The sequence below is a fragment of the Pseudomonas sp. C32 genome, assembly GCF_030417915.1.
In the GTDB taxonomy this organism is placed as follows: domain Bacteria; phylum Pseudomonadota; class Gammaproteobacteria; order Pseudomonadales; family Pseudomonadaceae; genus Aquipseudomonas.
The window spans coordinates 1-57,671 of the sequence record NZ_JAUHUK010000022.1 but is presented as its reverse complement, the minus strand read 5'-3'; the positions used below and the strand labels follow the sequence as shown (position 1 = coordinate 57,671).

Genomic DNA, 57,671 nt, shown 5'->3' with positions numbered 1-57,671 from the left:
CAAGGTGAAGATGAAGAGCGAGCCGAACACCACCGGATAGTCCCGCGACACAGCCGCTTCGTAACTCATGCGGCCCAGGCCATCGAGGGAGAAAATCACTTCGATCAGCAACGAGCCGGCAAAAAATACGCTAATGAACGCCTGCGGAATCCCCGACACCACCAGCAACATCGCGTTGCGGAACACATGGCCGTACAACACGCGGCGCTCGCTCAAGCCCTTGGCGCGGGCGGTGACCACGTATTGTCGGGTGATTTCATTGAGGAACGAGTTTTTGGTCAGGATGGTCAGCGTTGCGAAACCACCGATCACCAGCGCCGTCACCGGCAGTACCAGGTGCCAGAAGTAATCGGCGACTTTACCGACGGTCGACAACGAGTCGAAGTTGTCCGAGACCAGTCCGCGAACCGGGAACCAGCTCAACGAGGTGCCTCCGGCAAACACCACGATCAGGAACATGGCAAACAGGAACGCCGGCATGGCGTAGCCGATGATGATCGCCGTGCTGCTCCAGATATCGAAATGGCTGCCGTGATGCACGGCCTTGCGAATGCCCAGCGGGATCGACACCAGATAAGTGATCAGCGTTGCCCAGAGCCCGAGGGAAATGGTGACCGGCATTTTTTCCAGGATCAGGTTGGTGACCGTGGCGCCACGAAAGAAGCTCTTGCCGAAATCCAGCCGGGCGTAACTGGTGAGCATCAGCCACAGACGCTCGTGCGCGGGTTTGTCGAAACCGTACTGTTTTTCGATGTCTTTTATCAATTGAGGATCGAGGCCGCGACTGGCCCGGGACGTGCTGCTCACGGAGTCACCGGAACCGCCACCGACCGCGGCGCCGCCAATGCCTTGCAGGTGCGCGATGGCTTGTTCCACTGGCCCGCCCGGTGCGGCCTGGACGATCACGAAATTGACCAGAAGAATGATCACCAGCGTCGGAATGATCAGCAGCAGACGCCGCAGTATGTATGCCCACATCAGTGCGGTCCTCCGGGTCTGCCACGGCGAATGCGCTCGGCCGTCATTTCCTGATTGGTCAACGGTGTGGTGCTCATTTCCCACCAGCTCTCGATGGCTTCGTCATTGCTCGCTTGCACATTCGGGATGCCAAAGCGGTTCCACCAGACGGTGGAGGTGCCAGGCGGGTAGTAGTTGGGAATCCAGTAGTAATTCCACTGCAATACACGGTCGAGGGCATGGGCATAGTGCAGCATGTCAGCCTGGGTGTTGGCGCGCACCAGTCCGGCGATCAGGGAGTCCACCGCGGGGTTCTTCAACACCATGTAGTTGTTGGAGCCGGGGTCGGTGGCGGCGGCCGAGCCGAAATAATTGAACAGTTCGCCTCCGGGCGAAGTGGTCACCGGATAGCCGGTGACGATCATGTCGTAATCTCGGCTCATCAGGCGATTGACGTACTGGGATGAGTCGATGCGGCGGATATTCAGTTCGATGCCGATCTGCTTCAGCGTGCGCTTATAGGGCAACAGCAAACGGTCCATGCCGTTCTGGCTGATCAGGAACGTGAAGCTCAGCGGTTCACCGTCGGCGTTCACCAGTTGATCACCATCGGGTTTCCAGCCGGCCTGTTCGAGCAGGTCCAGGGCTTGCAGTTGCTTGTCGCGAATCACGCCGCTGCCATCGGTTTTCGGCGCCTCGAACACTTTGCTGAAAACTTCGTCGGGAATCTGTCCGCGCAGCGGTTCGAGGATCGCCAGTTCTCCGGCATCCGGCAGTTGCCGGGCGGCGAGGTCGGTGTTGGAGAAGTAGCTTTGCTGGCGGATGTACAGGTTGCGCATCATCTGCCGGTTGCTCCATTCGAAGTCCCACAGCATCACCAGCGCCTGACGTACCCGACGGTCCTGGAACATCGGCTTTTGCAGGTTGAACACGAAGCCTTGAGACGGTTGCGGCGCCTCGGTGGCGAGGTGGGCTTTTTGCAGGCGACCGTCGCTCAAGGCCGGGCTTTCGTAGCCGATGGAATAACCGGTGGCGGAAAACTCACGGTTGTAGTCGTAGGCGCCACCGCGCAGGACTTGGCGCGCGACGTCGGTATCACCGAAATACTCGAGGCTGAAATGATCGAAGTTGTACAAGCCGCGGCTGACGGACAACTCCTTGCCCCACCAATCGGGGTTGCGCTCGAACGTGATGCTGCGACCCGAATCGACTTTGCCTACTTTATAGGGGCCGCTGCCCAGCGGCGGTTCATAACCGCCACCGCCGGCAAAATCCCGGGTCTTCCACCAATGCTCGGGAAACACCGGCAAGGTTGCGATGTCGAGGGGCAGGGTGCGGTTTTCGTTGTTCTTGAAGTCAAAGCGAACGACCAGTGGCGATTCCACTTCGACGCCTTTGACGTCGGCGAATTGAGTGCGATAGCGCAGGCTGCCCTGGGTCATCAGCAGGTCGAAGGTATAGCGCACGTCTTCGGCGGTGATGGGCTTGCCGTCGGCAAAACGCGCCTTGGGATTGAGGTAGAAGCGCAGGGACAGGCGGTCATCGGAACGCTCCATCTTCTGCGCCACCAGACCGTACACCGTGTAGGGCTCGTCCAGTGAACGCTGGGCCAGCGGTGAATACAGCAAACCATCGATCTGTGTGACGCCGATGCCTTTATCGATGTAGGGCAGGACATGGTCGAAGTGGCCGATTTCAATCGCTGAACGACGCATCGTGCCGCCCTTGGGGGCCTGCGGGTTGGTGTAGGCAAAATGACTGAAACCGGCTGGGTACTTGGCCGGTTCGCCGTAGACGGTCATTGCGTGTTGCGGCGCTGCGTTCACACCAACGGCGCCCAACAGCAGGGCCACGGCAGTGAACAATAAAATAGGGAAAGCCAGTCGCATTGTCAGCCTTAAAGCCGGGGGGATAAACGATGATTTGTACGCTAGCGGCGCGTCCCTCGCCAGCCGTATTAACGTACCTGAAACACAACGGCCCACCAAATGGCGGGCCGTTGTGCGAAAAACTCAAGCGTTGATCAGTCCTGGCGGCTGGTCACTTCCAGCAGGTGGTAACCGAACTGGGTCTTCACCGGGCCTTGCACGACGTTGATTGGCGCGCTGAAAACAACGGTGTCGAATTCCTTGACCATCTGGCCTGGACCGAACGAACCGAGGTCACCGCCCTGGCGGCTGGATGGGCAAGTGGAGTTAGCCTTGGCAACGTCGGCGAAGTCGGCGCCGCCTTCGATTTGGGCCTTGAGTTCGTTGCACTTGTCTTCGCTGGCAACAAGGATGTGACGGGCAGTGGCTTTAGCCATGGGAAAATTCTCCATTCAGTGTTTTGCAAAGTGCTGAGCCTACCGGATTCAGGGCGCTATTTCTCCTCAAAAGTTCCAACCTGCGCGGGACCCGGAGCAAGGTGTTTGTCACAGGCCGACCTCTTTCAAGCGTTCGGCATGCTCCACAAACAGTTCAACCGGATCGATGTTCGTGCGCAGTTGACCCGCCGGCTGGCTGATAGTGTCCAGATGATCCAGGGCGTAGTCGGAGCGGATCACCGTGCCCAAATGGGAACTGAAGCGTCCGACCATGCCATCGTTCTGATCGGCTTCGGTGATGAAGTAGCGGGAAAAGGCGCGGCACAGGGTGTGGAACGGGTCGAGCGCGTTAACACCTTCGGCGAGCACATTGGGCTGAAGGACACCGCTCCATGAGTAATAGCGAACGCCATCGACCAGCTCTCGACCCTCGCCACCCCAGGTTTTGGGTAAACCCTGTGGGTACTTGTCGTTGAAGGCGCCTACGCCTTCGGTGGTCAGGGCATTCAGTGCAGCGACTGCGTTGCGCGCCAGGTAATGGTCGTTGCTGAGGGTTGCCAGGAAGTCGGCAAACAAGGTCACGACCGCCTCGGCAACTTGTTCCGGCAAGCGCCCGGGTGTCAGCGCCTTGCGCAGGAAATCAGCCAGTTCCGAACCGTGATTCGGCCCGCTGACCGACGTCACCGAAGCGACCCTGCCTGGCGCAACCGCTGCAGCATAGCGTGCAGCGAGTGCGCCCTGACTGTGTCCGATCAGGTTGACTTTACTTGCGCCTGTTCCTTCCAGTACGCGCTCGATTTGCGCCAGTAGCTGGTCGCCACGAACTTCATTGCTGTGAATGGCTGACAGTTGCGGCACGAATACCCTTGCGCCGCTGTTTCGCAGGGCCTGTTTGATGTCATGGAAGAGTTCGAATTTGCCGATTCGTTCGACTCCGAACAGACCATGGATCAGCAGGATTGGGTGGCAGGTGTTTGCATTCCGTTGCATGTTCGTACCTTTTCGCAGCAGTTCGTGGGAGGTGCAGTGCGCTTCACTCTAAAACACTCAACGCTGGCGCGATGTATGAAAAGTCCGCTGAAAACCGATGAAAACGGTATAGATCCGGTATGAAAACACGCATGTATTTGCGGTCTTGGTCGGATTATCTGGACGTCTATATGGCTCGACAGCGCTCATTCCAACGCAAATGCCTACTTTGCAAACGTCGATTTTCCGAGCAAAACAGCGCGAGCGCCCGACATCACAATTGAAAGGCGTGGGGTTCAATAGTCGTCATTCGAAGCCGGCCAACCGATCGGCGTTATTCCAAGGACTGGAGAGAAAGAATGAGTACTCACGAAACCGATCCCCTTATTGTCACGCAGCCACACTTACCCCTTCCTCAATTGGTACAAGCGCAAAACGGCGTGTTGAATCCGGCGGATAGAAAGGCAGTGGTCAAAGTGGGGCCTTATCCCGGTATGGCGTGTGGCGACAAACTGCTGTTGACCTGGGCAGGCCTGGATACGGATGGCCTTGCTTACAAGTACCAAGTCTCGCGATTCGTCAGTGAGAGCAGGGTGGGCGAAGAAATAGTCTTCACTATCAGCGACAGGCATATTGCGGCACTGGATGGGGGTTCCCTCGAAATCCATTACGCACTCAGCACTGCACGCTTCGCCGAACCGGTGCATTCCGGTGTTTTACAACTGAGTGTGGGCGATATCAGGTCTGATCTGCTGCCAGCGACGGCGAATGACGCTGTTGGCGGAACACTCGATCCTGAGCGGGTAGGGGAAGGAGCGCTCGTCACCATCAGGCCTTACGCACGAATGGTCGCGGGAGACTGGGTTCTGTTCACTTGGTCGGGTGTTACGCCCGAGGCCAGTTTCAGTGATGTGCTGAAAGTCGAGGCGTTTGCCGTGGGGGGTGAGCTGTCATTCTGGGTCGGCCCGGAATTTGTAACGCCCAATCTCGGTGCCACGGTGACGTTCGGTTACTGCGTTAAACAACAAGGCCAGGCACACCTTTATTCGGAGCCAGCACAGCTGTTGATCGGCAGCCTGGAGCGGGGTGCGCTTGCATCACCTGTCGTGCTGGAAGCTGAGGAAGGTTGGCTTGATCTTCAGGACACGCTGGATGGCGTAACCATCGTGATCGAAGATGCCCAAGCCGAAGATGGCGAACTGGTTTACCTGAAATGCGACGGGGACGATTTCTTTCACCGCGACGATCGCGAAATAACGAGGGAAACAGCCGGTCAAGCCGTGGTGTTCATTGTTCCTTACCGGTTTTGGAGGGAGCATTCGGGCTCAACGATTCGAGTTTCCTACCAGGTCGAACGCCTCGACGATAGCAGTCAGCAATCGGACGTGACGTTGGTGCAGGTGCAACCGCAAATCGGGTAAGAATCCGTAGCCGTCATCCAGTGCTCGGTATGAGGCTGGATGACGGGGCATCAGTGTTTACGCTCGCAGTCGATCTGCGGCCCGGCGCAACAGGTGTTCCGTATCGGTCCAGCCAAGGCAGCCATCGGTGACGGACACCCCGTATTGCATTGACGAACCCAGGGGTTGGCATCCCTCGAACAAATGACTTTCGATCATCATGCCGATCAGTGAATGGTCACCTTGCAAGCGCTGTTCAAGGACATCATCGAACACAGCAGGTTGGCGCAATGGGTCCTTGCCGCTATTGGCATGGCTGCAATCGACCATGATCCGGGCGGGAATTTTCAATCGAGTCAGATCGCTGTGCACCTGGGCGACACTGGCGCGATCGTAGTTCGGTCCACGATGGCCGCCACGTAGTACCAAATGAGTATCTGCATTACCGGGCGTTTGAATGATCGCCGGGTGGCCTTGGCTATCGACACCAAAATGCCGATGCGGATGGGCGGCCGAACGCATGGCATCAGTGGCCACACCAACGCCACCGTCGGTGCCGTTCTTGAAACCGACCGGCATGCTCAGGCCGCTGGCCATTTCCCGGTGGATCTGCGATTCGGTCGTACGGGCCCCAATGGCTACCCAACTGAGTAAATCGTCAAAGTAGCCGGCTGCCATCGGTTGCAACAGCTCGGTAGCAACCGGCAGGCCCAGACGGAGCATTTCACGCATCAGTTCACGGGACAGCGTCAGGCCGCCAGCCATGTCATCGCTGCCATCCAGTCGCGGATCGTAGGCCAGGCCTTTCCAGCCGACAGTGGTACGGGGTTTTTCGACATAGGCACGCATCACCAACAACATCTGGTCGCTGACTTCAGTGGCCAGGCGGGCAAGCTTGCCAGCGTATTCAAGAGCTGATTCGGGATCGTGAATCGAGCAAGGGCCGACGATGACCAAAAGACGGGAATCTTCACCGTTAAGGATCGCGCGAACCGCTTGGCGGTGCGCATTGACCTGATGGATCAACGCATTGCTCAGAGGAAGTTGCTGTTTGAGTTGCAATGAGCTGGGCAGGCGCGAGGTCAGCGCTTCATTGGCCGGGCTCAGTGTGGACAGCGGTAGTGCGCAGACGGAGGAGTTCATATGAATGGCTTCCTGGGCTGAAGGCGGGGTCATACCCGCGCAATCGGCCCTACTGGGGTGTTCGACAATTGGCCGGATCGGCTGCGTGTATGTGCTTGCCACCTGTGGGTGACCGATCGGAGGCGGCAGGCTGTCCCGAGCGGAGGGTGGTAAATCGCCAGGCGGTAAAACTGTCGTAACGGTAATAAGTGGTGTAGTTCATTGCGTTGATCCTCTGAATGTCTGGTGTGTCGCTAAAAATGACAGGGCTGAAAAAACAAAACCCCCGGTCGGGAGGCCGACCGGGGGTTGAGAAATCTCTGGTGGCGACCCGTTTGAAGTGGGCGCCGTGTGGGTATCAGGCGCGCCAGTGGCTAAACCAATACCCAAAATAAAAGCTGATCGGGGCACAAGCGTCATTTACCCGGGCAGCCGCAACCGAGCGCAGGGCGCTGGCGGTACGAAGCTGTGAAAGGGTGTTGAGCATGACGTGTCTCCAATGGATGCGCCGAGCTTACTAGAGGCCGGTACGCAGATTCAATCAGAAATTGCTATCGATCGTCGTTGGCGACTTCTATCACTTGAGTGCCTGTACAGGCGCGAGACGCCTGGCGTCTGCGACAAGCGTTTGAAGATGAATTGAAACTTTTTATCTGACGCTTTCCGCTAGGTCTGCCAGTCGCTTTTTGCTAAGGTGTCTGGCAACCCAATAAGACCATATTGCGAGGTGTCTGCTTGATTAGGGTGCTAGTAGTCGATGACCATGATCTCGTTCGTACAGGCATTACACGAATGCTGGCTGACATCGATGGCCTGCAAGTGGTCGGCCAGGCTGAATCGGGTGAAGAGTCCCTGATCAAGGCGCGTGAGCTGAAACCCGATGTGGTGTTGATGGACGTCAAGATGCCCGGTATTGGCGGTCTTGAAGCCACCCGAAAATTGTTGCGCAGCCATCCGGACATCAAAGTCGTCGCGGTGACCGTCTGTGAGGAAGACCCGTTTCCTACACGGCTGTTGCAAGCCGGTGCCGCGGGCTACCTGACCAAGGGCGCCGGGTTGCCGGAAATGGTCCAGGCCATTCGCCTGGTGTTTGCCGGACAACGCTACATCAGCCCGCAGATTGCACAGCAACTGGCCATCAAATCTTTTCAGCCGACCAACGATTCTCCCTTCGATGCCCTGTCGGAGCGAGAAATCCAGATCGCATTGATGATTGTCGGTTGCCAGAAAGTGCAGATCATTTCCGACAAACTGTGCCTCTCCCCAAAAACCGTGAACACCTACCGTTACCGCATCTTCGAAAAGCTTTCGATCAGCAGTGATGTCGAGTTGACGCTGTTGGCGGTTCGACACGGAATGGTTGACGCCAGCCTCTGAAAATGACCGAAACCTTTGATCCAAGCGCCTTTCTGTCAACGGTCAGTGGGCGTCCCGGCGTGTACCGCATGTTCGATAGCGAGGCGCGGCTGCTTTACGTCGGTAAAGCCAAAAACCTCAAAAATCGCCTCTCGAGTTACTTTCGCAAATCGGGCCTTGCCCCCAAGACCGCCGCTTTGGTGGCGCGTATCGCGCAAGTCGAAACGACCATCACGGCCAACGAAACCGAAGCCTTGCTGCTTGAGCAGACGCTGATCAAAGAGTGGCGGCCGCCCTACAACATCCTGTTGCGCGACGACAAATCCTATCCTTATGTCTATCTCTCGGACGGTGACTTTCCACGTCTGAGCATTCATCGCGGCGCGAAAAAGGGTAAGGGCAAGTATTTCGGGCCTTATCCCAGCGCGGGGGCCATTCGCGAAAGCTTGAGCCTGTTACAAAAGACGTTTTTTGTTCGCCAATGCGAAGACAGTTATTACAAGAACCGGACGCGTCCATGCCTGCAATACCAGATCAAACGGTGTAAAGCTCCCTGTGTCGGTCTGGTTGAGCCCGAGGTCTATGCGGAAGATGTGCGGCACTCGGTGATGTTCCTTGAGGGGCGCAGCAATGCGCTGACCGATGAGTTGTCCGCCGGGATGGAAGACGCCGCGGTCAATCTGGAGTTCGAGCGCGCCGCCGAGTTGCGTGATCAGATCGCCTTGCTTCGCCGGGTTCAGGATCAGCAGAGCATGGAAGGCGGAACGGGCGACGTCGATGTGATCGCAGCCTTCGTCAACCCGGGCGGCGCCTGTGTCCATCTGATCAGTGTGCGGGGCGGGCGGGTGCTCGGGAGCAAGAACTTCTTCCCCCAAGTGGGTATCGAGGAAGACGTTTCCGAAGTCATGGCTGCTTTTTTGGGTCAGTACTACATCACCAGTCCCGAGCGCGATTTGCCCAGTGAATTGATTGTTAACGTGGTTCACGACGACTTTCCGACACTGATCACCGCCATCGATGAGCTGCGCGGTCGGGAGCTGACCATCAGCCATCGGGTGCGCGGGACGCGGGCGCGTTGGCAGCAACTGGCGGTGACCAATGCCGAGCAGGCGTTGGGTGCTCGCCTGGCCAACCGCCAGCATGTCGCCGCTCGCTTTGAAGCGCTGGCAGAAGTCCTGAAGCTGGACGAGCCGCCGCAGCGCCTTGAGTGTTATGACATCAGTCACTCCAGCGGTGAAGCGACCGTGGCGTCCTGCGTGGTCTTTGGACCCGAAGGCCCGATCAAATCCGACTACCGTCGCTACAACATCGAAGGCGTTACGCCAGGCGACGATTACGCGGCAATGCACCAGGCGTTGACTCGACGCTTCAGCAAATTGAAGGACGGGGAGGGCAAGTTGCCGGACATCCTTCTGGTGGACGGTGGTAAAGGTCAGTTGTCCATGGCTCGCGATGTGCTCAACGAGTTGGCCGTACCCGATCTGATCTTGTTGGGTGTGGCCAAGGGTGCGACGCGCAAGGCAGGCTTCGAAACCCTCTATCTCAATGATGCTGCCCATGAATTCACCTTGCGCGGCGACTCGCCGGCATTGCATCTGATTCAGCAGATCCGGGACGAAGCCCACCGTTTTGCAATTACCGGGCACCGCGCCCGTCGCGGAAAAACGCGTCGGACGTCTACACTAGAGGGCGTGGCTGGCGTTGGACCTACACGTCGGCGTGACTTGTTGAAACATTTTGGTGGATTGCAGGAGCTGTCTCGTGCCAGCATCGAAGAAATTGCCAAAGCCCCCGGGATCAGTAAAAAGCTCGCAGAGTTGATTTATGCAAATCTGCACAGCGAGTAGAATGCCCCCCTCACCTCGTAGCCAGTTGTGCCGATGAATATCCCTAATCTGATTACCGTTCTACGCGTTCTGCTCATACCGATCTTCATTTTGCTGTTCTACTTGCCTTATCAGTGGAGCTACATGGCATCTGCCTCGGTGTTTGCTTTCGCTGCTGCCACCGACTGGCTGGACGGGTATCTGGCCCGCCGTCTGGAGCAAAGCACGCCGTTCGGGGCTTTTCTCGATCCGGTTGCCGACAAGCTGATGGTTGCTGTTGCCCTGGTTTTGCTGGTGCAGGAGCACGGCAATTTGTGGCTCACGCTACCCGCCGCCGTCATCATCGGTCGCGAGATTGTCGTCTCGGCACTGCGCGAATGGATGGCCGAACTCGGTGCCCGTGCCCACGTCGCCGTATCGAATCTGGGCAAATGGAAAACGGCTGCGCAGATGCTGGCGCTGGTGATCCTGCTGGCCAATCCATCGAACTTCAGCTTCTGGGTTCTGATGGGCTATGCGTTGCTGATGGTGTCCGCCGGGCTGACGTTGTGGTCCATGGTCCAATACTTGCGGGCCGCTTGGCCGCATCTGAAGACCGACGTGGAAAAGAAATAAAACTTTTTTGAATCAAGGGGTTGACGGGGCTTCTGGATTCTATAGAATGCGCCACACCAAGACGCGGGAATAGCTCAGTTGGTAGAGCACGACCTTGCCAAGGTCGGGGTCGCGAGTTCGAGTCTCGTTTCCCGCTCCAAATATTGTTTTTCGGTTCTCTGTTGAGTGCTGCGAAACCAGAAGAAAAGAGGCTTAGGCCTCTTTTTTTTCGTCTCGAAAAAAGCTACCCGCAGCCACGAATTTCAAGTAGATCAATGAGTACCTCGAAATACGGGTTTTGCGGGTAGCAGTAGATAACGCATTGTCGACGCCGTACATCTCTCCTCATTCGGGAAAACCGTACCCTCAAGGATTTTGATGGAGGTCAGTCCGGCTTTTTCAGAGTGTCAGTACCCGTGACCATACGGATTCTGACTTTAGGGACCTGCCGTTTCTCAAACACAATGCCTTCTTTTCCTTCGCTTCGTTTTTCCACCAGATAAAGCACATCATCGCTTTCTCCGACGATGCAGCCGGTCACAAGATCCAGGCTGTTGAGTTGAACGGACGATGGTGTGCACTGACGCAGTTCGTTGTACGCGGCCAGTTCGGCGCGTTCTATCGATTGGGAGACCGTCATCTTCCAGATACTCCAGAATCCAAGGGCGACCAGGCTGATCAGCAACGAGGCAATGACGGGTTCTCTGGATCTTTTGAAACGCTTTTCCAGCCATAGCGCCAGTCTGTAACCACGACTCTCGGGATTAGGATTTACTGAAGGTGAGGCGCGGTCGGGGTTCTCGAAGAAATGCATCATCGTTGAGAATACGGCCACTGCTGCGATTGCAATGAGGAGGGCGGTGAATATGATCAGGATATTGACACCGCCATATACCGCATACATATAGCTGTCAAACCCTAGTCGTGTAACGGGTACGCCTAACTTACTGTTGATCACTTCCAGATAGACATAGCCGCTTGTAAAAAACAGAGCGAACAGCAGAGCGACAATCGATAAACTTTCGAACTTTACTGCTCGCCATAGTCTTGCATAGCTCAAGGGAGCAATACCGGTGACGACGCGATTCTCGTTATTCATGGAGAGTCCTTTCCTGGGTGGGTGGCGAGTCTAGCGAGCACCTTCGGTGCTGCCTAGATTGTGTGTATCGCCAAACATTACCTGATCGCATAGGCGATCCATGAACAACGCAAAACGCCACTCAATAGAGTGGCGTTTTTGTGTCTGCGCGTTATTCAGGGTTTACGTTAACTCGAAGGCACGATCAGGCCTGCGCAGTGCTCATCTCGCCAGCGGTTACGGATTTATTGCGCACTGCTTTATAGAGCAGGCTGGACACCATGAAGCCCGCAATGGCCAGTATGCTCATCAGCGTGAAGACATAGTTGTAACCCTGCTGGCCGGGGAAGTGGTCGAGGATCGAACCATAGATGACGTAGGCAAACATGCCCGGTGCATAGCCGATCAGGCAGCCGATGCCGAAGGCCGAGCCGGTGATGTGCTGGGGAATGCCGACTTCACCCATGGGGGCCCAGAACACGCCGCGCATGGAGAACACGATCAGGGCGAAGGACAGGGTCGCGGCCATGCCCGCATAGATGAAGCCCGGGCTTTTCGGAATCAGCATGATCACGCCCATCAGTGGTAGCAGCGCCAGGAATGCCCACTTCAGGTAGCGGCTGGTGCTCTTGAACTGTTTATCGGCAATGAAACCGCCGGCCGGCCCGCCGAGGATCTTCAGGAAGTACTGGTTGATGATGCCGTAGGCGCCCACCAATGCCACGGGCAATCCGTACATTTCCTTGAGGTAAGGAATGAAGTAAGTCAGGCCGCAGTAGACGATGTAGACCATGAACACGTTGAGGCTGACCAGCCAGATTCCCGGTACCTTGATCGCTTCCATCAGGTTCACCAGACCATTCTTCGGCTTGGCCACCGACGGTGCGTTACCGCCCTTGAGCAGGAAGAAGGTCAGGGTGCCGGCCAGAATGTCGATGACCGAGTAGAACAGAATCGCAGACTTCAGGCCGGTTTCACCCGAACCCATGGCGACGAAAACGCCCAGTGCGGAAAAGGCCACCAGCGTATCAACCACGCCACGTCCGCCTTCGAGCAGGCCGAACAACCGGCCTTGCTCCTGATCGTCACCCAGGTTGCGGATGGCTTTGAGCAGCGATGGCCAGAACAGGCAGTCGGCACACACGGCCAACAGACTGAACACGATCAACAGATTGCTGAACGGTGGAAAGGTCGCCAGGTACAACCCCAGTCCACCGGTGCCGATCAGGCCGAGGGGGATCAGTTTGCGCGTGTCATAGCGATCGGCGAGCAGGCCACCGACCACAAACAGGGCGGTGGCGATAATCGCGTTGGCACTCAGCAGAACACCGATCTCGGTGTGGCTCAAGCCCATGAATTCCTGCATGGGCACATAGAAGGCATCCTTGAGGTTCGCCAGCTTGTAGATGGTGCCGCCACCAAGAACGAGGATCAGGAATCTGAGCCATTTGGCCTTGTTTTGAATTGTCATTATTGTTCTCCGGGCGTAATCGGGTCGTCAGGTTCACGCGTTGGAAGGGGGGGCCAGCGTCAGTTCGGCCAGGGTGCGCAATTCGGCCAGCACGCTACGGACATAGGCGACCTGGTTGTTCGCCCAGCGGTGTTCATCGGCCAGCATTCGCTCAAGGGAGTAACCGTTCGGGAGCGGCGTTTCGCTCATTTCCCGGTAGGCAATAAACGGGTCGGCCGCTTCAGTGCTCTGGCGGAAGGCCGGGGCCACGTAGTGGTTTTCCTGCTCGAGAATGAACGCGATCACCTGTGGGGTGGATTCGCCGAGCATCAATAGCTCGAACAGCATGCGGGCGCTGGGCAGATCGTCTTCGTCGCTGCCCTGCAGGACACCGTAATGACCGAAACCGTTTTGCTCGGGGACGATGCGTACACCTTTGAGGTGTGTCTGGCGGATGTGCGGCGCCATGGTGCGCAGGGCCTGCAAGGGCTGTTCGCAGGCATTGATCATGTTGCCGAAGTCGAACAGTGCGTGCAGGCGAGGGTGGTTGAGACGGTTGAGCAGCTGCGCGATCTCGTTGCTCTTGAGTTCTTCATGCTGTTCGAAATCAAAAAACAGATCGTGCTCGTCAGCCTGCTGCGCGAGGTAGTGCAGATCGGTTTCGATCACGCCCATGACGTGCGACAGCGTGCCCTCGTAACGTGAGTAGACACGGATGTTGCGCACGCCCAGGGTTCTGGCGATGGCAATCACCTGGTCGACGTCTTTTTTCCGCGTGCTGCTGATTTCCAGGTGCAGATCCAGCTCAAGCGCTTTGGCCTTGGCAGCGAACGCCTGGAGCTGCACGGATGACATTTGGCTCAGGCTGTTTTCCTCGCCGTCGAGCAAGTGCAGGCTCAGGCCTTGCAGCTCGTGGCGATAGGCGAAATCCAGCAGGTCGGCAGGGGTAACACGACCGTGGGTGAGGTTGGTCAGTAGCGGGTAAGCATGGGCAAACAGCCGCATTTGGCCGAGACGCTCAAGCAGCCGCCGGGCCAGGGCATCGGTCAGCGCGGGAACTGCGCCGTGTTCGACCACCTTATGGCTCAGCAAGGCGTTGAATCGTTCCTGGATCTTATTGTTCATTAGAGTCGTTCCTGGTTCAGACACCGTGCCTTTATCGCGCCAGTCAGGAACTCTCGATAGATCCATTATCAGTTAATTGATAAGGCCACTTGTCTCACATCAAGCGGTCGGTGGCAGATAACCCAATGTGCGCAAGGCATTGGCCAGCGCTTCGACACGTTCGCGGGCCTGGTTTTCAGGCGTGCCGGCAAAGCCGATCAACAGAGCTGGCGCCAAGGCATGCTTGATGCGGTAGTCGCTCAAGGCGTAGGTGTGAATGTTGTGCCGGGCCAGTTGCCGGGCGATGTCGGTGTCGCTGAGTTCCGGGGGTAGCCAGGCGATCAGGTGCATGCCGGCATCCGTCGGAGTGATCCTGAAAAAGCTGCCGATCTGTTGTTCAAGCTGTTCGATCAATGCTTGCTGGCGCGCCTTGTACAGCGCACGCATGCGGCGGATGTGCCCCAGGAAGTGGCCTTCGCCCATGAAGTCCGCCGTCGTCGCCTGAAGCAGCGTGGGCGGGCTGCGATCCATGACTGCGCGCAGGGTACAGAAGGGTTCGACCAGCGCCTGCGGCAGAATCACGTAACCCAGGCGCAGTGACGGAAAGAGCACTTTGCTGAACGTTCCGACGTAGATCACCCGGGCCATCTGGTCCATGGCATACAGCGCCGGGAGGAGGCGGCCACTGTAGCGAAACTCACTGTCGCAATCGTCCTCGATGATCCAGCTCTGGTGCTCCGCAGCCCAATCGATGAGTGCCTGGCGTCGCGCATAACTGAGGGTGACACCCAGCGGATGCTGGCGTGAAGGCGTACAAAACACCAGGCGGGCATCAGGGCGCTCGGTCAGGCCTTGCTGGACATCGATCCCCTGTTCATCGATACGCAACGGGACCACCTGAGCGCCTTGGGCTTGCAGGGCAATGCGCGCGGCGATGTGCCCCGGGTCCTCCATCCAGACGCTGTCCTGCGGATTGAGCAGCAGCATGCCCAACAGGTTGAATGCTTGCTGCGCGCCGGAAACGATCACCACTTGTCCGGCATCGCAATCGATGCCGCGTGCATCGAAGACGTATTCGGCAATCGCTGCGCGGAACGCCTGCAAACCTTGCAACTCGCCATAACCCAGAATGGCTTTGGTTGGCTTGAGCAGGTGACGGTTCATCAGGCGCCGCCAGATCGCCTGCGGGAATGCCTCATAGGTGCTGTGGCTGGGCAGGAAAGAGGTTGGGGTCGTAGGGTCCCAATCGGTATAAGACACCCCGCGAAAATGATCGCTGCGCAGCGATAGCATCGACTGGCTCAGGTCTGACAGGCGTGGCGGCTGGGGCTGTTGCTCGTCCTCGATACCCCGGCTTTCCCACTCAGTGCCGACATACGTGCCGGCGCCGGTGCGCGAGGCCAGAAAACCTTCGGCAATCAACTGATCGAAAGCATTGAGAATGGTGATCCGCGATAACCCCAACTCGTTGCTCAAGGTCCGGGTCGACGGCAGGCGCACGCCCCCTTGGATTCTGCCGTTGAGTATCTGTTTGCGAATCTGCAGATACAGTTGGCGGTACAGGGGAATCGCACTGGCACGGTCCAGCTCGATAGCCGACAGCAGCAAACCTGCGGGGGATTTCATGGCATGCTCGTCTGGGTGAAATGGGATATTAACTGGAAACCGTCAGGCGACGGGCAGGCAAGGGTATCGAGCGATACCTCATAAGTCATCCGTCTGTCGTTGATGTTCGACGCAATCCGCAAACCTGGCGCCAGATTTTTTTTTGAAATCAAGGGGTTGCCAGCCTCAAGAAATCAGTACATAATTCACGCCATCGAAAGCACTGACGGCTGAAAAAGCTGAATGTTTTCAAGGGGATAGCGAAGTGTAGTAGTGCTTCACACTCCAAGTTTTTACGCATTTGATGTTGTGCTACCTGACAGCAAATGTTTTGAGGCCGAGTAGCAAAATGGTTATGCAGCGGATTGCAAATCCGCCTACGCCGGTTCGATTCCGACCTCGGCCTCCACTATAAATAGCCCCGTAGATCAGTGATCTACGGGGTTTTTTATTGCCTTCGAAAAAGTGAAGTGTTCCGCAATTTTTTGAATGTATTCCGCAATTGGCTGGTAATTTTCTATCGTGATGGGCTGTAGTCGACCCAGAGCTGCCGGTGGCGAAAGGCAGAGATCGGCCATAAGCGGAAGCTCAGCAATATCAATATCTTGGTCTATCCCTGATTGTTTTGCGATCGACCTGACGAAAGGGGGCTTCGACTCGCGGCGAAAGTACATGGACAGTAATGCAGTTCGATATGATGGCGTGTCTCATGCTGGTGCAAGAGACTATCGGTGAAGAAACTCGCTTGGGGAAAACGTTAAGGGTGACTGTGTTTTCGGGCGCGACCAGCGCAACCACGCGATAGCCGTGACTTGAACTGAGGGATTTCAACTACGCCAACAGTTCGGCGGGCTAATCCCATGAAGTTCGGCTGGAACGACACTCCAATGCTGTCAATATTCGCAGAGTCCATTAATATGGCCCTTTGCGCACCATCTTACTTATCGCCCTGCGCTAAGGTTGCCATGTTACTGGACGACACCAATAACCCTTGGGCTGCCAAGGCACGCTCCCTGGATCGCTATCGCTGGCTGTTGTTGCGCGCGCGCTATAGCCTGATCGGCAGCGCCTTGCGTTTCGCCCGCGAGCAGACCGGCGACTGGTTGTTCGGTCAGCGCGCCAAGCGCCGCCTGGCCGCCGCTGTGATGGCCGAACCCTGCGATTTTCTGCTGTTGCAGTCGGCGCCCAAGGTGATCAAGTTCCAGCGCAAGAAACTGCTGATCGAGGGGCTGCGCTCGAGTGGCCATACCCTGGTGGAAACGGCCCTTGAGGAGCCAAGGACCATTCTCCGCCTGCGCATGCTCAAACGTCCGCCGTGCAGTGTGCCAACCCGTTACTTCGGCCATGCTGCCTACGCCGAATGGCTGGTAGAGCACCATCAGCCGCGCATTTTGCTCAACGACCGCAATGGCAGCCTCTACGCACCGTTCCTGCGCCTTTCACTGAATGCCCGTCAGCGCCTGCTGGTGCACCTGGCCCACGCGACCACGGTGGAACATTCGCAGCGCCTGGGCATGAACGACTATGACTACAACTTTCTGTTCGGCCAGAGTTCGCTCGAAGCCCTGCAGGCGCGTGAGCTGCGCTTCGGTAACTCGACAGCGGTGCTGGTTGGCTCGCATATGATCGACAGCGCCTTCGACCTGCCGTTGGCCCAAGCCGAGAACCGTGTGATGCTAATCCTCGGTATCGGCCCGGATAAGGAAAAGGAACCAGGCTACCGGCGCACTTACGAGATGCTGCGTGACTGGACGGCCGCGAATCCGGACTACCAGGTGCTGATCAAGATGCATCCGCGCAGTCAGGGACCCTTTTGGCAGGAGGCCGCCGCCGAACTCGACAATCTGAAGGTGCTGGCGCCGACCTGTGGCCTGGCTGAAGCGTTGGCCCAGGCCTCGCTGGTGGTCAATATCATGTCCAATGCGGTGATAGAGGCAGGCCTGGCCGGCCGACCTGTGTTGTATTGCAACCTCAGCAAGGATCGCGACATCTTCGGCCAGGAGCGTTTCTTCGGCTCGGTGGTGGATAGCATCAGCGCGCTGCAGGCTCGTGTGGCCGAGGTAATGGACGATTATGCCGGGGCCGCGAGCCAGGCGCGGACGTTCGCTTGCTTCCATCTGGCACATGGCGTGTTGGGGCTGCCGATGAATCAGCAGGCGCTGACAGCCTTGCTGGATGGGGGCGACTTGTCTTCCAGCATCGAGCGCCACCCCTTGCTCGCTACCAAAAACCCAATGCCCCATCGTTCTATGCGTCACGTTGAGCATATTGCCGGCAGTGCCGAACCAAATTCACAGGGAGGCTCATCGAGCCGTATGTTGTTCTTCTCTCTGGCCAAGCACCAGAGTCTCTATTTCCAGCGTCTGCTCGATGAGACCGAACTCAGAGGCAAAGTGATAGTACCCGGCAGGATGCCCTGGCCGCGACCTTGGCAGTTGCCGCGCATTCTCAAACGTATCGATTGGGCGCACTTGCTCGAAGAGAAGTGCCAAGAGCGAAGGGTCAAGCGCAAGTACGAAGGCGTTTTCTTTCGTCTGCTGCTGCGTCTGGAGTTGGCCTGGGTCGGCCTGCGGGCCTTGGCGCTGGTGGAGCGCGAACAGCCGACGACGGTAATCATGTGGAATGGCTCCCATCGCTACTGCCAGTTGCTGCGCTCGGTTCTGCCGGTCGGCTGTCGGACTTTTTTCTTCGAAAATGGTCTGTTGCCTAATACCACCACACTCGATCCCCAGGGCGTCAACTTTCATAACTCGGTACCGCGCGAAGCCGAGTTCTATCGCCGTTATCAAGCTCCGGCTGATGCTGCTACAGCCCAGACCACTCTGGTGCCGCGCAAGCCACGCTCGACAGGAGTTGAGCCCATTGAGTTGCCCGAGCATTTCGTGTTCATCCCATTCCAGGATGATCGCGATACTCAGGTTCGCCTGTTTTCACCTTGGGTGGGCAATATGTGCGAACTGTTCGCTCTCGGCGAGCGGCTTGCAGCCGAAACCGGCATGATCGTGGTGTTCAAGGAGCATCCATCCAGTCGCGAATCCTATCCTCAGTTGCATCAGCGTTGCCATGAGCGGTTGCTGTTCGCCAACGGCAACAGTACCCAAGAGCTGATTCAGTCCAGCGAGTTCGTGATTACTCTCAATTCCACTGTCGGCCTGGAGAGTCTGTTACTGGGCAAGCCGGTGCTGACTCTCGGGCAGGCGTTCTTCAATATTCCAGGGTTGGTGATGCATGCGGACTCCGCCGCCGAGCTGATGGAGATCGCACGGATTTTCCCCGACTGGCCGCTGGAAGCGTGTATCCGCGAACACTTCCTAAGCTATATGGCCGCGGAGTACTGCGTGCAGGGTGACTGGAAGAATGCCGACCAGGCCCAGTTGCAGCGAGCGGCTGCACGAATTATCCGACAGGAGCGTTGAATTGCTGAAAGGTCTGGTTTTGCGTCAGGAGGTGTTGGCGCGTTGGGCGGCTATCGGTCTGTTGATCTTTCTCTGTGTGCCGTGGTTGATAACGAGCGACAAGCACTATCACCAGTTGCTCTATGTATTTCTCTGCTTGCCTACGCTGTTGGCGCTGTGTCTGGGTGACTTTCGCAAGAAATTGAAGCACCCGGAAATGCTCCTGTTCGCGGCATTGGCAGCATGGACACTGCTGATTGTACTGCTCAAGGGAGACCATCTGGAAAAGGCCAAGATGCCCTTTTATGTGTTGTTGACACTCCTGGGCGTTGTGCTGGCAGCGCAGGGCTCGCGCTGGTCGCTGGAGCAACTGCTGGCAGGCAGTGCTGTAGTTGGCGCATTGGGAGCCATCGCCTCCATTGCGTATTTCTACTGGGTCCTTGAACCGGTGCCGGGATTGCGGATTGCCACGCCGGGGTTGTGGGATACACCGATCATGGCCGCCCATGCGACAGGGGCGCTGGCGCTGCTGGGGCTCTTCATTTTTCGGTGTCAGGGGCAGAAACCCGGGGTGGTGCCGCTGGTTGTTATCGCTCTGGCCTATATGGCTTTTCTCGGGCTCAACCAGACGCGGGGCGTTTGGCTGGCATTGTTTGTTGCACTCGTGGTGATGGTGCTCGTATCGCGGTCGCGTCTGTGGTGGGCGCTCCTGCTGCTGGTTCTGGTCGCAGTGGTAGGCGTGCTGATGTTCGAATCGCAGATGGTGCTCCAGCGCGGCCTGTCGTACCGGCCGACCCTGTGGGCTGGGGGGGTACAGTTGATTCGCGAGCATTGGCTGCTGGGGGTGGGGTTCGAGCCATTTAAAATTGCAGTGCCAGAATTACAAATGTCGTTCAAGCACCCGCACAACCTGTTTCTGGATACTGGCGTGCGTCTGGGATTGCCGGGTCTGTTCCTGTTTCTACTGCTTTGGGGCGCGACTGTCCGGCGCGCTTGGCTGAACCGTGAAAGCACCCTGGGTCGTGCGCTGCTAGCGTTGTGGACCTTTTCCAGCGTGGCGTTGCTCACTGATGGCATCGGTCTGTGGCTCAAGCCTAATGCCGACTGGCTGATCATGTGGCTGCCCATAGCCTTGGCCATGGTGCTGGCGGCTAGGCAGTCCGCCAGTATTCAGCCAGGCAATCCCATAGGCTTGGGTGTGACTAACACTGGCATTAGATAGCGGCAGAGTCGGTGCGAATGCTGCTTGCGAGTCAGCGTACCGCCTGCTTTGGAGACCCGGATGGCCAGGCCTTTGATTTCCGTGTCCTACACCAGGATGTCGGCTTAGCCGTCCTGGCACGTCAGGTTGTTCAATGCGGACTTGGCAAAATTGATTTTCCTGGCCATAAGGGGGGCTCATTTCCTAAGTGATTGATTCTGGTTTTGTTTTAGGGTTAAATCAGCGCCTGCTTTTGCATTTCCCATGCCCCGATGGTGAAATTGGTAGACACATCAGACTTAAAATCTGCCGCCGCAGGGCGTGCCGGTTCGATTCCGGCTCGGGGCACCATCTCGCTTCATCAAAAAACACCACTATCTGTCACCAGCGTCTAACGAGACCCTGGTGTTTTTTGCCGTCTGCGATTTGGCAACCGGCACCTTAAATTTGGTTGCTAGGTTGGGAGCTATTTGGGAGCCGACTTGGTAGCTTTGCTGGTAGCTTTTGCCATTCCTGGCACGCCACGCACAGTTCTCACCCGCGCTTCATTACGCGCCAAAAATTCCAGTAAGTTATTGATTTAACAATTTTATAAGCCTGTAAGCACGGGCAAAGGCCGGTCTCGGCGCTCAACTGCTTTTGTATGCTAGCGAGGGGCAGGACGACTTAAAATCCCCCGCTCGTAAGGGCGTGCCGGTTCGATTCCGGCTTCGGGCACCAATAGTATGATTTCAGATGTTCCCGTAAACACCTGAAGTCTAGAGAAACCGGCCTTATAGCCGGTTTTTTTGTGTCTGAGTATCCCCGTATGTTCCTGTACAGTCCCACGATTTAGGTATACGTTTAGGTATATATCGGTTCGATATCGAGGCGTATACCTATGGCGCGCACCGTAACCCCTCTTACTGACCCCAAATGCGAGGCCGCCAAGCCCCGTGCAAAGGACTACACCCTGTTCGACGGGCAAGGGCTTTTTTTGCTTGTAAAGGCTACCGGCACCAAGGTCTGGCGCTTCAAGTATAAAAAGCCAAGCGGTAAGCCCGGTCTGGCTACGTTCGGCAACTACCCGGCCCTCACACTGAAAGCCGCCCGTGCACGTCGAGCCGATGCACTCGAGCTGCTGGCGCATGACCAGGACCCCATCGAGAGCGCTAAGCAAGCAAAGATCGAGGCGGCCAGTGAGGCGGGGCACACCTTTGAGACGGTGGCCCGGGAATGGCACGCCAGCATGGCCGGCAAATGGTCAAAGGATCACGCGGTCAGGGTGCTGAAAGAGATTGAGGTCGATCTTTTCCCCATGTTGGGCAAGCGCCCCGTATCCGACCTGAAAACCCGCGACCTGCTGGTCTGTCTGAAAGCGGTAGAGAAACGCGGGGCGCTTGATCTGGTTGGGCGACTGCGCCAGCGCATCGCCGGAATCATGCGAATCGCCGTTCAGAACAATTTCATCGATTACAACCCGGCGCTTGACCTGGTGGGGGGGACTGCCACCCGCAAGACCAAACACCGCCCGGCCTTGCCCCTTGAGCGGTTGCCGGAGTTGTTGCAACGCTGCGAGGCTGACACCGGACGACCGCTTACTTGTCTTGCTGTAAGCCTCTCTTTACTGGTGTTCATTCGTTCTAGTGAGCTGCGCTTTGCTCGCTGGTCTGAGCTCGACTTTACCCGGAGCATGTGGACGATTCCCGGCGAACGGGCACCAATCGAGGGCGTCAAGAGGTCGCACCGAGGAGCCAAGATGGGGACTGCGCACCTTGTCCCGTTGTCACGCCAGACGCTTGAAGTACTGGAGCAGATACACCGGCTTAGCGGGCGTTTTGAGCTGGTGCTGCCTGGGGATCATTACCACTGGCGGCCAATGTCGGAGAACACCGTAAACAAGTCACTGCGCCGCATGGGGTACGACACCAAGATAGATGTTTGCGGGCACGGGTTCCGCACTATGGCCTGTTCCGCGTTGGTCGAGTCCGGCCTGTGGTCACGTGACGCGGTTGAGCGGCAAATGAGCCACCAAGAGCGCAACGGTGTGCGCGCGGCCTATATCCACAAGGCTGAGCACCTGGAAGAGCGCCGACTGATGATGACGTGGTGGGCTGACTACCTGGATGCCAACCGGGAAAAGCACATCACGCCCTATGATTTTGCACACCGGGATACTGATGTTGTGAGCATGAAACGGGGGTTACAAGCATGACGAAACGAGGCAAGCGATCAAAGGCACTTCCAGTATTCGACAATCAACTCGAGTGGGGTACGGGTGATTTGGTCGATGAAAGCCTGTCTGATGCTGCGCAGGCAATTATCGCTGACTTGGCCGAACATCACGACGGCGATCTTCAGGAATGGTTCAAGGAAAGGCTTGGGTCCTACAGAGCGGTCATCCGCGAAACGGAAAAAGGACCCGCGCGCCACGAAGAAATTCGACATGTGCGGCAGGTGCGACTTCATGCTCAAGAAATGTCACGGGGGCTAAACAATCTCCCTCCTTCCGCCGAGGGTTACATCAACGGCGCTTGTTTTCGGAAATATGGGCACTTTTTCAACGGCAGCTTTCTTTCTGACCTTATGGCTAAGGTCACCGTGGTGTCCGATGTGTTGGAAATTACCGAGCAGAAGTTGGAGGCCGCTCCAACTATTCGGGGCGTGAAGCCGAAGTTTCAGCGAGATGGTTTGTTGGCTGATACCGCAGACAAGCTACGACAGTCGTCCTTAGCGAAGATGACCAAACGCAGAGCTGCAGCGCTCGCCCGAGTGCTTCTCGTTGCCGCAGGAGTCGAGGTGCCAGAGGATATTGTCGAAATTGAAAAACTGATCAGACGTGCAAAAAGGGGGAAAAAAAGCCTCTAACTAATCTCTTTTGAGCACTGCGACAGCAATCGGGGGTTCAACAAAAATGGCTCTGTACCCGATACGGAGGCACTCAAATGCAGCCAGCAACAATTCCCCCGAAAGCTCTCATCCGTCAGCCAGCGCTCTGTCTATGGCTGGATCTGTCCCGCTCCGGCCTAGACAAGCTCCGCAAGAAGGACCCGACATTCCCGAAGCCAATTAAGGCCAACGAAAGCCGTCAAGCCGCGGCTTATTACGTCTTGGCTGAGGTGGAGGCTTGGTTACGGACCAAGATTGAAGCGAGAGACGCAGTATGAGCCATTCATCATCGCTTACAGCTTCCTGGAAGTTTCGCGTAATGGCCGCCCTGCACATTGATTCCTTCCCGTCTCCTTCTAACTGGTCCTGGCGCAAAGCCAAGCAGCGCGGGGTGTAACCCATGAAAAGTCAAAACGGCGCCCATGCGCCGACGGGATCGGCTTGCTTGAAATCCATGATTGGGCCAGTAGCCCGGTACCTACTTGGCGAGCCAAATACCGCAATGAGCAAGCAAACCGAGCTTCGATTCGGAGCGCATGGCTCTTTATCAGTTGATCTGGAAAAGGGGGTATGGCATTCGCACGAAGACGGAAGCGGTGGCGGCGTATTGGATTTGATTGCCTGGAAAACCGGCATCACAAGTCGGGCCGAGCAAATGGGTTGGGTTGAGCAGAACGGCTTAAAAGAAAATCAGCCTGCGCCATGTCCTGAAAGTCCTGATGTCCTACCGGCCAGCCGTCGCATGTCGGCTTGTTATGACTACACCGACGAGGACGGCAACGTTCTGTTTCAAGTTGTCCGCTACGAACCAAAGGACTTTCGCCAGCGCCGCTCGGACGGAAAAGGCGGCTGGGTGTGGTCGGTGAAGGGCGTGCGTCAGGTTCCGTACCGTCTGCCGCAGTTGCTGGACGCACCCTGGGATACGCCAGTGTTTGTCGTGGAGGGCGAGAAAGACGTGTTGCGCTTGGAGTCGCTTGGGTTGGTCGCAACCTGCAACGCCGGCGGCGCTGGCAAGTGGCCTGATGAGCTCAACAAACCTTTTGCGCGCCGCCACGTAGTGATTTTGTCGGATAACGACGAACCGGGACATCAGCACGCCGACAAGGTTTGTCGGGCGCTGAGTTTGGCAGAGGCCGAAGTTCGCGTGTTCCGCCTTCCAGGGTTGCTACCGAAGGGTGATGTGTCCGACTGGCTGGACACGGGCGGCACCGTCGAGCAACTGCTAAAAATGGTGGACGCTCCGGGTAAACAGCAGTTCGAAGGCGACGATCAGCAGTCAGTCGAGGAACACTTCGAGCCCGGTGATGATGCCGACGAAAAGCAGAGCCAGGCGTCTCTATTGGTCAAGTTCGTGGAGCAGCGCTTTGATCTGTTCCACGATGAAAACAAGGACGTCTTCGCCAAGGACCAAACGACCGGCGAAGTGCGTAATCTAGCCGCGCGCCAGTTCCGAGATGCACTGGTCGCCGGCTTTTACTCCGACAGCGGAAAGGCGCCCCGAGATCAATCGGTCCGGGAGGCGCTGGGCACCCTGGCCGGCCTCGGCCGATTTCATGGAGACTGTCAGGAGGTACACCTGCGCACTGCCGGTGCCGCTGGTGATTACTTTCTCGACCTGGCTGTACCAGGCAGTAGTCGAGCGGTTCGCATCCGGCCGGGTAAGTGGGAGATCGCCGAGTCACCCGAGGCCATGTTCGTTCGACCTGAATCCATGCAGCCGATTCCGGCTCCAGTTCCAGGTGGATCGATCGAGCAACTTTGGCACGTGGCGAACATCCCGCGCGGCTCCCGTCTGCTGGCCCTGGCTTGGCTGATCGAATGCCTGCGTCCTGATACGCCATATCCAGTGCTGGAGCTGCTGGGCGAGCAGGGTAGTGCGAAGAGCACGACACAAACAGCACTGCGCCAGCTCATTGATCCGAATTCCTGCCCATTGCGCAGTGCACCGAAGTCGTCGGAGGACCTGTTCGTTTCTGCTGGTGTGTGTGCGGTAGTGAGCTTGGAGAACGTCTCGCACTTGCCCGCAGCAACTCAGGATGCCATGTGCGTATTGGCAACCGGAGGCGGCTTTGCGAAGCGCAAGCTGTACTCGGATGCCGACGAAAGTGTTATCAGCGTGAAGCGCCCCGTCGTGCTGAATGGCATATCTGCGGCAGTCACGGCGCAAGATCTAGTGGACAGAACGATCACTATCGAGACGCCGGTTATCAGCGAGCGGCTGGAAGTGACAGACCTTTGGCGGGAGTACGAAGCCGAGCGTCCGTGTTTGCTGGGGGCGCTGTTGGATATTTTCGCCAAGGCTTTGGAGTTAGCGCCGCAGATGCACATCCCCGCTGACGAGCGTCCGCGGCTGGTTGAATTCGCTCGCCTCGGTATGGCTGTCGCCGCTGCAGCGGGACATGAACCCGAGGATTTCCTGCGCGAGTTCAACGCCAGTCGGCAGGAAAGTCTGGCTCGCACCATTGACGCTAGCCCGGTAGCTGCCGCCGTAGTGGAACTGGTCGAGGCGCGTCCACACGGAGTGACCGCCCCGGTAAAGGAGATTCTGCGTACCTTGGAACAGTACCGTCCAACCGGCTGCGATTCGTGGCCGCGTTCCGCGAAGGGGCTAGGGGACGCCCTGCGACGTGCCGCTCCAGCTCTTCGGCAGATAGGCATCGAGTGCAAGCCTTTGGGTAAATCTGGGGGGACGGTGAAGTGGGGCATCGGGAGAAAGTTTTCGAAGCAATGTCCTGCAAGTCCTGATGTCCTGCCAGACGATCACCCCGAGCAGGACATTGGGACTTGCAGGACTTCGAGTCGGCAACTATCCCCCGACACCACCAGTACTTCGCCGGACATGGCCTTCGATGAGTCCGACGCGGAGGCCTTCTGATGGGAGTTATCGACTATCTCCATGATCGCGGGTTCAGTGCTAAGGTGGTGGGCAACCGCTTAAGCGTCTCACCATCTAGCAGGCTGACACAGGAGCTGCGCCGCTATATTAAATTGCACCGTTTGGAGCTGATGGCCGAAGTTGCGGCCAACGATGGTGAGGCCCGTCGCAGTCACTGGGCAGTGTTCGTGGCAGGGTACAATCCCTACACAATGATCGGCGAGCCGATGACTCATGCCGAAGCCTTGGTTGAGGCCCGAAGCCGATGGCCTAACGCGAAGATAGAGTGACGTTTAGCCCGGATAACTACCGGGCTTTATACTTTTACACATTGATTGGCGATGATTTCGCCAGCATGGGTGTCTGGGAATACTTGACCAGTTCAGGTTGCCTGCAGACTACTTGATCACTGCTTTTGTTTTGGCATAGATTTGCTCTTGTCGTTCTCTTAAGGGGGCGATGTTGGGCCGGTTCGAGTGACTCGACTGGTACCGTTTCTCGCCTTTAGGCGCAGCGGACTTCCTTTTTCATACAGGAGGCCGCCATGGCCGATAAATCTGTTATCAAACATCGTTTCGCTGCGTTCGATCGCCAAGGAGGCCGCTGCTATTACTGCGGCTTCCAGATGTGGCGCGATACTGCTGAGGCCTTCGCCCGCCGTCATGGCCTTTCCCTTCGGCAGGCTAGGCACTTCCAGTGCACAGCCGAGCATCTAGTCGCCAGGCAGGATGACGGAAGAGATACCCAGTCCAATATTGCTGCCGCCTGCCGGCGGTGCAATCAGCGCCGCCATAAGCGCAAGGAGGCGCTTGAGCCGCAGGAGTACAAGGCTCTAGTGCGAAAGCGGCTGAGCAAAGGTGGCTGGCATCCGCTCCCAGCAGGTACCTATTTGTTCTGATCACCAAGGTGACCTTGGTTGCTCTGGAACAGCTCTATCGGGAGCCGATCACTATCGGCTGGAGCCTGCCCAAAGCTGCCTGTGGTGACCGGTGAGTCCACAGCCAAACGCAGCCGTCTAATGCTATCTGCAAAAACGAGGGCAATTCAGGATCATCAAGAGCTGAAGTATTCTTTAGGGTGTGATATTAAATTGCCTCCCTATTAGCTGCTGCGTAACACGGAGAGTTTATGAGCTATCGAAACAAGACATATGTGGCGTTTGCCAGTGAAGATATCGGTAAGTACCGTATGATGGAGGCATGGAAAGCGAGCGAACACATAGAGTTCGATTTTTTTAACGCACACGACCTTTTCATCGCTCGCGACACCAGCAAGCCAGAAACTATAAAGCGGAATCTGCGTGAGCGGATGAAAAATGCAAAACAGGTGGTTCTGCTGGGGAGCAAGGATGGAAAACGCAAGGGGAGCGACGGTGCGTCCTTCTTGGCTTACGAAATTGAAGTTATTATTGAGTTCAACCTTCCAGTGGTAGTGGTAAATCTGGATCAAGACAGAAATGTGGACGAAAATTATATTCCCGATCCACTGCTGACCGTAAAATATTACACCCTCTCGGTTTCGTATCAACCCAAAATCATCATGCACGCCTTGAACAACTATGCTACATCCTTCGCAACCAGCGACAAGAAAGGAGCATATCAATACAAACCCGAAGTCTACAAAGAGCTGGGGTTGTAAGTGGCAATTCTCCAGGATTTGAGGACTTTGCGTTTCTGGCGCCATTTCCTAATAATGTCGTTTGCAGTTTTCGGAGGACTGTCTACCGTCCTACAAACGCTCAACGTGACCATGCCTACGCTCACAGTTTTTCAAGGCAGTCCGTTCTTGATCCTGACCGTTGCTATTTCTGTGATTGCAGGACTTATCTGGTCATGGCCTAGGCCAATAGCTCAAGACTACAGTGTGCCCAATACCAAGATAACGATCGTCAAGGGTAATATACTCGATGAAACGAAGCACATTGTTATCGGCACGAATGACACCTTCGATACTGAAACGCCAGTGATCATTTCCCAAGGAAGCTTACAGGGGCAAGCATTACAGAGACTGTACGGCGGTGACCTGAAAGAGCTTGACGCGCAGCTAGCGAGCGCCTTGGTTGGCAAACCGACGGTAGGAAGCATTAAAAAAAGTGGGAAGCAGATTCAGTATGGTGTAGGCACTATTGCAACTGTCAAGCAATCTGCGAGATTAATTTTTTTTCTTGCCTACTGCGAAATGGACACTCATAACACGGCTCGCTCAACACCCGATAAGGTATGGAAAAGCCTTATTTTGCTGTGGGATGAGGTTTCTAAAAAGGGTAATGGGGGGGCTGTCTCCGTGCCAGTCATCGGCGGTGGGCAAGCCCGGCTTTCCAGCATTGTCCCCGCACAGGATGCGATCCGCTTAACCATTCTTTCTTTTATGTTCGCATCTCGCAGCTCAAAAATTTGCGATGAGCTTCGAATCGTCGTCAGGCCTGAAGACTACAAAAAGCTTGATCGGCTAGAACTTCAATCCTTTTTATCATCACTGCGATCATCATGAGCAACGAATCAAGTATTGATCTTCCCGAAAATGATGGATGCCCGTTCTGCGCCTATCTTAGGGGGGAGCGCCCGTACACGATCCTATCTCGAACAGCGGATACGGCCACTTTCGTGACGCGTGAGCAGAGAGGGCACCCGCACCTACTCGTATTGCCCCTGAGGCATGTGCCGTCCATTCTCGAACTTACAGATTCTGAAGCTGCCGCTATCGCGGTTGAGGTGCGGAATGCAGCCAGGTTAATAGATCTGGCCTACTCTAAACCCGGAATCGCGGTATGGCAGAATAATGGAGTTCCTGCCGGGCAAGCAATCAGCCACGTTCATTTCCATGTCGCTGGCACTCTTAAGGGCGGTGGAACTGAGTTCGGACCAGTCGAAGAAATATCGATTGAGGAAACTGATGAGATTGCGAAGAAACTCCTAGGAGTCTGATAGACGCGTGCACCCCTGTTTTCGGGATGACTAGCATTACTATGGGCAACTCTGGGTCAGAAGCCGATTGCTGTCTGTCGCGAAGGGCCGCAGTCGACCCATTGCGGTCGTTTTTGGCTAAGTGTTTGATGAGCTGCTTGTAGTCTCAACCAGACTTTCACTTATGGGATTTTATGTGGGGAGTGACCGCTTTGCTTCGAAAAATGTGCTCGACACAGTCGAGACACCTACGTTTCAAAATGTTCCGCCACAAGAGAGAACCGTAGAACTTCTCGCCACCCTTGCCTGAGCGGGATCTAAAGCTCTTTCATATAGCGCACCAGCTGTGGAAGAGGCAACAGATTGTCGAGTCATTCAGCGCGTCTTGTTGCATGCGCTGGCGCACGCCGGTCCATATCCGGAGTCGCACTGCATAGATCGCGCACTGTTTATTTGGCTGGATAGTACGTAACCACTGGTTCTCGTCCGGCGCGAAAAACGATGAGTGCCGAAGATCCGATTTCTGGTATCGCTATCGAGAGGAGTAGGCTGGAAGCGGAAGGCCAACGGGAGCCGATCAGCACGGAAAAGGTTCGCAATTCCACGCTGATTTGGTCCTTAAACACCTCCACGTGCTTAGACTGTTCGGCTAGCTGGATTTCGAGGCCAAAGCCAATGCGGTGCCATTTCGCCGGAATATGATTCAGGCGATAGAACTTGTCCGCCTCGCAAGCAACACGAACGGAGGTGCTGTCGCGCTTTGTGGGCATCGCGTTGGTCTCAAGATCTGTGTGCGGATCGAACACCAAGCGTATTCCTGGCTTCTCCGCCATGGTGCCTTGGCGTGCGACGGCCGAATTAAGTGACCGGCTGCGCGCGATCATGGCGTCGACGATGCCAGTGACAGATGGCGAGACGATCCGCAGTCCCGGCGACAAGTATTTGATGAGTACGGACACGCGTGGCGCCCCTTCTCCGATCAGGGCGACTTCCGCCCCAGATGATGTCGGCGCCAATTCGCCGAGCAGTTTACGCAAAGCGCCTGCCGTCACTTCATCGATTGCTGTCACATCGGCGCTGCCAAATGTTGCGGTGGCCCAGCCGATCGAAGTCCATTCCCGCATATCGAACGACCATTGGGGCTCACACGCCCCCCAGTAACGCCCTATCAGTTCATGTACCGGGGGGAGGGGGCAGGCCGCCGACGAGGCGGATTCCCGTTTCAGTGCCGTAAGCATCCTATTCTCTAAAGTGACTTCATCTACGGCGGCGACTGCCTCGCGCACGAAGGTCGCACCGCATGCATCAGTTGACAATGTCACTCCAGAGATCATATCCCGAGATGCGTGGATCAGTAGCAGAGTGCTGGGTGCCGAGGAAGAAAGTACCTGAACTAAATCGCCGAGATCGACTGGCTCGAACTGATTGAAGCCCGCAGCAAAGGAAGCCGCCTCCAAACGCTCCAGCAACGGCAATGGGAGTCTCGGCGGACGATGGACGGTGAGACGGTCCGGATGACGGCCGGTGAATTCCAGCACCTGCTCCTTGAGGGTTTCCAACGCGCGGATTACATCGTGGATGTCCAGTGCAGGATTCCAGGGGGCCAACGGGAGAGCAAGCTTCATTCGAACGGCAGTGGTGCCTTCGAACAGCAGGCTCGCTTCCGCCTTTCTGCCAAAATGTATGTGCAGATTGATCATCGAAGTGCCGTCCGCAAGCTGCCGCCGGGGCCGATTAGTTGTTCGAGTTGCTGCTTGATATATGTCGAGCCACCAGTGGGATTGCTAAGTTCCCGTGAGAGTTCAGTCTTCAGGCTGGACAGGATAGCGATGACGCTCGGTGCACTAACCGTCCTGCCAGCACGTCCACCAGACTGCGCGCCCAGTGATGACTTGATCTCGTTGGCAATCTCCTCTATTCGGGACATCGTGTCCTCCAGCACGTCGCCATAGCAGCGTGCCGCCGCCTCCATGCCCGCCTTCGAAAGCTGCTCGCGCAGACTCTCCATTTCCTCCTGCAGGCGTTCCTCCTCCAGGGCCCTCGAAGTGAAATACGAGACGACAGTAATGATCAGCGCCAGAACAAGGGCCCCCAAGGTGATCGGCTTGCGCATGGCGGTAGCTTGCTCCGTGAAAACCGATAGGCCGAGGAATACGAGCATGAACAACCCGGCGATTTCCATGCGAGCACGCATGAGGCGGTTGACTATGCCCAGCCGCTCGAACTTGAAGCGGAACCCCCGGCCCGCCGTGGCGATCGCTTCGTGTGTGGTTTGCGACGATCGGGAGCGAGACGCAGACGGCTGCAGCCAGTGTTCGGCGTCTTGGCCGAAGCGCCGAGAGAATCGGCCGGCCTCAAGCTTGTTGATGCGACGGGCAATCCCGCGGATTCTCTCGTCCGCAGCGCGGCGAGCTGCCTGGTCAATGGTTTCGACCAGGCGGTTGATTGCCTCGTTGTTGAGCCGCACTTCGACGGAGGTCTTGCCGAACACATGGCGCAGCCAGCGCGGGCGGAAATGGTCGATTGCGCTCGACTTGATCTCCTGTGTAAAAGCGTCAGTGCCAATATGCTCCACGACCTGATGGACGATAAGTTGGAAGTTCCGTTGCGCGGCCTCGCGATCGCGCGACCGGTCTCGCTCTTCCTGGAGTAGATCGGCCACTAGCATGCCAAGGCGGGCGAGGTAGTTGGAGTCCTCGTCTGGATCAGTGGGCGATGTCGTGCTGACCTTGAGTTTCTCGATCAGGCGATCTAGAGCTTCCAGTTCGCGGCTAACGATGAGCTGCAGTTCGTCCAGGGAAAACCAGGCTTGGCGTGCCGCGCCGAATGCTGCCAGCACGCCGTCCGCGTCACTGTCGGGCAAGGTGTCGCAAAGCAGGGGCGTCGTCGCACGATGCTCCGTCATGAGGGCCGCAGTGTCGCGCAAGCTAACGTCGCAGAAATGACGCCGCAAGCCGAGACCGGAGCGGTCGTCGAGCAACAAGACGCCAGGTCGGACCCGGTGCGCCATTACGGGGCCTGCGGCGCCGGGCAATTCGACTTCTTCCAAGTCGACTGATGCATCCGCCGCATCAGAGTGGAAGACATAGAGCGGCTGCTGGCGCCGGAGCCTCAATTGCCTTGCGAGGCCGGCCACCTCGGCGTCCCGGTGCAGCGGTTTGAGGATATTCGCCATCTTCTCGAGTAATTTCAGAGTGTCGTCCACGCCCTTCCAGGCGCTGGAGACCGACGGGATGCTGATAGCCGATAGTCCCTTCTGCATGATCAGTCGCAAACCTCCCTTTTTATCTGCACCGGATGGCATCGTTCGAGCGGAATAGTGACGTCCTCGCATACTTCGCGGTTGGAATGGCATTGGGCACGTGCCGCGGCAAGGCAGCGGTGGATGGCGGCCGCCCCGTCACCCCATGCACAATCGCAGCGAATCGTGACGTCGCCGAGTGTGCCGTCGCATTCCTCACGGAACCTGGGACGGACGAAGTGATGCGCCTGTGACCGACAAATTCTTTCGGCTTCGGATTGCGTCGAGGCACTGTCGTCGACCGGCCAGGAGTTCTCGTACTTCAGTTCTACCCCAGTATCGCGACGGCAGCGCGAGGTTGTGCGCTGCTCCACAGTGCATTCCTTATGGGTTTCGTAGATCGTCCGACAGGGCCGTTTTGGGGGCACGACAAGTGGGTCGAGGGGGACTGATTCGACCGGTGCAGGTCCCGGCTGGTCTACGCTTCGATCCGTCGTCTTCCCGGCGTCGCCTATTAAGGGGGTAGGAGCATTCGTGGCGGCGTCCGGATCAGGCGAGTATTGGGGCGGTCGCGAATTGTCATCCTTCCGCACGCCCTGAATAGTCAGTGCGGCGGCAAGCACGACGAAGACGAGCGCGGCAGTAAGCAGTGGCCAGTGGCTCTGGAACCAGGCGCCGCTGGCTCCCAGGCCTATTTGGCCAACACGAATCGCGACCGCTGTGTAGTTGTCCTGCCGTCGGTCGTTGGCGGCCACAACGGTCTGCCGGGTGAGATCGAGTAGGGCTGCCTCGTCCCGGGACCCGGCCGCCCAAGCACCAGGGTCGTCAGCCGGAATCTGCTGTGAGATGCCGTCCGAGCAGAGCAGCAGAAGGTCGTTCTGGCGGAGCTTCAGCCGGCTGACGATATCCTCCATGTTTTCTTCCAGCGGATCGCCGAGGGATCGCGTCAGCTTCGAGGCATCGGGATCGTCCGCTGCGGACAGCGGGACGAGGCCGCTGACGGCGCGCTTCAACTCCCGCACGTTATGGTCACGAGTGCGGTGGATCAGCCGGCCATTGCGGAACTGGAACAGCACGCTGTCGCCCGCATGGCAGACGAAGCCTGTGCGCCCCAGCATGGCTAAGCCGACGAGCGTCGAGGAAGGCGCTCGGTCACCGACGCCCTCGCCGCGCAGGGCGCCGACGGCCTCCCTCGCAGCGGCGATTCCCTTGCGCACGGCAATTTCGGGGTCACCATGGGCAGACGCTGAATCCAGGAAGGCTTTTACGCCAACTTCTGCAGCCACGTCACCATCGTCGTGCCCGCCCACACCGTCGGCCAACACCCAGAGAGTGATATCCCCGGGGCCCTGGCGGAAGTCCCATCGGTCTTCATTACGCTGGCGCGCGCCGAGCTCCGAGAAAGCAGCCCAGTGATGGCCGCCCGAGCCGACAATGCCGGCCTGGGGGCTACGGGTCACGGCGGGCCCTCAGTCGTTCCATGCGTCGATTACCTCTTCGCAGATGTCGACGCTGGATTGGACTATACCGACGGCGGTTTTCAGACCGACGTTGGTCACATTGAGCGCGTCAACGACGTCATCCGCGCCCTTCACCAGCGTAGAGGTCACGTTGCCGATCGTCTCCGTCGCCTGTTCCAGGCCGCCCCGGGCCGCGCTGGCGGCCTGCTTGAGTCTATCGATCTGCACGCCGATGCCGCTCTCCAAATCACCCTGGTCCCGGGTGATCCGGGAATCGAAATCGGACCAGCGATCGGCCACCTGCTGGATAGCTGCCTGTTGCCGTGCACGGGCGTTTTCTGCGGTTGCCCGGCTATGCTCCGCGTAGTGCCTGATCGATTCGTCGATCGCCTGTTGGATTTCAGTCGCCTTGGCTGACACCATGGTGCCCAGGACTGGGCTTCCTCTGATCGCGGTTTCCACGACCGTCGTGCCCGCGCCTTGTAGGGTCTTGTCGTGCGATTCGGTGAACTGACGATGGTCCGCTGCGCTCGCCTGGCAATGCTGCTGATGTTCCGCAAGCGCCTCCTGCAACGCAAGGAGATTGCCGGCGCAGTCCGCCCAGTGTTGGCGCATCGTCTGCCAGTGCTCGCCGAAGCCTTGTTCCAGCCCGCTCCAGTCTTGCTTCGCGCGCCCGGCCAGGGAGGCGATCCGTTGTTCGAGATCTCCCCATCTTCCGGAGAGAAGGTCGGTCACACCTTCGGTATGCTCCCGGTCGTAGTCGATGGCCTCGCGCCAAGCAGCGGACTCGTGCTCCAAGAGCTCCAGGATACGCCGCGCATGTGCTTCGACCTCCTGCGCGCGCTGCTGCGTGGCGACCAGGCGAGCGCGCGCATCCTCAAGGACAGCCATCACATTGGTACTCATCGTGTATCCACCTCAGGTTCCGACGATCGCCCTAATTTCTTTCACCGCACCCAAACTTTCCTCGAGTGTGCCGAGCAAGCTTTGCAAGGTGTCGAAGATAGCCTCTAGGGCCTTGCGCTCGGGGTCCGAGCGGTCACGTTGTTCGAGGATTTCATCGATCTTCTCCTTGACCACCTGCTTGATGGTATCGATCGCCTGATTGATGAGCTCGCTGACCTCATTGCGTACCGCGTCTTCCACCGTGCCGCCGAGGGACAAGAGCCCTTCGTCGAAAAGCCGTGTGCCCAGCGACCGCATCAGCTCGTCGAGCTCGGCAAGGGCTTGCTCGACCGGAACGAAAACCTCCTGCTCCAGGCCGGCAGCGAAGGCTTCGCCCGCAGTCCGGACCTCGTCCATGGCGCCGGCAAGCTGGTCAGCGAACTCCTGCGACATCTGCATGGCTTGCTGATGAACAGCCTGGTTGGCGCCGTGCGCCTCCACCCACAGTTGGTCGATTTCGCTGAGCCGTGTGCGCAGTGCGGAGATAAGCGTCTGCAGCTCGCGGTCCAGCGCTCTGACTGCATCCCCCGCAAGCTTTTCGCTGTCGTTCACGGACCTGGCCTGCTGGTCGATGGCCTGGCCAATTTCATCTGCCACTGCGCGGGTCAATTGCACTGCTTGTGCACGAATGTCCTGGGATAGGGTGTCGAGCCCCTTGGACAGCTCGATGACTGCTGTCTGCGCGCTGTGTGCCCAGCCGGTGGCTTGCTGCACCGCATGGCTCACTTCGCCGTCCAGTTCGCGGAGGGTGGTGTGCACCATCTGCTCAAAGTCCAAGGTGGTGGTCCTGATCTCCTCGACCAAGTCGGCGATGGACACCGTTTGGAGCACGAGCCTCTCGAGCTCGGTCACTAGGGTTTCGCCGGCCTCTGTTGCACCTGAATGCTCTGACATCAAATAATATCCCCGAGCGGATTCTTGAAGATGCGGATCGCGTCGAGCAGCAACTCCAGCGCCTCCTTCACCGCGATCATGTACGCCAGGTAAGGCGACAACGCGGTCGAGATCTCGGCACCGAGAGTGGACATCGTGATGCCCTCGATGATTTCCACACCAAGTGCATGGGCCGCGTGCTCAATCAACTCTCGCTGCGCGTCCGGCAGCTTCTGCTCAATCGCTCGCAGGATCTCGTTTTTGAAAGCGTTGAAGGCGGCCTGCGCTACGTGCTGCAAGTCTTGGCCACCGCGATCGGCGAGCTGAGACATGTCGGCGAAGGACCTCTGCAACTGGTCCTGAGCATTGCCGACAAGGTCCTCTAAACGGGTGCTGAGGCCCTCTTGCGCATACTGCTGCATCTGCTGGAGAACCCTTTCCAGGTCTTGGACCGACTGATTGACATGGTTGGCGACCGTGCCTTCCAAGGCGCCGCTAGAGCCTTCGATCGCCGCGACCAGTTCGTTGTTGGCGGTCAGTAACTGCCCCTGATGGATTTCGAGCAACTCGGGAAAGGCACGAAGTTGTCCGGTGACCGGTTCTAGGAGCCGGTCCAGCTCTTCGATCAACTGCGCCAGTGCCTTTTCCAGGACAGCCCAGTGCGCCGACAGATCGTCGAGCGCGTTCGAGGCTGCCGTGTTGATCGCACTGATTTCTCGGTCGATGGTGTCCTCGGCATGACCGGGCAGATTCCCCACCTCGGTGGCGAGATTGCGCACTGCGCTTTCGAGCGCCGGGAGGGCCTCCTGGGTGTCCTGCAAACTATCACCGTCGAAACGATGGGTTATCTCGCCCAGTGCCGTGAGGGAAGCGGCAATGCGTTGCTGTTCGGCCGCGAGTCTCGCGGAGGCAACTTCGACCCTTTCGACAATCTCGCTCATGACGCTACGTCCATTGTTTCACCACTTCGAGAAGAGGTCTGATCTGTTCGATCACCTGTTGCAGATCTTGAACCTTATCCAGTAACTCACTGGCTTCGCCGTCGAACAGTTCCGAGACTTTCTCCGCCGTGGCAGTCAAGCTGTCTAGGATTTCCTCTGCATTGCCGCAGAAGTCGTCCATTGCGCGGCTAGCGTCGTTGCTCATTTTCGCGATACCAGCATCGGCTTGCTGCATGGACTCGTCGGCATGGCTCTGCAGGGCGTCGAGGTGCTGCTCGACCAACTGCTGCAGTACGCCGAGGCTGTCCCCAAGTCTTGTCTCCGCTGTTCCGATCCGCTCCCCCGCCTCATTGAGCAGGCTGACCATTACCTGTACGGCCTGGTCCAGGGCCTGCCAAGCGATCTCGAGCTGACGCACTAGTTCCCCGACACCCCGCTCGGCCTCGGCTGTGGCGTCTTTGCTAGACTTCTGCGCTTCCGATAGGGCCTGCTGTATCCCTCCAAAGCTTTGCCTGACGTCATTGACGCCCTTGCTGGCTTTGCCGGACTCGGTCTGGAATAGTGCTGCCGTCGGCGACGTCGCCGGTTCGAGCGCGGGAATGACGAGACTGTCGAGCAGCGCCTCAACCTGATTCAGGTTCTCGTATGCAGCGTCAAAGGGTGCCGTCAGTTCCGCGCCAACGCGCTCCATCGCGGCATGCAGCCTTTCGCGGACCTGCCGGGCCTCACTCAGGAACACCTCTATGGCTATCTCCTGGCGCTGGAGTTCAGGGCCCAGGTTGTCTGATAGTAGGCGGTTGAAGCCCTCAATCGTAGCGGAAAATTCGGCGGGTTCGCTCATGTACGCTCCGGTACGCGCGGTTCGCAAATTTCGCGAGGGACATCTTCCATCCAGCATTTCTCCTCAGGGACTTGTTCATTTCTGCAGACGTCCTTGGTCCTTTCGCAGTCGGCACTAGCTTCGTAGTCGCAGGATGCACCGCTAGGTGATGAACTATCGAAGTTGCAGTCGCAGGAAGCATCAATGCTACTCAGAGTTCCTTTATTACATTGCTGTCTAAGTTCATGTCTGAGGCGTTGCCTTGCCACGTTACTGCACGCCCTGTCGGCAGCCTGTTTCGAGGGGAACCAACTATTGAGCCAGTCGCTGCCGCTGGCTGTGACCGTGTCGGAGCTAGACTCTGGTTCGCATATTTTTTGAGTGTGGTAAGTCGTTTTGCACTTCTCCTGTTGCTCGTTGATGGTTCGGCACACTGGCGTCTCTTTTTTTATTCTCTCGTCCTCGGCGATCTGCTTGGCCTCTGCATCTTTTTTGGCCTTCTCTTCCTCGGCGATCCGTTTGGCCTCTGCATCTTTTTTGGCTTTCTCTTCCTCGGCGATCTGCTTGGCCTCTGCATCTTTATTGGCCTTCTCTTCCTCGGCGATCTTCTTGGCCTCTGCATCTTTTTTGGCCTTCTCTTCCTCGGCGATCCGTTTGGCCTCTGCCTTCTCCTTTTCAATCATCTCAGTTCTCTGTTTCTCGGCGATCCGCGCTGCTTCTTCCACAGTCTTGACATGATCTACATAGGCCCAGGCACCTAGACTTACTAAAAGCATTAAGCTGGCTACTACCAGCCATTTAGAAATGCCTTTTTCCTTCCCTGTATCCACGCCTTCCTGGAGTATCTTCCGGAACGCTTCAGCACTGGCCGGGCGTCCGCCGGGACGTAGCGTCAGGCCATGGTCTACACCGGACAGGAAGTTGCGTCCGTAGGTCTTCACCCAGGAGCTGTTGGTGATCAACTTAACCAGCGTATCCTCGATGCTGCGATTCGGTGCGTCGATGGGCTTGTTGCCACTAACCAGCCAATAGAGTATCGCGGCGAGACCGTAGATATCCGTTGCTGGCGTCGCCTTAACACCGCCCACGCTTTCCGAACCGTATTGCTCGGGCGCCGAGAAGCCGGTCTTGGTCAGCTGGCGTGACGAGCTTTCAGAGATGTCGGTGACGATCCGCTTGGCGCCGCCGAAGTCGATCAGTACGAAGCACGGCGTTCCGCTGTTCAGATCGACCAAGATGTTATCCGGCGCAAGGTCGCGGTGGATGAGGCCACTGGAATGGACTAGGCCGAGGGCATCAAGCAACTGTTTGGCGAAGTCCTCAACCATCGCCTTGTCCGGAACCAGCGATCTGCTTTCTACCGCAGCCAGCAATGTCTGACCGTCTACCTCTTCCATTACGAGGTAGGCGGTGCGGTTCTGTTCGAAGACTTCGATGACCCTAACGATATTGCGGTGCTTGAAACTCTTGAGCTTGGCGCCTTCGGATAGCAGTCGCTCCACACCCTTAGCGAAGGCTTCCTGCGAGCGTGGCGTTGAGGGCACAATCGTGCCGTCGACCACACGGCTCGCTTGGCTCTTCGGAAAAAACTCCTTCAGCGCAACTCGACCGTAAACCGGATGTTGCGCCCGGTACACAATACCGAAGCCCCCCTGGCCGAGCACTGATTCGATGGTGTACAAACCTACCTTTGCGCCAACCGGCAGAGCGTCAACGTAATCCATACGCGGGACTCCAAGAATCGCCGTGGTAATGCCAAGGCTTGTGTGTAAAGTCGACCATTGCCGGTCCGCTCAGCTCTTACTGACTATGACAGTCAAAAAATCGCTTGGGCCTCATCAATGCAAGCGTGAGTGTAGACCGGCATAACAATTTGTGTGTTTTGGCTAGCAGGTCGCAAAAGGGGGGCATCTAGTAATGGCTAAATTCGCAGTAGGGCAAAAGTTCGGCGCTTGGGAGTTAGTGGAGAAGCTCGGCGAGGGGGGCAACGGTGAGGTCTGGAAAGTGACCACCGATTCCGCAGAGCAATGCGCGATAAAGCTGCTCATCCGTGGGGGCGTTGACGAGCCTTATAAACGCTTCTGCCGCGAAATAGAGGCCTTGCAAAAGCTTGAGGAGTTCCCCGGAATCGTACCTCTTCTGGAAAGCCACATCCCAGAAGACCCAAAGAAGGAAAGGCCCTGGTACCGGATGCCCCTTGCTACTCCCTATCTAGATACGATCAGCGACAAATCTGTGCATCAGATTACTGCTGACTTCGAACTATTGGCGTCAACCCTCGCACGCTTGCATGCGTTAGGGATATGCCATCGGGATGTTAAACCTGCCAATTTCCTCGTTCTAAACGGCATGGTGTGCCTTTCGGACTTCGGGCTAGTAAAACTGCCAAAAGCTGATGGACTTACTCCGGAGCGTAGGGATGTCGGCGCGAAGTTCACAATTGCACCGGAAATGAGGAGAGCCGCGTCTTCCGCCGCCGGGGCTCCGGCTGACGTCTATTCTTTGGCAAAATCACTCTGGATCGTCCTTACCGGTGTAGATCTCGGTTTTGAAGGGCAATACGATCCTCAATCGAGCACTGTGGGTCTCTCCCGTTATTTGCAAGATAGCCACTACCTCACTCCGTTGAACGAGCTATTAGTCGCTGCAACGGATCACGCCCCAGAAGAGAGACCATCTGCCGAAGATTTTTCACGCCGGTTGGCTGAATGGGTCAGGATCGACACGAGCTTCGAAGAGAAGATTCGCCATCAGTGGCGGGAGATTTCGGAAAGACTGTTTCCTTTAGGTCAACCTTCCAGGGCGCAGTGGGAAGACAGGACCCAGATTTGCAGTGTCCTCAAGCTGGCCTCGAGGGTTGAGGCTCTGAACCACATGTTTTATCCCACTGGAGGGGGAATGACCTTACGGGACGCCGATGTAGCTCCCGAAGAGGGAATGATTCAACTCCGTATCGACGAAAATATGTTCGATCTTTGCGCACCAGCGCGGTTAATTTTTGAGCCATACCCAGGGAAGCCGGAGTGGAGCTACTTTCGGCTCGAGCTTCGACAGGTGCAATCTGTTGAAGATCCAGACAGTCGGTTTGAAGACACGAGCGAGGAGGTCACTGAGATTCAGCCAGGCTGTTACGTTCCTCTGACTAGCTGGTTTGAAGGTGAGCACAACGGGCAATCGCTACCTGACTCAGCTCGGCGCGTTACAAGATTTTCCGGGGGCAGCATAGTTTTGTTCAGCACCACGTCCCCTTACAACCAGGACACTGATACCTATGACGCTAGGCATAATATGGTTAGTACAGACGAATTCCGGGCGTACATACACGAAAATGCTGCGCTAGCTAGTTGAGCGAGTTCGGAGTTTTTTAGGGTTGGCAAGTTTGGACTTGGTGCAGGCTGAGACGGCGCCTGTCCTAGATTGTGAGTGGCCCCTCAGCCACTACGATCTGCAATGGGTGTGCTAAAGATGTTGAGACGCGGTGGTTAGGAGGTAATGGTCATGGCCACTGAATCGCACAAAGATGTGAAAGCCCGAGCGCTCGCGAAACTTGCAAGGATTCAGGAGTCCTCCAAGTATAAAATCTTCTTCTTCTTCTTCTTATTCTTCTTCTCCGACGCCGCAGTTCAGACATTCAGTCGAGTGGAGGGCTCGGCATTTGCCGGCAAACCCCTGAAGCAAAATGAGGCTGATGTTGGCTTTGTGAAAGGCTCTCCGCCTGAGGGCATGACCGAAATGCAGTCGAGGATTCGAGCTTGCGAACAACAGATGCGGGAAGGCACTCGCACACGGCACACGGCACACGGCACACCGCACACCGCACACCGCGTCGTCGTTCTATGAGTCGACGTGCACTCGCAGAGCTACCTGCGCGAAAAGCCATAGCACCAGAGATCACCAGGGTGTGGAGATGGCGTTGTTCGCATTTCAGTGCGCAACACGAAGAACAGAGTGATTGATCGGGCAATTCAAACCTGCTTCTCGTAGGCGCTTCATGACCTTGAGGAGTTCAGCATCAGTCGCGTCGGGGTGGACGCGTATCTCTCTTATAATGGAGTTCAAAATGTAATCAAAAATGTAGCCGCGACCTTTCTTTCGTATCACTTTATGGCTTTGTTCTTTCCCTTTTTTCGACATGCATGAGGTGTAGTTATCATCTAGGTGAGTTAGCACCCCGCCCACACGGACATTACGCGCCTCGAAGCCTGTAAGCATCGAGTATTTCACGAGCTCAAATACAATGCGGAACTCTCTTTCCTTATGAAATTTGCTGTGCTTGACGCGTAGCGGTTCGTGACTTGCATGGGGCTTCAACACATCGCTGTAGATGACATCGTAGTATGCAGTTGCCTGCTCCAGCGGCTCCGGAAGGGCGTCGGAGAGTGCCCAGTCGTCACTAAAGATGACAACACCGTTCCTGCCAAACTCCTCCCACATATCCATCGACTCCTCACTGCCTAGGTACCAGCAGCTGAGGAAGCTAGTCTCTCTATTAATTTTTTGCAGATTTAACTGGGATTGATCCAGATTGGCCAATAGTGCCGAGTCCACGTCACTACCTGTTTTAGCGATATAGGCAGACAAAAATGTATGGTAATAGACTCCTTCATCTTTATCTGACTGGTCTGATGCTGCGCTCAGGTATAGACCATTGTCTGAGAGCAACCACTCCAATTTCTGATCGTCCAGGTATCGCATAACCGTTTTTCGCATGTGAGCTCCGAGAGTTGGTATCGCTATATGGCTTTTCAGGCGTCATCGGCAGTCCGTTTAGCTATTCTCGCAACGACTGGAGGACAAACCAACTCCGGTCGAAAAGCGTTTTTCAGCATTAAGCTGGAGGTGAACGCGTACAAGCGCGACACGAAAAGTGTTGATTATCCTCACGACCGCCACATCTAAATCCGCACAACTTCAAGTGCTTGGTTTGGCAGCAATCATCAGTCAATAGAATCAATCCCTGCATTCAATAGGTTGCGCAGCAGCGACGGGCAGCAGTCGGTCAAAAGCGGTAACAAGACGACATGCTGGGCAGGTTTAGGAATATACGCGGGCCTTTCATATGAAAATGGCAGCAGTAGCACGCCTGCCTCAAGACCGTACGACACGCCGCTATCAGGCCCTGCTGAAGTGGTGTGAATGGCTGCTGAACATGAGCAGCCCGACCATGAGTGCTGGCACAGCCGATGCGCCTGGCCTGCTATTTGATATGAACAAGTTATTCGAAGCCTATGTCACCAGGCTTGAGGAAACAGCCTCAGATGATCATCAGTACGTTCATAGTCAAAAGCCACAAATGACCTTGGCCACATTGCAAGGTGCTGGCGTGTTTACGCTAAAACCAGATATCACCGTCTGGCAAACGGAACCGGGCCAAGAGGCACCCCGCATCACCAGAATCGTCGACGCGAAGTGGAGGCGGCTCAGTCCCCTGAACCCTAATTGGGGGGTAGATCAAGGCGATATCTATCAGATGCTCGCTTACGCGATCCGCTATAAATGTAATCACATGAAGCTGTACTACCCGGCGCCGGACGGGACTATTTCACAGTGGCAGGATCTACCTGTCTACAGAATTGATGTGGGGATGATTCCGAGCGAGCTCTCTGGATCAACGTCAGAGCAGTTGCGCTCTGGGGAGCATAGGGACAGCTATCCGTCTCAATTGGTTTCTGGCCAGCTCAGCGCCTCAAGATTCAAAAAGGTGTGGTAGTAGGTTCGACGCAAATATTCCAAGTCCTGCTCCCAATCATTGATCGCTTGGCTGAAGTTGTGGGGCGATCGTTTTGCGTTGCGGCACAGCGCAGCAATGGTTCTCGCCATCTTCATGAGCCGTCCTAGACTAGCAGGGGTCGACCACTCGCCAATGTAACGCTTTTCAAACAGGTCGATGTTCAGCTCGGCGTTAAAAATCTTGGCTAACGTTTTAATGCGGTTTGCCGCGGGCTGACCATCCTGCCCGACGTGGTAGCCATAGTGGCTTAGCATCCCTGCTTTAACCCAACCTGAGTCCAGCAGAGACGCGAGAGAGGGCGGCGCATCCGTTGTTGGCCATCTGACAAAGCTGATGAGATATCTGCGCCAGTCGTGCGCGATAGCAGAAACCTCACACCTGATCTGATCCAATTGTTCAATTGTGATTTCGGTGTCCATACCGCCGAGGCGTTTAAACAGATCGTAGTCAATTAGCATCGTTGCGGTGGACTCTATGCTCGCCTGTGGCGTGCGCCGCCATTTTGCGATTCCATCGGCGTTGATTTTTACCGGATAGAACAGTTCGATGTACTTTCGTAGTCCGGCTTTGTCAGATTTTGATCGGGCGATTGCGAAGACCGAGGTAATCAACGCCACGTCTCCGTGCATCGCTCGCCGCAGGAACAGATCGTTGTTGTCATAGAGGATCTGCCCGGCACACTGTCCGGGGTCCTTCAGATAACCAGCGGTCTGAACGAGGTTCACTGCCTTGAGAACAGCATCGATGCTTTTACTTCCGGTTCCAATTACGTTGAACGACATCCGTATCTCCAGTTCAGTTTCAAGGCCGCTTTTTTCGAACGATTGCCTTCGTGCAATTCGACGATAGATAGTCTGTTTGCCTTCCCTTTTCCACGTTTCGACCTGTCTTGGTTTCGGGTCGCATGCACGATCTCAACGCCTTCCGTTCGATGTCCTGATCTGATGGGGGAGTGATACACATTAATCTCGGGTTTGAGGCGTGTCGTGTCAAACGTCTAGCTCAGTGTGTTCTGTCAACGCATGGATTTAGCTCAGGCTTGAAAAAAAATAGGCCTGCAAGCAATGCTGCAACGAATTGGCATAAATCTGGGACGAAACATCAAACTACCGCTACACTCCCCGCAAAATCCGAAACAGATAGCTCAAAATACGGTTCATACTTGTGGAACATCTTTCTGAAATTCTGAAAATTCTTGATGGCGCCCTCAAAGCCAATGCGAGCATGGCCTCAAATTATGCAGGTCTCCTTGCCGACAAATTGGAGCTGGATGGGAGCTCTCGCCAGGCGAGGATGATTCGGGAGCGATTAGCCAGAGCGCCTGCGGCCTTGGCCAGCGCCCAAGACGCTTCGGGTGGTGTGAATTTTGGTTCGCTCCCAGTAGACGGCGAAAGCCATCTTCATACCGTCGACGTTAGCTATCCCGTCATTGGCGATGATCCCCTATTGCTACCGAGTGCTATACAGCAGAGAGTCGATGAGTTTCTAGTCAATGTTCGAAGATACGATGACCTAGCAAAAGCGGGGGCGGCAATGCCGAGCCGGTTGCTGACTTATGGTCTCCCTGGTACAGGCAAAACCAAGCTTGCAAGGGCTGTGGCTGCCGATCTGGGGATGCCATTACTTACCGTGCGTTGTGACACATTGGTTAGCAGTTTGCTTGGGCAGACCAGCAGGAACCTCCGTCGAGTGTTTGAATATTCTCAGCAGAGGCCATGCGTTCTTTTTTTGGATGAGTTTGACGCCCTTGCGGGGGCTCGGGGTAATGAGCGGGACGTCGGCGAATTGCAGCGAGTAGTAATTTCGTTGCTCCAGAATATCGACTCGTTATCTGACAATACAATTTTGGTCGCGGCGACTAATCACGATCAATTACTAGATCCCGCAATTTGGCGTCGTTTCGGATTCAGAATTCCGATGCCAAAACCTGATGCTAGGCTTCGTAAGCTTCTATGGAATCAGTTTTTGTACCCGCTCAAGCCTGAAGGGATAGACCTTACCGACTTGGTTATTGCATCAGACGGAATTACAGGTGCAAACATTGAGCAGGTCTGCTTGGATGCCAAGCGTACCGCTGTACTCGCAAACGCGAGTGAAATAGATGAGATTCAGCTGTATCGAAGATTGGGGCTTGCACTAGCCCTGACTGGTAGCGTAATGCTATCTACGATTGAAGCCGAAATTCAGTGGCTTCGACACTGGGACTCTAAGCGATTTTCGCTGAGAAATTTGGCCAAAATTTACGGGCTTTCACTCAGAAGCGTTACCAACATCCTTAAGGAGGAGACGAACAGTGGTAGGGAAGAAACGGCCGGGACAGGGGGAACTGCTTAGAGCCAAGACTGAAAACCCCTTCATTCATATTCCTTTCTCGAAACAGGACCTTGGTTCTATCGAGCGGAACGGTGGGGGAGGAAAGAAAGTTCTTGTCCCCGTAGACGATGCTTACCGCCGTGCCCTTTCCGAGACACTGCAAGATTCGGTCATGGCTGCCGCGGCGGAGCGCAATCGTTATCCTGATTCACTGTTTACCTTAGTCTTCAAGCTGCGCGAAAAAGCTATCGCCAAGTCGCACCGTCCTGTGGAACTGGCACTGGAAGCACACCTCCAACCTGCAGGTCACGCCAAAATTGATGAGATGCTGGTGGGGGCTACTGCTTCTAGTGCGCAAGCCCTCAACCAAGCGATTCTCAAGCGCAACACCGTTACAATCCGTGCAAATCTCAGCGCGATTGAAGCGGTAGAGCTTTGGTCTAGAGAACGGCGAAATCCAGAGGGGCCATCCGCTCTGATTCAGGCGGGCCGAGCAGTGATGAGTCTCTTTCGTTACGGCCAGGACGACCTCACAAAGCTCAACTATGCCCGGGCCGTTCGCATTCTCAAATCGCTCAATTTGCAGTACCACGAGATACATCAGTCTCGGGGCTTGCCGTTATTTCTAATACAAGATCTCGACCAGTTGAAGGAAGCTGAAATTGCAGATCTTCTCGATTATCCCGGTGCCCGCCAAATTTATGTGGAGCCTATCTACGAAGCATATGGCACGGCCTCTCACGCCACTGCGGGTGCTCTAGCAACCACGAGTTCTGCTAGTGCCCATCAAAGTGAGGTCCCTACGGTCGCGATCTTTGATACTGGTGTCAGCAGCAATGCGACAGCCATTGCCGGGTGGGTGCCGAGCCGTGATGTGTATGTCTTGCCACCCGATACCGATCACGTACATGGGACCATGGTGGCGTCGTTGGTTTCTGCCGCGTCGCATTTCAACAATGCACACCCATGGTTGCCACTAACCCAATCCCTAGTTCATGACGTTTGTGCGCTTGAGGTGTCAGGGTCATACATGAGCGACCTTGAGGAGCGATTGCGAGAGGCGGTAAGCAAGAGGCCGGATATTAAAGTTTGGAATCTTTCACTGGGTGGTCAGCCTTGTGATGAACAGAACTTCAGCGACCTAGCCATGACGCTGGATGAGCTGAGTGATCGCTTTAACGTTTTGTTTGTCGTTGCAGCAGGAAACTACGTAGATATGCCTCGACGCGGATGGCCAAACCCCACGTTGTCGACCGATAGAGTATCAACTCCTGGCGAATCGGTTAGAGCGCTCACAGTAGCGTCTATCTCGCATATCGATGCTACTGGTGCGCTGTCCGTCGCCGGCGATCCCACTCCTTATTCTCGACGTGGACCAGGACCGGTGTTCACCCCTAAACCAGATATTTCTCACGTAGGCGGGGGCGTACATGCACCTTGGAAATCTGGAGGGAGCAGTCTCGCAGTCTTGACTCCTAGCAATAATCTTGTCTACGATTTTGGTACGAGCTTCGCTGCCCCTATAGCCTCCAGTATGGCAGCGCATGCGTGGCAATCTATCGCGGGACGACCGGGTTTAACTCCTACGCCTTCTCTCGTTAAGGCAATGATGATCCACGCAGCACAACTCTCCTCGCCAGCCTATGACACATTTGAACGACGGTACTTTGGTGCCGGTAGGCCAGACGACATATTGCGCACTCTCTACGACAGTGACGATAGTTTCACTCTGGTGTTTCAAGCTGAGGTTGTGCAGGGTATGAAGTGGCGGAAAACCCCATATCCCATCCCCAATGCGCTTATGCACAATGGAAAATTCCGCGGGGAGATCATTATCACTGCTGCTTATGCCCCCCCACTGGACCCGAGTGCTGGAAGTGAGTACGTGCGAGCTAACATCGAACTCAGCTTCGGAAGAGTGGATGGCAACACCATCAAGGGAATGGTGCCCATGGAGGGAGAGGAAGGCCAGAGCGGTTATGAGTCAGCTCAAGTTGAGCATGGAAGCAAGTGGTCACCGATAAAGGTTCATCGCGCCAGGTTCCCTAACGGTGTGGATGTGGACCAGTGGGGACTGCAAGCATCGGTCGTCCTTCGCGCATACGAGCCTGCGCAGGAGCAATCGCTGCCGGTTTCAATCTTAGTAACACTTCGTGCACTGGATGGAAATCCACAAGTGAGAGCGGATGGATTGAGAGAGCTCAATCTGAAGAACTGGATTCACTCTCCACTGCCTATTAGAGTTCCTGTCCGGACGTAGCGCCGAAGCTCTTTCTTCTGCGCGCTTTGCGCGCAGATGTTTAGATTTGACTCTGTAGCATCTGGGTCTAGCCAATCGATTGCGTTGAGTTGTTGAATGCACAAACACTCGCAATCACTCCGGCGCCATCATCACCGCTAGGGTCATCTTGATGAACTCTTCGTTTCGGTCAAGTGCAGCCAGGGCGCCGCGAACGTTGTCCGCAACTTCAGCCGATCCGCGCGTCTCTACCCAATTTGAAAGTTCCATGATGGCAGCTTCCAGCGCGAGCTGGTTTTCGTTGATTTTGAACAGCAGGGAAGGCAGTAGGTCTGAATTTGGCATTGTGTTTCCTCCGTGAAGAGAAAAGCGTAGCAGTGTATCGAGCGGTTGCGTCCGGCCCCCGACTTCCATCGAGTTCGAGAGGTAGCGACGATATCGGGAGGCGTCTCCTGAGTCGTACTCCAGGAGCTCGGCGGGGAATGGCTTGAAACCTTCGCCTAGCGTGATCACATCGATTTCAAGGGCTCAGCGCATGTGATGGGCGAGCAACACTTGTATAACCTGTTGTAGCTCCTCATCTACCTGTTCCAGCGAGTTAAGGTTGTCAGACGTCGGCGATGCCGTTGTTGTAGAACGTGCCCCACCATACGCGTCCTCTCGCTGGCAAAGCCCGCTGCTGGTCGGCAGCTTGTTGGTCCCTTATGCTGGTTCTCACCAGGCCGCAAGCCTGGCTACATCCAACCATTAGAGAGCACCACCCATGACTGATTTGATCCAGAAAGTCGCGGATAAGGCTGTTGATGCCTATGAAGCGCTTACTCATGACCAAGCCCGCCGAACCGGCGTTGTGGCAGCCCGAGTAGATGCTTCCTTGAAGAAGAAGGTTGACCCTGAGGTGCTTGCGCTTCAGATGACAAAGAACGAAGCGCGCAATAACCGAATTGATCCGGTGGTTTTCACCGCCGAGGACATACCCGCCATCGCGAAACTCCATCGTGCTAATAAGCGAAGACCAGCGCTGACCAAAGCCCAGACTTCTGAGCTCATGCGGAACCAGGAAGCTGCTGAAGCAGGGGACATGGGCGGCCTGCCTGCATGATGTTGCGACGAAAAACCGGGGGACCTCGGCTTTTTATGGCTGAAACCGTGGAGGCAGCCACTAATTGGTTCGGCCTGTTAAATTGGTGATAAAAAACCGTTATCACCAATTCTCCAAGGACGCGTGATGGGCACGACAGAACAGTTTGAAGTTCGCGATAGCTGGGTTCGCGTAGACAGCATGGTGGATACCTACGCAGAAATTGCCGAAGAGGCTTTCGGTCATTTCTTGCTGGAGAAGGACAATCCAATTCCTCATCCAGGACCTGAGCGCGACTTTACAGCGCACTATGAGCACGAAGATAGAAAGGTTGTGTGGGGGATAAAAACAATCGTTTTCTCCGCGATGGCGATCGAAGCCGCGGCATTTGAGTTCGCTGGCATCCAGCTCGGCGATAAGGTGGCTGAACAGTACTTGGATAAAATGGACGTCGTAGGTAAGTGGATGATCGTGCCTCGTTTGGTCTGCGCTCGATCGCTCCGGGAAGACGGTCCTGCCATGAATGGCCTCAGGGGGCTGGTTACAGCCCGAAACGCCTTGGTACACCACAAGTCCAGAGAGTGGGACCAAGCGGGAAAAGCTATGCAATCCATGAAAAAACGGTGGACTACTTTCGAGAACGTCCAGGTCCCTAATGCATTCAAAACACTGATCCTGCTGTCGCTGGAACTGGATGCGGTGCTGGGTACCACCACAGGGCCGCTTCCTTTTTTCGGAAAGGAGGTATTCACCGCTACACCACGCAATCCACTTGTAGAGCAGGTCGTTCAACGGTGCCGTGAAGTCCACCGCACAAATTGGCGGGAGACTTAATGTGTCGGGCCTTGTCACCTAAGATAGTCGCCGTCCAACAGAGGCTGAGTTTCAGCATTCTACGGAGCAACACTCGATAGAAGCGTTCGAGCCGATCCGCGATTTTTTCCAGCGTCGCCAGGCCAACAAGTTGAATGCGCGAGCGTCGTCGGTGCGTCTGGTAACGGAACGAGCCGAATCCTACCGCGGCCATTGCATTTGTGTGAATCGCCTTGGCTTTTTTTGTAGGCACTCAATGACCGCTACTAGCCGATTGTTGACTGTCACGAAAGGCTGCAACCGACCCAAGCCGGCCTATCGCGCGAACAGCAGAAAACGAACCGAGGCGGGCATCCAAGAGCGATCAAACACAGATAATTCATAGCTTTGTGCCATCTGCTAGAGTCAGGAGTGCAACTGCACGCCGATGTGCATGCTTGCCAAGGAGGGGGGGGCTATGTACGACACACTGAAACAGACTCTAGACGCTGAGGGGCTGACGGTCGTCGAGCGATTTGTGTTGCCATCACGCCCGGCGGCTTATGCGCCGGTACCTCCGTTATTAGCCACTACCGCTGTCGGTGCATACCTTGCACTCACTGCTCCCGAAGGTCTTTGGCAGCATCAGGCAGCGGCGCTTGAAGCGTTGGGCCACCATCGGAATGTAGTCATTCCAACGGGTACTGCATCTGGCAAGAGCCTGATCTTCAGGTCTATCGCATTCCATCGTATTTTGAGTAACCCAAACTGTCGGGTGTTGGTTTTCTACCCGCTCAAGGCATTGGCGAGTGATCAAATGCGCGGATGGCGGGCCATGGCGCGAGCCCTTGGTATGCCAGACGAAACCATTGGCCGGATCGACGGCTCTGTATTGGTAGCACAGCGCGACAACATCCTGCAGAAGGCTCGGATTGTGGTAATGACACCGGACGTGTGCCATGCCTGGTTAATGTCTCGGCTGGCTATGCCGGTGGTAAAGCTCTTTCTCTCCCAGCTTGCCATAGTGGTAATGGATGAGGCGCACACACTGGAAGGTGTTTTTGGTAGCAATTTTGCCTATTTGATTCGTCGGTTGCAGGTCGCAAGACATCATTTGCAGAAGCAGATCGAGACTCCTCAGGAGCTGCAGTTCATAGCCGCTACGGCAACGATCCTACATCCGGATGAGCATTTAGCTTCATTGACGGGGGTTCAGTTTGACGTCGTGCCAGAGACACTTGATGGATCACCACGATCTGAGCGTATTTGTGCGCACGTTGCAGCCCCACCAGGCGAAGAGATGGAACTTGCTAGGGAACTACACAATATGCTCCTGAACGGAAAGGGAGTTGGCGGGTTCATAACCTTCATGGACTCCCGCAAGGGAGTCGAAATGCTCGCACGCTATAACACTACAGAAATCGAGAATCTTTTGGGATCGGCAGACGTGCTGCCCTACCGGGCGGGATACGCTGCAGAGGACCGCGAGAAGATTGAGGAGCGCCTGCAGGCAGGCAAATTGCGTGGCGTGGTATCGACGTCAGCACTGGAAGTGGGCATCGACCTGCCACACCTAACAGTGGGGATTAACGTCGGTGTTCCTGCCACGCGTAAAGGCTATCGCCAGCGACTCGGCCGTGCCGGGCGGGCATCACCCGGCGCGTTTATAATAGTGGCCGGACCGAATGCCTTTACAAGCTACGGGATGTCCTTTCGAGAGTATCACGATCATTCGGTCGAAGATTCCTATCTGTATCTTGACAACCGGTTCATGCAGTTCGCACATGCCCGCTGCCTAGTGGACGAACTCGAGGCGCTTGGCTCCGGATTAGCCCTACCACTCAAGGCAAGTTGGCCAGAAGGCTTTCAAGAAATATACGACTGGGCCAAGCCAGGCGGTAATCGCCCTCCAGCGTTTGACGCAATCGCACAGATTGGAGGGGACGCTCCGCATTACAGTTATCCACTGCGAAATGTCGGCGAGCTTAATTTTCGTATCGCGCAGGGAGATAGTGCATCTGCCGTTGCCATTGGTGAGGTCAATGAGCTACAGGCACTGCGAGAGTGCTATCCGGGGGCAACATACTGGCACTTAGGCCGAGCCTATGAAGTCCAGGCATGGCAGACGAGCGGTTTTACCGGCCCACTTATTCGCGTAAAGCTGGGGGCTCCGAACCGATCGACGCGCCCACGGATTCGAACCTGGATCAACGCAGGAGTTACTTCGGTCGATCTTCTAGAGGGACATTATCTTCGAGGAGAGCTTGGGTTTATTGCCGAATGTCAGATGCAGGTGACACAAAAAGTAGAGGGCTACGATGACGTGAGTGCCGGTGTCTATCGCCCATACAGCGAGTTACGACAGGGCAATCCAAATATGCGCGCCCGCATTCGGAACTTCCGGACCAGTGGCGTACTATTATGTATCGCTGAATCTTGGTTCAGTACCGGTGAGGCAAAGAGTCGATTCGTAGAGCGTCTGAATGCTGTGTTTGCCCGCGAGTACAGTATCCTTCCGCAGGATGTCGGCTGCGCAGCAACTAACATTTCGGTGAGATCCATTAATGGCGGAGGACTGCGTAGCGACTGCATTGTGGTATTTGACCAGGTCTACGGCAGCTTACGACTCACTGAGCGCCTTTACCTTCACTTCGACCTCCTGCTAAATCGTTTGGAACGCGCTGCGTCAGTCGACGCTGAGTCCGGCGACGAAGATTTTCTCTGTGATGTCCGAAAGGTCCGCGACATCTTTGACTCATTCGCAACTACAACCAGCGAGTCCTTGCTCGAAGCCGCTGGCATGATAGGTAAGCACATCCGCGTATTCTCTCCAGAATCACGCGTTAGCTATCGTGAGAACGGAAAAATGGGGTCGGAAGTTGAAATCATTCGGCCGACAGTTATGAATGGGAAATTGATGTACCAGGTCAAGTGCTTTTTCAGGCCATCCACCAGTGTCTCGACTAATGTCTCGACCAAGCAATGGGTTGCTGCGGAATATGTTGAGCCCACCGCTGGCGATGGTGAGTGGGACCAGGCTTGGTGGAACTCGGAGTCTGAGGAGTATGAAGATCCTCCCGACTCATTAGGCGAATTAGCGAATGGTCAAAACTAACCGAGTTATCTTCTCACGGGATTATTGATGACGCTCTAGTGTGCTCGGAACAGACGGTGGTGTGACCAGCCGGTAGAAACAGCTAGGCGCCTAGGTAGGAGCGATTAATCAAGAGCGGACAAGTGCACTTTGCCGGAAATGAAGCTAAGAATTAATGGATGTCATTCGGTGTGTCACTTGTCTGCGCTTTTGGTAGCTAACCATCTTTATCATTAGTTCCTAATGCAGCTAAGGGAGTGGATCAGTGACAGGGTACAATTTTGTTGTTGACAGGCGATACACGAAGGACGATATCTATCGTATTTGTAGGGTTCCAGTCGAAAAACAGAAGGGAAACTGGAACACCGGATATACCAACTGGCAAGGAGATTGGTTCATTTTCTGCAACATAGGAGCCGCCGGACGAACGGGTCACGACTACAATAACAGATTCGAAGACAGCCAATTGCACTGGTACGGAAAGACCAGCTCACACTTCGGTCAAAGCTCCATTCAGAGTATGCTAAGACCAACTGGCAAGATACATGTCTTCTACCGTACCGATGATAGAAGCCCATTTAATTATGTGGGTGCGGCTACTGCGGTAGCGTATAAAGATACCATCCCCGTCCAAATAACATGGGGGTTTCAGGAATCAAATAAGCCTTTCTCATCTGTTCAGTCTGACAGCCAGGGTGTTTGTGCATCAGAGCCCCTTGAAGGAGGAGAGACACAATTCCCCGAGGAAGTCGTAAATCCTGGTGTTTATTCAGAGGGGGCAGTAAAACAGATTTCGGTTAATGCCTATGAGCGAAGCGCAAAGGCTATAGCTGCATGCAAAATACACTATGGCGCAACTTGCTTCGTTTGCGGGTTTGATTTTGGGAAGGTGTATGGCGAAATTGGAAGAGGGTATATCCACATCCACCACTTAACGCAGATTGCAGACGTTGGCAGAAAATATGAAGTTGACCCGGTAAAGGATCTGCGCCCTGTTTGCCCAAACTGTCACGCCATGCTCCATCAAAAGCGTCCGCCCCTTAGCATTGAAGAGCTGAAATCGCTGCTAATTCGCAGCTAACAACTCACCGCTGGCGCGACAGCCCTGACGGGCAGCAGCCTTGATTCATCCGTTAGCAAATCCGCATTGTGTGGCCTCCAAATGACCGCTTTTTTGCCGATTTTTGCCTGTCGCCGCCGTCAGCTTTGGGCCCAGGCTGTGTAAAAGCGCAGACACTGTTTTGAAGTCTGCGTCGCTACGTAAAATCTGCCAATGATTGGTGTATCAGCGGACCTGAAATTTGCGTGGGAACGCGATTTTCGTTCTGGTTCTGACTGTCAAATCTGCTCTAAACCGTCTTTACACAGCCTCGACCCAAAGCAGTCGTTTAGGGCCGATTAAAATCGGCCAAACGCTGCCATCTAGTGGTATCGAAATGTCGAGCCTTGCTCTAGGCGATCAGATAGCAACCAGGTCAATGCCGGAGTTTTGATAAATGACGAGTGCGGCAGACCGCACTAAGCGGACCGCCGCACTCGACTAACGCGTTACGATTTTTTCGGAGGATGGTTACCGCGGCCATCACCTGATTTTTTGCCGGTTGTGCTCGGTAGATTGGGGACTTCCGGGCGCGGGGCGGGGGATGGAGGGCAGGGGTTTTGTGGTTTCTTGCTCATCTTGAGTTTCTCCAGAGTTTGATTGGCTATGAATTGCCCGCTTACTTGCAGGCACCTTCGACTCGGCAGGCGCAAGTGGTGGGGACGTGACATGCGTGGTCCTTGCAACGCATGGCCTGTGTCTCGCAGCCGCCACCGGGGTAGGCGCCGAAGTGTTGCTCGTACAGCGCCACCGTGTGAGCGAAGGCGCTCTTCAGTTCCTGGTAGTCGTCCTGACCGTAGATGCCGAAGTACGGGTAGTGGTCGATGAAGCGGCCGAACACCTGGAGGCAGTTCTCGCGATAGGCACGGGTGTCCAGGATGTGTGCATGCCAGATAGCATCGACCTGCTTGCTCGGCACCAACGCGACATTCGGATACAGGCACTTGAGTGTCAGGAAACGGCGATATTCCAGCTCCGACGCGTCCCATTGTCCTGCGCTCATTTCGGCCTCGGATGACGCGGTGTACTTGTGCTTGAGGCGCTGGAAGTCCAGTTGGCTGACCTGCATTTCCAGACCGTTGGCGGCGAGCAGGGGTAGTTTCAGGGCAGTAATTGCAGTCATGAGTGTGTCTCCAATGAATTAAGGGAATCAGGGCTTGAGAGCCCGCCTTCGCTTCAGTTCACGTTCGAAACACTGGCGACTGACCAGACTTTGCGGCGCGTAGCCGTAAACGCTGGCCATATAGAGCAGGCGCCAGGCGCAGCCGAGCTTGAAGCGCACCAGGCCGTTGCGGCAGCGCACGCGCTTGCCACCCAGAGCAGTGAAGGGAATGCCGGCCCGCAGGGCTTGATCGATTTCGATGGCCTTGCACTGATGGCATGGACTTACCTGATGTGGGCAGTTCGCGAGGATGTGTTCGATGGTGTTCATGCTTGGCTCCTGTGTGATGACGGAGCCAGTATTTATTTGTTGATTCCACTACCAAGACCGTTCATCGCCAGGTGTCGAGCAGGTCGTCGAAGGTCCTTGCCTCCTCATAGGCGGTCAGGATCATCTGCCGATATTGCAGCAGCAGTGGGTTATCGGTTTGCAGAGTCGCCGCCACAGTGTGCGCCTGCTCCAGATCACCGTTGAGGTAATGCACCATCATGCTGTCGCCCATTGAAAGCGCGGCCGTCTGGCAGGCCATGACCTTGAGCAGATTGCCGCCGTAGTCGTCCAGGCCCATCTGCGGTAGCGCGTTGTCGAAAGGGTTCGGCAAGCGCTCCAGCTTGAGGTCGACCGTCGATTTGAGCATATCGAGCAGGTCCACAAGTTGCTTGTTGATCAGCCCCAGGCTGGCCACCGACTGCCGTTCCAGCAGCAGGCTTGCGGCCCAATCGGCGTGCTGTCGGCGTTGCGTCGGTTGAGTGAACAGGAGGATCACCGTCTTGGGGTCGCCGAAGATGCCATGCAACACGATGGCATTATGCAGGCCGTCCAGCTCACTGCGCGGTAGTGACCAACGCTTGCGTCCGCCTTCCGTGAAGCTGATATCTTCCTTGTTTAGCAGGAGCACCCGGGCCTCGCTCATCGCGTTGACCAGCGTATTCACCGCGTTGCGTAGAGCCTTGTGGTGCGCAAGCTGGATGCCAAACAGGCGCTCCACCGCCTGTGGCAGGGTCAGCCCTTGCTCATTTACCACAAGCTGTTGCCAGTAAGTGGTCGACATCCTGTGCACCGGGCTGTTCATGCGCGCGCTTAGCAATGGTGTTGGCCTGCTCGCGCCAGTCGCTGGATCTGCACTGGTTATTGCGTTGGTACTCGTCGAGCACGCCTCGGCAATAGCCGGCGCGCATGGCTTCGGAGAGCGAGGTGGTTTGCGCGGCGGCAAAGCGCAGCTGGTCGTGCTTGGCGTAGATATTCACCAGCTCGGTACAGCTCTCGATCAGCCGGGCCGGATCGGTGCTGGCCAGGCTGAGTTGAATCGGCAGGCTCAGCAGCGTCAGGGTCAACAGGGGCATGAGGGTTTTCAAGGGCTGACTGCCTTGTCTGGAGCCGGGGAAGTGCTGGGCTCCTGGCGGGTGTTCTCCGTCACCGCTCGGGGCTGTTCGGCAATACGTGGTTTCGTCGGTGAACCCAGGTACAAGGCCAGTAGTGCGAAGGCCAGACTCAGTATTTCTTCCTCTTTGTTGACAAGGTCCAGCGAATCGAGCGCCTTTGCGTATCCTGCAAACTCCAGGCTTGGCCAGACGATCACCCCGAGGGCGGACAACTCTATGGCGAGTAGAACGCCCTGCGCCGTCAGCCAGCGCCCCAAACCACGCCAGAAGCCGTAACCGAAGTGCCGCGCGTAATGACAGTGTCGCCAGGTCAGCGCCAGCGCCAGTAGCATAAAGACCCATTCATGCAGGGCCATATCGGCCAGCCCTTCGCCATACTCGAAAATCAGAGCGAAGTAGTCGGCGATAGCGATTAGCCCCAGCATCCAGAGCGCCAGGTGCTTCAGCCCGACGAGCAGGCCACAGGCAAAGCGTGCCAAGCCGGTATCGATCTGGGCGAACAGGGAGAGTCTCGGGTTATCCCGCATGGAACGTCCTTGTCGATAAATGGAAATCAGACCATGGTCTGCTCGACCATAGTATTGGCCAGGTGCTGATGCATCTGACGAGTCTGGCTGAAGCGGGCCTTGAGTTGGTCGCAGAGTGACATCCTCTAAAACTTGAACTACTCCGAAAAGCATCGGGCAGTTCATCAGTGAATACCGGCATCAATCTGCAAAGCGTGCTCGCCAAGTCCGATGCAACGGCGGATGCACACGCTAGATAATCTAGTACTCGGACGACCAACCTGCCACCCCGCCGTACTTCTGGAGATCCACATCTACAGTCAAGCTCAATGCAATCTAGTTATTTGTCTTCGGCGCGGCAGCGCTTAAAGCGCTAGTGCTAGCTAGTGTTTGTATATCTCTTCTCTTCTCTTCTCTTCTCTTCTCTAGTCCGCTTTTTGTCCACATCGGAAGCGGACAGATTGCGGACGTTTCTTTGCGGTCCGAGTCCGTCGCCCGGCGCTTAGCTGACCCCCGTTATGGTCCTCAAAGCCTGGTAGCCCAAGGGCTCCAGCGTTATCGACTAACCAGCCGATTTCGATTATCGAGTGGGCGAAATCTGGAAAACCGATTAGGTTGTCTTCTGTCTCGACGGTATAGCCCTCTAGTTTTTCGTCGACCGAATGCGTATCGAAAAGACACCAAACGGAATACGGTCCGCCAACTATCCAAAATTTGTCCGCATGCAATGCGGACGAAATGCGGACAACCTTCCAGTAGCGAACACTTCGCTATGAAAAGCTGGACCACTGCGACCGGATCGAACATTACTTACAGTTCGAACTCCTGTAGGCATACGTCGTCAGCCCGCGATCGAGAGTCGTGTGGTAGATCTGCCGTCCGGTCAGTCACTTCAGTTCGAGGCTGCCCTGCTATTCGTGCTCCAGGCGTCAGACGGACAGGACGTGGGTGAGGTGCCTGCTGCTCAATAAAGTCATTAGGGAG

The 57,671-nt window shown here is 56.1% G+C and carries 49 protein-coding genes and 3 tRNA genes (1 of these 52 running past the window's edge); 27 read left to right on the top strand and 25 right to left on the bottom strand.

The window, feature by feature from the left end; translation table 11 throughout:
• The 4 genes from QYH43_RS22455 to QYH43_RS22440 all read right to left on the bottom strand — a co-directional run.
• Positions 1–978 carry the 5' portion of a microcin C ABC transporter permease YejB gene (locus QYH43_RS22455; RefSeq protein ID WP_301158141.1) on the bottom strand. Its footprint begins 84 nt before the window's first position, so the window shows 978 of its 1,062 coding nt (coding positions 1–978); the start codon lies at positions 976–978; its stop codon lies off the left edge, out of view.
• A complete protein-coding gene (locus QYH43_RS22450; protein ID WP_301158140.1) occupies positions 978–2,846 on the bottom strand; it encodes an extracellular solute-binding protein in 1,869 nt (622 codons plus the stop codon). Before QYH43_RS22450 ends, QYH43_RS22455 begins: the two co-directional genes overlap by 1 nt.
• Before the next feature lie 134 nt (positions 2,847–2,980).
• Positions 2,981–3,262 carry a peptidylprolyl isomerase gene (locus tag QYH43_RS22445; protein ID WP_095058119.1) on the bottom strand — a complete coding sequence of 94 codons (282 nt, stop codon included), beginning with the start codon at positions 3,260–3,262 and terminating at the stop codon, positions 2,981–2,983.
• A gap of 108 nt (positions 3,263–3,370) precedes the next feature.
• Entirely contained in the window at positions 3,371–4,252 is an 882-nt protein-coding gene (locus tag QYH43_RS22440) for a triacylglycerol lipase (RefSeq protein WP_095058120.1), read from the bottom strand.
• A gap of 338 nt (positions 4,253–4,590) precedes the next feature.
• On the opposite strand from QYH43_RS22440, the gene QYH43_RS22435 reads away from it, so the two are divergent.
• Positions 4,591–5,652 carry a hypothetical protein gene (locus QYH43_RS22435; RefSeq protein ID WP_301158139.1) on the top strand — a complete coding sequence of 354 codons (1,062 nt, stop codon included), beginning with the start codon at positions 4,591–4,593 and terminating at the stop codon, positions 5,650–5,652.
• Between the two features lie 57 nt (positions 5,653–5,709).
• Here QYH43_RS22435 and QYH43_RS22430 read toward each other — a convergent pair whose 3' ends face one another.
• Entirely contained in the window at positions 5,710–6,774 is a 1,065-nt protein-coding gene (locus tag QYH43_RS22430; RefSeq protein ID WP_301158138.1) for a 3-deoxy-7-phosphoheptulonate synthase, read from the bottom strand.
• Between the two features lie 714 nt (positions 6,775–7,488).
• Here QYH43_RS22430 and uvrY point away from each other — a divergent pair.
• The 4 genes from uvrY (at position 7,489) to QYH43_RS22410 (ending at position 10,689) form a co-directional block, all read left to right on the top strand.
• Entirely contained in the window at positions 7,489–8,130 is a 642-nt protein-coding gene (gene uvrY / locus QYH43_RS22425) for a UvrY/SirA/GacA family response regulator transcription factor (protein ID WP_032829778.1), read from the top strand.
• 2 nt (positions 8,131–8,132) lie between these two features.
• Positions 8,133–9,956 (top strand): excinuclease ABC subunit UvrC, encoded by a 1,824-nt coding sequence (gene uvrC / locus QYH43_RS22420; protein ID WP_301158137.1) that lies wholly within the window; start codon positions 8,133–8,135, stop codon positions 9,954–9,956.
• Between the two features lie 33 nt (positions 9,957–9,989).
• Positions 9,990–10,550 carry a CDP-diacylglycerol--glycerol-3-phosphate 3-phosphatidyltransferase gene (pgsA, locus tag QYH43_RS22415; protein ID WP_095058124.1) on the top strand — a complete coding sequence of 187 codons (561 nt, stop codon included), beginning with the start codon at positions 9,990–9,992 and terminating at the stop codon, positions 10,548–10,550.
• A 63-nt stretch (positions 10,551–10,613) separates the two neighbouring features.
• Positions 10,614–10,689: transfer RNA gene (locus tag QYH43_RS22410), tRNA-Gly, on the top strand.
• Positions 10,690–10,914: 225 nt separating this feature from the next.
• On the opposite strand, the gene QYH43_RS22405 is transcribed toward QYH43_RS22410, so the two are convergent.
• The 4 genes from QYH43_RS22405 to QYH43_RS22390 all read right to left on the bottom strand — a co-directional run bounded on the left by QYH43_RS22405 (position 10,915) and on the right by QYH43_RS22390 (position 15,787).
• Positions 10,915–11,628 (bottom strand): hypothetical protein, encoded by a 714-nt coding sequence (locus QYH43_RS22405; protein ID WP_095055985.1) that lies wholly within the window; start codon positions 11,626–11,628, stop codon positions 10,915–10,917.
• Between the two features lie 184 nt (positions 11,629–11,812).
• Complete coding sequence (locus QYH43_RS22400; protein WP_301158136.1) at positions 11,813–13,078, bottom strand: MFS transporter; 1,266 nt, start codon at positions 13,076–13,078, stop codon at positions 11,813–11,815.
• Positions 13,079–13,111: 33 nt separating this feature from the next.
• The gene (locus QYH43_RS22395) at positions 13,112–14,182 is read right to left on the bottom strand and encodes a TIM barrel protein (RefSeq protein WP_301158135.1); all 1,071 of its coding nucleotides are present in this window, start codon (positions 14,180–14,182) and stop codon (positions 13,112–13,114) included.
• Positions 14,183–14,281: 99 nt separating this feature from the next.
• Positions 14,282–15,787: a PLP-dependent aminotransferase family protein gene (locus tag QYH43_RS22390; RefSeq protein WP_301158134.1), complete on the bottom strand. Its 1,506-nt coding sequence runs from the start codon at positions 15,785–15,787 to the stop codon at positions 14,282–14,284.
• Positions 15,788–16,101: 314 nt separating this feature from the next.
• On the opposite strand from QYH43_RS22390, the gene QYH43_RS22385 reads away from it, so the two are divergent.
• The 13 genes from QYH43_RS22385 to QYH43_RS26940 all read left to right on the top strand — a co-directional run bounded on the left by QYH43_RS22385 (position 16,102) and on the right by QYH43_RS26940 (position 29,029).
• Positions 16,102–16,175, top strand: a tRNA-Cys gene (locus QYH43_RS22385).
• Positions 16,176–16,731: 556 nt separating this feature from the next.
• Positions 16,732–19,182: a hypothetical protein gene (locus QYH43_RS22380; RefSeq protein ID WP_301158133.1), complete on the top strand. Its 2,451-nt coding sequence runs from the start codon at positions 16,732–16,734 to the stop codon at positions 19,180–19,182.
• Between the two features lies 1 nt (position 19,183).
• A complete protein-coding gene (locus QYH43_RS22375) occupies positions 19,184–20,383 on the top strand; it encodes an O-antigen ligase (protein ID WP_301158132.1) in 1,200 nt (399 codons plus the stop codon).
• Between the two features lie 245 nt (positions 20,384–20,628).
• Positions 20,629–20,713 (top strand) — tRNA-Leu (locus QYH43_RS22370).
• 529 nt (positions 20,714–21,242) lie between these two features.
• Positions 21,243–22,556, top strand: coding sequence for an integrase arm-type DNA-binding domain-containing protein (locus tag QYH43_RS22365; RefSeq protein WP_301158131.1), 1,314 nt, complete (start codon positions 21,243–21,245; stop codon positions 22,554–22,556).
• Positions 22,553–23,209, top strand: coding sequence for a hypothetical protein (locus QYH43_RS22360; RefSeq protein ID WP_301158130.1), 657 nt, complete (start codon positions 22,553–22,555; stop codon positions 23,207–23,209). The genes QYH43_RS22365 and QYH43_RS22360 overlap by 4 nt, the downstream gene beginning before the upstream one ends.
• A gap of 77 nt (positions 23,210–23,286) precedes the next feature.
• Positions 23,287–23,508, top strand: a complete 222-nt coding sequence (locus QYH43_RS22355; RefSeq protein ID WP_063321337.1) for an AlpA family transcriptional regulator — start codon at positions 23,287–23,289, stop codon at positions 23,506–23,508.
• A 122-nt stretch (positions 23,509–23,630) separates the two neighbouring features.
• On the top strand, positions 23,631–26,105 hold the full coding sequence (locus QYH43_RS22350) for a hypothetical protein (RefSeq protein ID WP_301158129.1): 2,475 nt from the start codon (positions 23,631–23,633) through the stop codon (positions 26,103–26,105).
• Positions 26,105–26,395, top strand: a complete 291-nt coding sequence (locus QYH43_RS22345; RefSeq protein WP_301158128.1) for a hypothetical protein — start codon at positions 26,105–26,107, stop codon at positions 26,393–26,395. Before QYH43_RS22350 ends, QYH43_RS22345 begins: the two co-directional genes overlap by 1 nt.
• A gap of 254 nt (positions 26,396–26,649) precedes the next feature.
• Complete coding sequence (locus QYH43_RS22340) at positions 26,650–27,003, top strand: HNH endonuclease (RefSeq protein WP_301158127.1); 354 nt, start codon at positions 26,650–26,652, stop codon at positions 27,001–27,003.
• A gap of 230 nt (positions 27,004–27,233) precedes the next feature.
• The gene (locus tag QYH43_RS22335; protein ID WP_301158126.1) at positions 27,234–27,743 is read left to right on the top strand and encodes a TIR domain-containing protein; all 510 of its coding nucleotides are present in this window, start codon (positions 27,234–27,236) and stop codon (positions 27,741–27,743) included.
• A complete protein-coding gene (locus tag QYH43_RS22330; protein WP_301158125.1) occupies positions 27,744–28,595 on the top strand; it encodes a macro domain-containing protein in 852 nt (283 codons plus the stop codon).
• Complete coding sequence (locus QYH43_RS26940) at positions 28,592–29,029, top strand: HIT family protein (protein ID WP_367316913.1); 438 nt, start codon at positions 28,592–28,594, stop codon at positions 29,027–29,029. The genes QYH43_RS22330 and QYH43_RS26940 overlap by 4 nt, the downstream gene beginning before the upstream one ends.
• 428 nt (positions 29,030–29,457) lie before the next feature.
• Here QYH43_RS26940 and QYH43_RS22325 read toward each other — a convergent pair whose 3' ends face one another.
• From QYH43_RS22325 to QYH43_RS22290, 8 genes are read right to left on the bottom strand one after another with little or no spacing between them, the layout of a single operon-like run.
• On the bottom strand, positions 29,458–30,708 hold the full coding sequence (locus QYH43_RS22325; RefSeq protein ID WP_301158124.1) for a hypothetical protein: 1,251 nt from the start codon (positions 30,706–30,708) through the stop codon (positions 29,458–29,460).
• Positions 30,705–32,282, bottom strand: a complete 1,578-nt coding sequence (locus QYH43_RS22320; RefSeq protein WP_301158123.1) for a hypothetical protein — start codon at positions 32,280–32,282, stop codon at positions 30,705–30,707. Before QYH43_RS22320 ends, QYH43_RS22325 begins: the two co-directional genes overlap by 4 nt.
• The gene (locus tag QYH43_RS22315) at positions 32,273–33,709 is read right to left on the bottom strand and encodes a PP2C family serine/threonine-protein phosphatase (RefSeq protein WP_301158122.1); all 1,437 of its coding nucleotides are present in this window, start codon (positions 33,707–33,709) and stop codon (positions 32,273–32,275) included. The genes QYH43_RS22320 and QYH43_RS22315 overlap by 10 nt, the downstream gene beginning before the upstream one ends.
• Positions 33,710–33,718: 9 nt before the next feature.
• Positions 33,719–34,615, bottom strand: a complete 897-nt coding sequence (locus tag QYH43_RS22310) for a hypothetical protein (protein ID WP_301158121.1) — start codon at positions 34,613–34,615, stop codon at positions 33,719–33,721.
• A gap of 12 nt (positions 34,616–34,627) precedes the next feature.
• Positions 34,628–35,548, bottom strand: a complete 921-nt coding sequence (locus QYH43_RS22305; RefSeq protein ID WP_301158120.1) for a hypothetical protein — start codon at positions 35,546–35,548, stop codon at positions 34,628–34,630.
• A complete protein-coding gene (locus QYH43_RS22300; protein ID WP_301158119.1) occupies positions 35,548–36,468 on the bottom strand; it encodes a hypothetical protein in 921 nt (306 codons plus the stop codon). The genes QYH43_RS22305 and QYH43_RS22300 overlap by 1 nt, the downstream gene beginning before the upstream one ends.
• 4 nt (positions 36,469–36,472) lie before the next feature.
• Complete coding sequence (locus QYH43_RS22295) at positions 36,473–37,309, bottom strand: hypothetical protein (RefSeq protein ID WP_301158118.1); 837 nt, start codon at positions 37,307–37,309, stop codon at positions 36,473–36,475.
• On the bottom strand, positions 37,306–39,012 hold the full coding sequence (locus QYH43_RS22290; RefSeq protein ID WP_301158117.1) for a protein kinase: 1,707 nt from the start codon (positions 39,010–39,012) through the stop codon (positions 37,306–37,308). Before QYH43_RS22290 ends, QYH43_RS22295 begins: the two co-directional genes overlap by 4 nt.
• A 193-nt stretch (positions 39,013–39,205) precedes the next feature.
• Between QYH43_RS22290 and QYH43_RS22285 the strand changes: the two genes are divergently transcribed.
• A complete protein-coding gene (locus tag QYH43_RS22285; RefSeq protein ID WP_301158116.1) occupies positions 39,206–40,636 on the top strand; it encodes a protein kinase in 1,431 nt (476 codons plus the stop codon).
• A gap of 150 nt (positions 40,637–40,786) precedes the next feature.
• Complete coding sequence (locus QYH43_RS22280) at positions 40,787–41,128, top strand: hypothetical protein (RefSeq protein WP_301158115.1); 342 nt, start codon at positions 40,787–40,789, stop codon at positions 41,126–41,128.
• A gap of 84 nt (positions 41,129–41,212) precedes the next feature.
• Here the strand turns inward: QYH43_RS22280 and QYH43_RS22275 are convergent, their stop codons facing one another.
• Entirely contained in the window at positions 41,213–41,998 is a 786-nt protein-coding gene (locus QYH43_RS22275) for a hypothetical protein (protein WP_301158114.1), read from the bottom strand.
• 349 nt (positions 41,999–42,347) lie between these two features.
• Here QYH43_RS22275 and QYH43_RS22270 point away from each other — a divergent pair, with 349 nt between their 5' ends.
• Positions 42,348–42,998 (top strand): hypothetical protein, encoded by a 651-nt coding sequence (locus QYH43_RS22270; protein ID WP_301158113.1) that lies wholly within the window; start codon positions 42,348–42,350, stop codon positions 42,996–42,998.
• Here the strand turns inward: QYH43_RS22270 and QYH43_RS22265 are convergent.
• A complete protein-coding gene (locus tag QYH43_RS22265) occupies positions 42,947–43,801 on the bottom strand; it encodes a hypothetical protein (RefSeq protein WP_301158112.1) in 855 nt (284 codons plus the stop codon). The two genes, QYH43_RS22270 and QYH43_RS22265, sit on opposite strands and share 52 nt — an antisense overlap.
• 382 nt (positions 43,802–44,183) lie before the next feature.
• Here QYH43_RS22265 and iteA point away from each other — a divergent pair, with 382 nt between their 5' ends.
• The gene (gene iteA / locus QYH43_RS22260) at positions 44,184–45,353 is read left to right on the top strand and encodes an anti-phage ATPase IteA (protein ID WP_301158111.1); all 1,170 of its coding nucleotides are present in this window, start codon (positions 44,184–44,186) and stop codon (positions 45,351–45,353) included.
• Positions 45,313–47,592 carry a S8 family anti-phage peptidase IteS gene (gene iteS / locus QYH43_RS22255; protein ID WP_367316912.1) on the top strand — a complete coding sequence of 760 codons (2,280 nt, stop codon included), beginning with the start codon at positions 45,313–45,315 and terminating at the stop codon, positions 47,590–47,592. The genes iteA and iteS overlap by 41 nt, the downstream gene beginning before the upstream one ends.
• 114 nt (positions 47,593–47,706) lie before the next feature.
• On the opposite strand, the gene QYH43_RS22250 is transcribed toward iteS, so the two are convergent.
• Positions 47,707–47,916 (bottom strand): hypothetical protein, encoded by a 210-nt coding sequence (locus QYH43_RS22250; RefSeq protein ID WP_301158109.1) that lies wholly within the window; start codon positions 47,914–47,916, stop codon positions 47,707–47,709.
• Between the two features lie 418 nt (positions 47,917–48,334).
• Here QYH43_RS22250 and QYH43_RS22245 point away from each other — a divergent pair, with 418 nt between their 5' ends.
• The 4 genes from QYH43_RS22245 (at position 48,335) to QYH43_RS22230 (ending at position 53,619) form a co-directional block, all read left to right on the top strand.
• A complete protein-coding gene (locus QYH43_RS22245) occupies positions 48,335–48,673 on the top strand; it encodes a hypothetical protein (protein WP_301158108.1) in 339 nt (112 codons plus the stop codon).
• Between the two features lie 126 nt (positions 48,674–48,799).
• Entirely contained in the window at positions 48,800–49,486 is a 687-nt protein-coding gene (locus tag QYH43_RS22240; protein ID WP_301158107.1) for a hypothetical protein, read from the top strand.
• A 436-nt stretch (positions 49,487–49,922) separates the two neighbouring features.
• Positions 49,923–52,559 (top strand): DEAD/DEAH box helicase, encoded by a 2,637-nt coding sequence (locus QYH43_RS22235; RefSeq protein WP_301158106.1) that lies wholly within the window; start codon positions 49,923–49,925, stop codon positions 52,557–52,559.
• Positions 52,560–52,803: 244 nt separating this feature from the next.
• The gene (locus QYH43_RS22230) at positions 52,804–53,619 is read left to right on the top strand and encodes a DUF3427 domain-containing protein (protein WP_301158105.1); all 816 of its coding nucleotides are present in this window, start codon (positions 52,804–52,806) and stop codon (positions 53,617–53,619) included.
• 637 nt (positions 53,620–54,256) lie between these two features.
• Here the strand turns inward: QYH43_RS22230 and QYH43_RS22225 are convergent.
• From QYH43_RS22225 to QYH43_RS22205, 5 genes are all read right to left on the bottom strand, one after another.
• Complete coding sequence (locus QYH43_RS22225) at positions 54,257–54,760, bottom strand: hypothetical protein (RefSeq protein WP_301158104.1); 504 nt, start codon at positions 54,758–54,760, stop codon at positions 54,257–54,259.
• A 27-nt stretch (positions 54,761–54,787) separates the two neighbouring features.
• On the bottom strand, positions 54,788–55,069 hold the full coding sequence (locus tag QYH43_RS22220) for a hypothetical protein (protein WP_301158103.1): 282 nt from the start codon (positions 55,067–55,069) through the stop codon (positions 54,788–54,790).
• 61 nt (positions 55,070–55,130) lie between these two features.
• Positions 55,131–55,850 (bottom strand): hypothetical protein, encoded by a 720-nt coding sequence (locus QYH43_RS22215; protein WP_301158102.1) that lies wholly within the window; start codon positions 55,848–55,850, stop codon positions 55,131–55,133.
• Positions 55,813–56,142, bottom strand: a complete 330-nt coding sequence (locus QYH43_RS22210) for a hypothetical protein (protein WP_301158101.1) — start codon at positions 56,140–56,142, stop codon at positions 55,813–55,815. Before QYH43_RS22210 ends, QYH43_RS22215 begins: the two co-directional genes overlap by 38 nt.
• 8 nt (positions 56,143–56,150) lie before the next feature.
• The gene (locus QYH43_RS22205; RefSeq protein ID WP_301158100.1) at positions 56,151–56,708 is read right to left on the bottom strand and encodes a hypothetical protein; all 558 of its coding nucleotides are present in this window, start codon (positions 56,706–56,708) and stop codon (positions 56,151–56,153) included.
• Positions 56,709–57,671: the final 963 nt, after the last annotated feature.

Bases quoted from the DNA above. Each gene is read 5' to 3' on its own strand.
- pgsA (WP_095058124.1), top strand. From the start codon at position 9,990: ATGAATATCCCTAATCTGATTACCGTTCTACGCGTTCTGCTCATACCG.
- QYH43_RS22405 (WP_095055985.1), bottom strand. From the start codon at position 11,628: ATGAATAACGAGAATCGCGTCGTCACCGGTATTGCTCCCTTGAGCTAT.
- QYH43_RS22390 (WP_301158134.1), bottom strand. From the start codon at position 15,787: ATGAAATCCCCCGCAGGTTTGCTGCTGTCGGCTATCGAGCTGGACCGT.
- QYH43_RS22300 (WP_301158119.1), bottom strand. From the start codon at position 36,468: ATGAGCGAGATTGTCGAAAGGGTCGAAGTTGCCTCCGCGAGACTCGCG.
- QYH43_RS22270 (WP_301158113.1), top strand. From the start codon at position 42,348: ATGAAAATGGCAGCAGTAGCACGCCTGCCTCAAGACCGTACGACACGC.
- QYH43_RS22235 (WP_301158106.1), top strand. From the start codon at position 49,923: ATGTACGACACACTGAAACAGACTCTAGACGCTGAGGGGCTGACGGTC.
- QYH43_RS22275 (WP_301158114.1), bottom strand. From the start codon at position 41,998: ATGCGAAAAACGGTTATGCGATACCTGGACGATCAGAAATTGGAGTGG.
- QYH43_RS22435 (WP_301158139.1), top strand. From the start codon at position 4,591: ATGAGTACTCACGAAACCGATCCCCTTATTGTCACGCAGCCACACTTA.
- uvrC (WP_301158137.1), top strand. From the start codon at position 8,133: ATGACCGAAACCTTTGATCCAAGCGCCTTTCTGTCAACGGTCAGTGGG.
- QYH43_RS22445 (WP_095058119.1), bottom strand. From the start codon at position 3,262: ATGGCTAAAGCCACTGCCCGTCACATCCTTGTTGCCAGCGAAGACAAG.
- QYH43_RS22265 (WP_301158112.1), bottom strand. From the start codon at position 43,801: ATGTCGTTCAACGTAATTGGAACCGGAAGTAAAAGCATCGATGCTGTT.
- QYH43_RS22335 (WP_301158126.1), top strand. From the start codon at position 27,234: ATGAGCTATCGAAACAAGACATATGTGGCGTTTGCCAGTGAAGATATC.
- QYH43_RS22295 (WP_301158118.1), bottom strand. From the start codon at position 37,309: ATGAGCGAACCCGCCGAATTTTCCGCTACGATTGAGGGCTTCAACCGC.
- QYH43_RS22240 (WP_301158107.1), top strand. From the start codon at position 48,800: ATGGGCACGACAGAACAGTTTGAAGTTCGCGATAGCTGGGTTCGCGTA.
- QYH43_RS22225 (WP_301158104.1), bottom strand. From the start codon at position 54,760: ATGACTGCAATTACTGCCCTGAAACTACCCCTGCTCGCCGCCAACGGT.
- QYH43_RS22220 (WP_301158103.1), bottom strand. From the start codon at position 55,069: ATGAACACCATCGAACACATCCTCGCGAACTGCCCACATCAGGTAAGT.
- QYH43_RS22285 (WP_301158116.1), top strand. From the start codon at position 39,206: ATGGCTAAATTCGCAGTAGGGCAAAAGTTCGGCGCTTGGGAGTTAGTG.
- QYH43_RS22440 (WP_095058120.1), bottom strand. From the start codon at position 4,252: ATGCAACGGAATGCAAACACCTGCCACCCAATCCTGCTGATCCATGGT.
- QYH43_RS22280 (WP_301158115.1), top strand. From the start codon at position 40,787: ATGGCCACTGAATCGCACAAAGATGTGAAAGCCCGAGCGCTCGCGAAA.
- QYH43_RS22365 (WP_301158131.1), top strand. From the start codon at position 21,243: ATGGCGCGCACCGTAACCCCTCTTACTGACCCCAAATGCGAGGCCGCC.
- QYH43_RS22450 (WP_301158140.1), bottom strand. From the start codon at position 2,846: ATGCGACTGGCTTTCCCTATTTTATTGTTCACTGCCGTGGCCCTGCTG.
- QYH43_RS22290 (WP_301158117.1), bottom strand. From the start codon at position 39,012: ATGGATTACGTTGACGCTCTGCCGGTTGGCGCAAAGGTAGGTTTGTAC.
- QYH43_RS22340 (WP_301158127.1), top strand. From the start codon at position 26,650: ATGGCCGATAAATCTGTTATCAAACATCGTTTCGCTGCGTTCGATCGC.
- QYH43_RS22245 (WP_301158108.1), top strand. From the start codon at position 48,335: ATGACTGATTTGATCCAGAAAGTCGCGGATAAGGCTGTTGATGCCTAT.
- QYH43_RS22355 (WP_063321337.1), top strand. From the start codon at position 23,287: ATGCAGCCAGCAACAATTCCCCCGAAAGCTCTCATCCGTCAGCCAGCG.
- QYH43_RS22430 (WP_301158138.1), bottom strand. From the start codon at position 6,774: ATGAACTCCTCCGTCTGCGCACTACCGCTGTCCACACTGAGCCCGGCC.
- QYH43_RS22325 (WP_301158124.1), bottom strand. From the start codon at position 30,708: ATGATCAATCTGCACATACATTTTGGCAGAAAGGCGGAAGCGAGCCTG.
- QYH43_RS22210 (WP_301158101.1), bottom strand. From the start codon at position 56,142: ATGCCCCTGTTGACCCTGACGCTGCTGAGCCTGCCGATTCAACTCAGC.
- QYH43_RS22395 (WP_301158135.1), bottom strand. From the start codon at position 14,182: ATGAACAATAAGATCCAGGAACGATTCAACGCCTTGCTGAGCCATAAG.
- QYH43_RS22360 (WP_301158130.1), top strand. From the start codon at position 22,553: ATGACGAAACGAGGCAAGCGATCAAAGGCACTTCCAGTATTCGACAAT.
- QYH43_RS26940 (WP_367316913.1), top strand. From the start codon at position 28,592: ATGAGCAACGAATCAAGTATTGATCTTCCCGAAAATGATGGATGCCCG.
- QYH43_RS22205 (WP_301158100.1), bottom strand. From the start codon at position 56,708: ATGCGGGATAACCCGAGACTCTCCCTGTTCGCCCAGATCGATACCGGC.
- QYH43_RS22400 (WP_301158136.1), bottom strand. From the start codon at position 13,078: ATGACAATTCAAAACAAGGCCAAATGGCTCAGATTCCTGATCCTCGTT.
- QYH43_RS22305 (WP_301158120.1), bottom strand. From the start codon at position 35,548: ATGTCAGAGCATTCAGGTGCAACAGAGGCCGGCGAAACCCTAGTGACC.
- QYH43_RS22310 (WP_301158121.1), bottom strand. From the start codon at position 34,615: ATGAGTACCAATGTGATGGCTGTCCTTGAGGATGCGCGCGCTCGCCTG.
- QYH43_RS22345 (WP_301158128.1), top strand. From the start codon at position 26,105: ATGGGAGTTATCGACTATCTCCATGATCGCGGGTTCAGTGCTAAGGTG.
- QYH43_RS22215 (WP_301158102.1), bottom strand. From the start codon at position 55,850: ATGTCGACCACTTACTGGCAACAGCTTGTGGTAAATGAGCAAGGGCTG.
- QYH43_RS22350 (WP_301158129.1), top strand. From the start codon at position 23,631: ATGAAAAGTCAAAACGGCGCCCATGCGCCGACGGGATCGGCTTGCTTG.
- QYH43_RS22250 (WP_301158109.1), bottom strand. From the start codon at position 47,916: ATGCCAAATTCAGACCTACTGCCTTCCCTGCTGTTCAAAATCAACGAA.
- QYH43_RS22380 (WP_301158133.1), top strand. From the start codon at position 16,732: ATGTTACTGGACGACACCAATAACCCTTGGGCTGCCAAGGCACGCTCC.